Annotated in this window: 53 protein-coding genes and 1 riboswitch (2 of these 54 only partly in view); of the genes, 19 read left to right on the forward strand and 34 right to left on the reverse strand. The window is 47.5% G+C overall.

Going from position 1 to position 57,671, the window contains the following annotated elements:
* The 6 genes from A1OO_RS20320 to A1OO_RS20345 form a co-directional block, all read right to left on the reverse strand.
* A protein-coding gene (locus A1OO_RS20320) for a formate dehydrogenase subunit alpha (RefSeq protein WP_017004254.1) crosses the window boundary here: on the reverse strand, positions 1 to 1,687 show its 5' portion. It extends 1,169 nt beyond the left edge of the window; only the first 1,687 of its 2,856 coding nucleotides appear in the window; its start codon is at positions 1,685 to 1,687; its stop codon lies off the left edge, out of view.
* A gap of 25 nt (positions 1,688 to 1,712) precedes the next feature.
* Positions 1,713 to 1,922 (reverse strand): twin-arginine translocation signal domain-containing protein, encoded by a 210-nt coding sequence (locus A1OO_RS20325; protein WP_017004255.1) that lies wholly within the window; start codon positions 1,920 to 1,922, stop codon positions 1,713 to 1,715.
* A gap of 44 nt (positions 1,923 to 1,966) precedes the next feature.
* On the reverse strand, positions 1,967 to 2,578 hold the full coding sequence (locus A1OO_RS20330; RefSeq protein WP_017004256.1) for a TorD/DmsD family molecular chaperone: 612 nt from the start codon (positions 2,576 to 2,578) through the stop codon (positions 1,967 to 1,969).
* A 9-nt stretch (positions 2,579 to 2,587) separates the two neighbouring features.
* Positions 2,588 to 4,270 (reverse strand): 4Fe-4S binding protein, encoded by a 1,683-nt coding sequence (locus A1OO_RS20335; RefSeq protein ID WP_017004257.1) that lies wholly within the window; start codon positions 4,268 to 4,270, stop codon positions 2,588 to 2,590.
* Between the two features lie 235 nt (positions 4,271 to 4,505).
* A complete protein-coding gene (locus A1OO_RS20340) occupies positions 4,506 to 5,165 on the reverse strand; it encodes a DUF3306 domain-containing protein (protein ID WP_017004258.1) in 660 nt (219 codons plus the stop codon).
* Positions 5,155 to 5,607: a DUF3305 domain-containing protein gene (locus A1OO_RS20345; protein WP_017004259.1), complete on the reverse strand. Its 453-nt coding sequence runs from the start codon at positions 5,605 to 5,607 to the stop codon at positions 5,155 to 5,157. Before A1OO_RS20345 ends, A1OO_RS20340 begins: the two co-directional genes overlap by 11 nt.
* A gap of 219 nt (positions 5,608 to 5,826) precedes the next feature.
* On the opposite strand from A1OO_RS20345, the gene A1OO_RS20350 reads away from it, so the two are divergent.
* Together A1OO_RS20350 and A1OO_RS20355 are read left to right on the forward strand one after the other, a co-directional pair.
* On the forward strand, positions 5,827 to 6,657 hold the full coding sequence (locus A1OO_RS20350) for a formate dehydrogenase accessory sulfurtransferase FdhD (protein ID WP_016961122.1): 831 nt from the start codon (positions 5,827 to 5,829) through the stop codon (positions 6,655 to 6,657).
* Positions 6,650 to 7,549, forward strand: coding sequence for a helix-turn-helix transcriptional regulator (locus tag A1OO_RS20355; protein ID WP_017004260.1), 900 nt, complete (start codon positions 6,650 to 6,652; stop codon positions 7,547 to 7,549). Before A1OO_RS20350 ends, A1OO_RS20355 begins: the two co-directional genes overlap by 8 nt.
* A 15-nt stretch (positions 7,550 to 7,564) precedes the next feature.
* Here the strand turns inward: A1OO_RS20355 and A1OO_RS20360 are convergent, their stop codons facing one another.
* Positions 7,565 to 9,601, reverse strand: a complete 2,037-nt coding sequence (locus A1OO_RS20360) for a sensor histidine kinase (RefSeq protein ID WP_016961120.1) — start codon at positions 9,599 to 9,601, stop codon at positions 7,565 to 7,567.
* Between the two features lie 45 nt (positions 9,602 to 9,646).
* On the reverse strand, positions 9,647 to 11,032 hold the full coding sequence (locus A1OO_RS20365) for a sigma-54-dependent transcriptional regulator (RefSeq protein WP_026023971.1): 1,386 nt from the start codon (positions 11,030 to 11,032) through the stop codon (positions 9,647 to 9,649).
* 271 nt (positions 11,033 to 11,303) lie between these two features.
* Between A1OO_RS20365 and A1OO_RS20370 the strand changes: the two genes are divergently transcribed.
* From A1OO_RS20370 to A1OO_RS20390, 5 genes are read left to right on the forward strand one after another with little or no spacing between them, the layout of a single operon-like run.
* Positions 11,304 to 12,116 (forward strand): substrate-binding domain-containing protein, encoded by an 813-nt coding sequence (locus A1OO_RS20370; protein ID WP_016961118.1) that lies wholly within the window; start codon positions 11,304 to 11,306, stop codon positions 12,114 to 12,116.
* A complete protein-coding gene (locus tag A1OO_RS20375; RefSeq protein ID WP_017004261.1) occupies positions 12,116 to 12,814 on the forward strand; it encodes an ABC transporter permease in 699 nt (232 codons plus the stop codon). Before A1OO_RS20370 ends, A1OO_RS20375 begins: the two co-directional genes overlap by 1 nt.
* 12 nt (positions 12,815 to 12,826) lie before the next feature.
* A complete protein-coding gene (locus tag A1OO_RS20380) occupies positions 12,827 to 13,528 on the forward strand; it encodes an energy-coupling factor ABC transporter ATP-binding protein (RefSeq protein ID WP_016961116.1) in 702 nt (233 codons plus the stop codon).
* Positions 13,512 to 14,096 (forward strand): molybdenum cofactor guanylyltransferase MobA, encoded by a 585-nt coding sequence (gene mobA, locus A1OO_RS20385; RefSeq protein WP_016961115.1) that lies wholly within the window; start codon positions 13,512 to 13,514, stop codon positions 14,094 to 14,096. Before A1OO_RS20380 ends, mobA begins: the two co-directional genes overlap by 17 nt.
* Entirely contained in the window at positions 14,093 to 15,859 is a 1,767-nt protein-coding gene (locus A1OO_RS20390; protein WP_017004262.1) for a bifunctional molybdopterin-guanine dinucleotide biosynthesis adaptor protein MobB/molybdopterin molybdotransferase MoeA, read from the forward strand. Before mobA ends, A1OO_RS20390 begins: the two co-directional genes overlap by 4 nt.
* Positions 15,860 to 15,982: 123 nt before the next feature.
* Here A1OO_RS20390 and A1OO_RS20395 read toward each other — a convergent pair whose 3' ends face one another.
* Positions 15,983 to 16,561, reverse strand: a complete 579-nt coding sequence (locus A1OO_RS20395; protein WP_016961113.1) for a thymidine kinase — start codon at positions 16,559 to 16,561, stop codon at positions 15,983 to 15,985.
* A 118-nt stretch (positions 16,562 to 16,679) separates the two neighbouring features.
* On the reverse strand, positions 16,680 to 18,260 hold the full coding sequence (locus A1OO_RS20400; protein WP_016961112.1) for a Na+/H+ antiporter NhaC family protein: 1,581 nt from the start codon (positions 18,258 to 18,260) through the stop codon (positions 16,680 to 16,682).
* Between the two features lie 85 nt (positions 18,261 to 18,345).
* A riboswitch (Lysine riboswitch) is annotated at positions 18,346 to 18,527 on the reverse strand.
* A gap of 345 nt (positions 18,528 to 18,872) precedes the next feature.
* Here A1OO_RS20400 and A1OO_RS20405 point away from each other — a divergent pair.
* A complete protein-coding gene (locus tag A1OO_RS20405; RefSeq protein ID WP_016961111.1) occupies positions 18,873 to 19,271 on the forward strand; it encodes an H-NS family nucleoid-associated regulatory protein in 399 nt (132 codons plus the stop codon).
* A 245-nt stretch (positions 19,272 to 19,516) separates the two neighbouring features.
* Here A1OO_RS20405 and A1OO_RS20410 read toward each other — a convergent pair whose 3' ends face one another.
* Both A1OO_RS20410 and A1OO_RS20415 read right to left on the reverse strand, forming a co-directional pair.
* On the reverse strand, positions 19,517 to 20,494 hold the full coding sequence (locus A1OO_RS20410; RefSeq protein ID WP_017004263.1) for a lytic murein transglycosylase: 978 nt from the start codon (positions 20,492 to 20,494) through the stop codon (positions 19,517 to 19,519).
* A 9-nt stretch (positions 20,495 to 20,503) separates the two neighbouring features.
* A complete protein-coding gene (locus A1OO_RS20415; RefSeq protein WP_017004264.1) occupies positions 20,504 to 20,779 on the reverse strand; it encodes a YcgL domain-containing protein in 276 nt (91 codons plus the stop codon).
* Positions 20,780 to 21,089: 310 nt separating this feature from the next.
* Here A1OO_RS20415 and minC point away from each other — a divergent pair, with 310 nt between their 5' ends.
* Genes minC through minE form a run of 3 tightly spaced genes read left to right on the forward strand, consistent with a single transcriptional unit; the run spans position 21,090 to position 22,851 of the window.
* Positions 21,090 to 21,752, forward strand: a complete 663-nt coding sequence (minC, locus tag A1OO_RS20420) for a septum site-determining protein MinC (RefSeq protein ID WP_026023972.1) — start codon at positions 21,090 to 21,092, stop codon at positions 21,750 to 21,752.
* Between the two features lie 19 nt (positions 21,753 to 21,771).
* Entirely contained in the window at positions 21,772 to 22,584 is an 813-nt protein-coding gene (gene minD, locus A1OO_RS20425) for a septum site-determining protein MinD (RefSeq protein ID WP_016961107.1), read from the forward strand.
* Positions 22,585 to 22,587: 3 nt separating this feature from the next.
* On the forward strand, positions 22,588 to 22,851 hold the full coding sequence (minE, locus tag A1OO_RS20430; RefSeq protein ID WP_016961106.1) for a cell division topological specificity factor MinE: 264 nt from the start codon (positions 22,588 to 22,590) through the stop codon (positions 22,849 to 22,851).
* Between the two features lie 46 nt (positions 22,852 to 22,897).
* Here minE and rnd read toward each other — a convergent pair whose 3' ends face one another.
* From rnd to A1OO_RS20460, 6 genes are all read right to left on the reverse strand, one after another.
* A complete protein-coding gene (gene rnd, locus A1OO_RS20435; protein ID WP_026023973.1) occupies positions 22,898 to 24,016 on the reverse strand; it encodes a ribonuclease D in 1,119 nt (372 codons plus the stop codon).
* A gap of 143 nt (positions 24,017 to 24,159) precedes the next feature.
* Entirely contained in the window at positions 24,160 to 25,857 is a 1,698-nt protein-coding gene (gene fadD, locus A1OO_RS20440; protein ID WP_016961104.1) for a long-chain-fatty-acid--CoA ligase FadD, read from the reverse strand.
* 95 nt (positions 25,858 to 25,952) lie between these two features.
* Entirely contained in the window at positions 25,953 to 26,831 is an 879-nt protein-coding gene (locus tag A1OO_RS20445; protein WP_017004267.1) for an alpha/beta fold hydrolase, read from the reverse strand.
* Between the two features lie 107 nt (positions 26,832 to 26,938).
* Entirely contained in the window at positions 26,939 to 27,229 is a 291-nt protein-coding gene (locus tag A1OO_RS20450; protein WP_016961102.1) for a hypothetical protein, read from the reverse strand.
* Positions 27,230 to 27,280: 51 nt separating this feature from the next.
* Positions 27,281 to 27,976 (reverse strand): tRNA (adenosine(37)-N6)-threonylcarbamoyltransferase complex dimerization subunit type 1 TsaB, encoded by a 696-nt coding sequence (gene tsaB / locus A1OO_RS20455; RefSeq protein ID WP_016961101.1) that lies wholly within the window; start codon positions 27,974 to 27,976, stop codon positions 27,281 to 27,283.
* An 84-nt stretch (positions 27,977 to 28,060) separates the two neighbouring features.
* On the reverse strand, positions 28,061 to 29,983 hold the full coding sequence (locus tag A1OO_RS20460; protein WP_016961100.1) for an ATP-dependent DNA helicase: 1,923 nt from the start codon (positions 29,981 to 29,983) through the stop codon (positions 28,061 to 28,063).
* 209 nt (positions 29,984 to 30,192) lie between these two features.
* Between A1OO_RS20460 and purU the strand changes: the two genes are divergently transcribed.
* Positions 30,193 to 31,029 (forward strand): formyltetrahydrofolate deformylase, encoded by an 837-nt coding sequence (gene purU, locus A1OO_RS20465; RefSeq protein ID WP_016961099.1) that lies wholly within the window; start codon positions 30,193 to 30,195, stop codon positions 31,027 to 31,029.
* A gap of 79 nt (positions 31,030 to 31,108) precedes the next feature.
* Here the strand turns inward: purU and A1OO_RS20470 are convergent, their stop codons facing one another.
* Entirely contained in the window at positions 31,109 to 31,711 is a 603-nt protein-coding gene (locus A1OO_RS20470; RefSeq protein ID WP_017005770.1) for a VOC family protein, read from the reverse strand.
* A 357-nt stretch (positions 31,712 to 32,068) separates the two neighbouring features.
* Between A1OO_RS20470 and argS the strand changes: the two genes are divergently transcribed.
* Together argS and A1OO_RS20480 are read left to right on the forward strand one after the other, a co-directional pair.
* The gene (argS, locus tag A1OO_RS20475; protein WP_017004269.1) at positions 32,069 to 33,799 is read left to right on the forward strand and encodes an arginine--tRNA ligase; all 1,731 of its coding nucleotides are present in this window, start codon (positions 32,069 to 32,071) and stop codon (positions 33,797 to 33,799) included.
* 134 nt (positions 33,800 to 33,933) lie between these two features.
* On the forward strand, positions 33,934 to 34,956 hold the full coding sequence (locus A1OO_RS20480; protein ID WP_016961096.1) for a GGDEF domain-containing protein: 1,023 nt from the start codon (positions 33,934 to 33,936) through the stop codon (positions 34,954 to 34,956).
* A 13-nt stretch (positions 34,957 to 34,969) separates the two neighbouring features.
* Here A1OO_RS20480 and A1OO_RS20485 read toward each other — a convergent pair whose 3' ends face one another.
* Positions 34,970 to 35,569, reverse strand: a complete 600-nt coding sequence (locus A1OO_RS20485; RefSeq protein WP_016961095.1) for a DUF924 family protein — start codon at positions 35,567 to 35,569, stop codon at positions 34,970 to 34,972.
* 228 nt (positions 35,570 to 35,797) lie between these two features.
* Between A1OO_RS20485 and A1OO_RS20490 the strand changes: the two genes are divergently transcribed.
* Positions 35,798 to 36,226, forward strand: a complete 429-nt coding sequence (locus A1OO_RS20490; RefSeq protein ID WP_017004270.1) for an HIT domain-containing protein — start codon at positions 35,798 to 35,800, stop codon at positions 36,224 to 36,226.
* 159 nt (positions 36,227 to 36,385) lie between these two features.
* Here A1OO_RS20490 and A1OO_RS20495 read toward each other — a convergent pair whose 3' ends face one another.
* From A1OO_RS20495 to znuA, 5 genes are all read right to left on the reverse strand, one after another.
* Positions 36,386 to 36,610: a FeoC-like transcriptional regulator gene (locus A1OO_RS20495; protein ID WP_017004271.1), complete on the reverse strand. Its 225-nt coding sequence runs from the start codon at positions 36,608 to 36,610 to the stop codon at positions 36,386 to 36,388.
* On the reverse strand, positions 36,607 to 38,889 hold the full coding sequence (feoB, locus tag A1OO_RS20500; RefSeq protein WP_017004272.1) for a Fe(2+) transporter permease subunit FeoB: 2,283 nt from the start codon (positions 38,887 to 38,889) through the stop codon (positions 36,607 to 36,609). The genes A1OO_RS20495 and feoB overlap by 4 nt, the downstream gene beginning before the upstream one ends.
* Positions 38,879 to 39,112 carry a FeoA family protein gene (locus A1OO_RS20505; RefSeq protein WP_016961091.1) on the reverse strand — a complete coding sequence of 78 codons (234 nt, stop codon included), beginning with the start codon at positions 39,110 to 39,112 and terminating at the stop codon, positions 38,879 to 38,881. The genes feoB and A1OO_RS20505 overlap by 11 nt, the downstream gene beginning before the upstream one ends.
* 508 nt (positions 39,113 to 39,620) lie before the next feature.
* Entirely contained in the window at positions 39,621 to 42,350 is a 2,730-nt protein-coding gene (locus A1OO_RS20510; protein WP_241819214.1) for a helix-turn-helix domain-containing protein, read from the reverse strand.
* 240 nt (positions 42,351 to 42,590) lie between these two features.
* The gene (znuA, locus tag A1OO_RS20515) at positions 42,591 to 43,511 is read right to left on the reverse strand and encodes a zinc ABC transporter substrate-binding protein ZnuA (RefSeq protein ID WP_016961089.1); all 921 of its coding nucleotides are present in this window, start codon (positions 43,509 to 43,511) and stop codon (positions 42,591 to 42,593) included.
* A 59-nt stretch (positions 43,512 to 43,570) separates the two neighbouring features.
* On the opposite strand from znuA, the gene znuC reads away from it, so the two are divergent.
* Together znuC and znuB are read left to right on the forward strand one after the other, a co-directional pair.
* Positions 43,571 to 44,329: a zinc ABC transporter ATP-binding protein ZnuC gene (gene znuC / locus A1OO_RS20520; protein WP_026023974.1), complete on the forward strand. Its 759-nt coding sequence runs from the start codon at positions 43,571 to 43,573 to the stop codon at positions 44,327 to 44,329.
* 1 nt (position 44,330) lies between these two features.
* Entirely contained in the window at positions 44,331 to 45,116 is a 786-nt protein-coding gene (gene znuB, locus A1OO_RS20525; protein WP_016961087.1) for a zinc ABC transporter permease subunit ZnuB, read from the forward strand.
* 89 nt (positions 45,117 to 45,205) lie between these two features.
* Here the strand turns inward: znuB and sucD are convergent, their stop codons facing one another.
* The 8 genes from sucD to sdhC form a co-directional block, all read right to left on the reverse strand.
* Positions 45,206 to 46,078: a succinate--CoA ligase subunit alpha gene (sucD, locus tag A1OO_RS20530; protein WP_016961086.1), complete on the reverse strand. Its 873-nt coding sequence runs from the start codon at positions 46,076 to 46,078 to the stop codon at positions 45,206 to 45,208.
* The gene (gene sucC / locus A1OO_RS20535; protein WP_016961085.1) at positions 46,078 to 47,244 is read right to left on the reverse strand and encodes an ADP-forming succinate--CoA ligase subunit beta; all 1,167 of its coding nucleotides are present in this window, start codon (positions 47,242 to 47,244) and stop codon (positions 46,078 to 46,080) included. Before sucC ends, sucD begins: the two co-directional genes overlap by 1 nt.
* A 96-nt stretch (positions 47,245 to 47,340) precedes the next feature.
* Positions 47,341 to 48,558, reverse strand: coding sequence for a 2-oxoglutarate dehydrogenase complex dihydrolipoyllysine-residue succinyltransferase (odhB, locus tag A1OO_RS20540; RefSeq protein WP_016961084.1), 1,218 nt, complete (start codon positions 48,556 to 48,558; stop codon positions 47,341 to 47,343).
* Positions 48,559 to 48,586: 28 nt separating this feature from the next.
* The gene (gene sucA / locus A1OO_RS20545) at positions 48,587 to 51,397 is read right to left on the reverse strand and encodes a 2-oxoglutarate dehydrogenase E1 component (RefSeq protein WP_016961083.1); all 2,811 of its coding nucleotides are present in this window, start codon (positions 51,395 to 51,397) and stop codon (positions 48,587 to 48,589) included.
* Between the two features lie 119 nt (positions 51,398 to 51,516).
* Positions 51,517 to 52,227 carry a succinate dehydrogenase iron-sulfur subunit gene (locus tag A1OO_RS20550; RefSeq protein WP_017004274.1) on the reverse strand — a complete coding sequence of 237 codons (711 nt, stop codon included), beginning with the start codon at positions 52,225 to 52,227 and terminating at the stop codon, positions 51,517 to 51,519.
* A 15-nt stretch (positions 52,228 to 52,242) separates the two neighbouring features.
* The gene (sdhA, locus tag A1OO_RS20555; protein ID WP_016961080.1) at positions 52,243 to 54,009 is read right to left on the reverse strand and encodes a succinate dehydrogenase flavoprotein subunit; all 1,767 of its coding nucleotides are present in this window, start codon (positions 54,007 to 54,009) and stop codon (positions 52,243 to 52,245) included.
* On the reverse strand, positions 54,010 to 54,357 hold the full coding sequence (gene sdhD / locus A1OO_RS20560) for a succinate dehydrogenase, hydrophobic membrane anchor protein (RefSeq protein WP_016961078.1): 348 nt from the start codon (positions 54,355 to 54,357) through the stop codon (positions 54,010 to 54,012).
* Positions 54,351 to 54,743 carry a succinate dehydrogenase cytochrome b556 subunit gene (gene sdhC / locus A1OO_RS20565; RefSeq protein ID WP_016961076.1) on the reverse strand — a complete coding sequence of 131 codons (393 nt, stop codon included), beginning with the start codon at positions 54,741 to 54,743 and terminating at the stop codon, positions 54,351 to 54,353. Before sdhC ends, sdhD begins: the two co-directional genes overlap by 7 nt.
* Positions 54,744 to 55,148: 405 nt before the next feature.
* Here sdhC and A1OO_RS20570 point away from each other — a divergent pair, with 405 nt between their 5' ends.
* Complete coding sequence (locus A1OO_RS20570; protein ID WP_016961075.1) at positions 55,149 to 56,438, forward strand: citrate synthase; 1,290 nt, start codon at positions 55,149 to 55,151, stop codon at positions 56,436 to 56,438.
* Between the two features lie 105 nt (positions 56,439 to 56,543).
* On the opposite strand, the gene A1OO_RS20575 is transcribed toward A1OO_RS20570, so the two are convergent.
* Positions 56,544 to 57,302 (reverse strand): Nif3-like dinuclear metal center hexameric protein, encoded by a 759-nt coding sequence (locus A1OO_RS20575; protein ID WP_017004275.1) that lies wholly within the window; start codon positions 57,300 to 57,302, stop codon positions 56,544 to 56,546.
* 119 nt (positions 57,303 to 57,421) lie between these two features.
* Here A1OO_RS20575 and A1OO_RS20580 point away from each other — a divergent pair, with 119 nt between their 5' ends.
* Positions 57,422 to 57,671, forward strand: the start of a protein-coding gene (locus A1OO_RS20580; protein ID WP_017004276.1) for a DUF1853 family protein. It continues 515 nt past the right edge of the window; 250 of the gene's 765 nt are visible here — the first part of the coding sequence; its start codon is at positions 57,422 to 57,424; its stop codon lies beyond the right edge, outside the window.

The raw sequence follows: 57,671 nt of genomic DNA on the forward strand, positions 1-57,671 counted from the left end.
TGATGGTATGGTCAGGTTTGGAATCGAATAACGGCTCGATAACCTTGTCACGCCACTGTAGCGAACGGTTTGACGCCGTGACTGAACCATAAGTTTCAAATTGCGTTGTGGTCGGTAGTAGATACACGCCATTTTTTCGGTTGTTCATGACAGCAGCAACGGTCGGATACGGGTCAACAATGACCATCAAATCCAGTTTTTCCATTGCTTTGCGCATTTCTGGCCCACGAGTTTGCGAGTTCACCGCATGGCCCCAGTAGAACATGGCGCGAATGTTTGATTTCTGCGCGATTTTGTCTTTGTCTTCCAGCACGCCATCAATCCAGCGAGAAACCGGAATACCGTTGCTATTGATAGGTTTTGAACCGTTGTATTCAGCGGGGTCAAAACGGTCTTGAATCCACTTCTGATCAACCTCCCACACTTTCGACCAATGTTTCCACGCACCATCAGACAGGCCGTAGTAACCCGGTAGGGTGTGTGACAATACGCCTAAGTCCGTCGCGCCTTGAACATTGTCGTGACCGCGAAAAATGTTAGCGCCGCCGCCGGATTTACCAATGTTACCCAGCGCCAGTTCTAACACACAGTAGGCGCGAGTGTTGTTGTTACCTGTGGTGTGCTGGGTTCCACCCATACACCAAACCACACAGCCTGGACGGTTTTCAGCCAAAATTTTCGCTGCTTGGTACATGTCATCACGGCCAACGCCCGACACACGCTCCACTTCTTCAGGCGGCCACTTGGCAACTTCTTCACGAATTTCTTCGAGACCAAAAACGCGCTGATGGATGAATTCTTTGTCTTCCCAGTTGTTATCGAAAATGTGCCACAGCAAGCCCCAAATAAAGGCAATGTCTGTCCCTGGACGCAATGAAACGAAATGATCACTTTTCGCTGCAGTACGTGTGCGACGAGGATCAGCGACGACGATCTTACAGCCATTTTTCTCTTTGGCGATAAGGATATGCTGCATCGCAACGGGGTGTGCCTCCGCAGGGTTCGAGCCAACAAAAAGCATCGACTTACAGTTATGCATGTCGTTAAAAGAGTTGGTCATGGCTCCGTAACCCCACGTATTGGCGACGCCCGCTACGGTAGTGGAGTGACAGATACGTGCTTGGTGGTCAACGTTGTTGGTACCCCAAAGCGACGCCATTTTGCGGAACAGATACGCTTGTTCATTGCTGTGTTTGGCCGAGCCAAGGAAGTAAACCGCATCAGGGCCAGATTGCTCACGGATTTCTAGCACTTGATCGCCAATTTCATTCAGCGCAGTGTCCCAGCTGATTTTCTGCCATTTGCCGTCAACCAGCTTCATCGGATATTTCAGGCGACGTTCACCATGACCGTGCTCACGCAGAGCCGCACCTTTGGCGCAATGTCCGCCAAGGTTGAACGGGTGATCGAACGCTGGCTCTTGGCCTGTCCATACCCCGTCTTGTACTTCCGCATACACGCCACAGCCCACTGAGCAGTGTGAACAAATAGTGCGCTTTTGTTCGACAGGCTTATTGGGATCGGCGTCTTTCGCCGCCGCTTTTTTCATCATGCCAGGTGCCAACATACCTGCCGCCGCGATGCCCCCTGCTGTTGCCAGAGAGGTATTTCGCATGAACGTACGGCGAGACACACCCAGCTGCTTTTCGTCCTTGCTGACCGAATCAGAGCGTTTCGTTAGTTTCATTGTTAAACTCCATCTTCACGCTGGGTTATAGGGAATCGTAGTAATCACGAATGTGTTGCGTTTCGCGATATCCCGACGCTTTTTTGTCCTCTGGCGTTTTCACCACGGTCTCAGCCTGAACGCTTCCTGTTGCAACCGTCGCGACAGCCCCTGCTGCAGCTGCCACTCCGAGGCCTGTCAAAAACTGGCGCCGATTTGGGTTTTGCATATCGGTATCTTTTTTGTTTTCAGACATTACTTGCTCCTTGTTCTTTTTATTCCACGTCAGGTTGAGGTTCATCACCAAGGACGTTGGGTAAATCGCGTTTTTTCTATGGTTAAAAATCGTTGGGCAAGCTCTGCAACGGCAGCATAAAACACTGCAGGTTCCGCCCGTTTCACGTCCTCACATAACCGTTCACACCAAGCGGCGATATGACGGTTAAAAAAGGCCGCTTGTTCAATATCACTTTCTTCTTCCACCAGCATGGCCATCACTTCCAGCAATGCGGCGATATGATCTTCTGGCTCTTTGGTGTCTTCTTGGCGTTCATAACCTAAACGACGCAGATCTTGACGAAGCAGTGCCAACGGCAACTCCATCAGTGACCCTGTTAAATACCAAGAACCAAATGGCACTACTTCGCCACGGCCTACGCCAATAAACATCAGTTGGTATTCATCAGCCGCCTGCGAAGGCGAGGTTTTGCTGGCGGTTAATTTCAGCACCGACCACGCGGCTGCCATGCCCGCTGTTTGCTCGTCGCCTTCTGTTTCCAGCGTGGCAAGCCAAGCCAATGAGGCTTCATCAGGCGCTTGACGAAATAAATGCGCCAACAAGCTGTAAATGCTCTGGCGGATCTGGTTTTCTTCATTTGTTACATCATCAATGGTGATTTCTTGCATTGCCATATCCGCCTCCTATACCTTCAACTGTTTGTCTGGGTTATCCATCATGTCGGAGACAATGTCGCGGACACGGCAGTCTTCGCACATCGACAAACGTTTGATGGCGTCATCTTGGAAATGGCTATGTTTGCTCAGTTTCTCGATCAGCATGTTGACCATAGAAACCGGCGCGAAAGGTTTACCGCAGCTAATGCATTCCGCGGCAGGCTCTTCATGAACAATGTCGCGTTGTTGGCGAGCGGCGGCGTCCCAGTGATAACGAGGCACCAAAGTGATAACAGACTCAGGACACGCTTGTTCACACAGTCCACACTGCACGCAATCTTGTTCTCTAAATGTCATACCGGGGCTGCTACCAATGGATTGCAACGCATCGGTGGGACACACCGCGACACACCCCATGCAAAGGGTGCAATCCGAAGTCGCCACATCAATGCGCCCATAAGGCGCACCGTCAGGCACGGTGCTGACGGTCGAAACCAGCACGGCGTTTGACGCAAGAAGGTCGAGGGCTAGCGCCAATTTTTCGCGCTTACTGCCTTCGAGTTTTTTGCTTTGGTCAAGCAAGGCGTTGCTGTACAGGTTTTGCGTGCTCAGCGATGTGACCGAAGAGAGCGCAATACGATCTGCACTGTGCCCGAGTGAAGAGAGAAACGACGATGCGACGGCAAGCTCTTGCTCGAGTACTTTGCGTGTTTTAACCGGCATTGACGAAGAAGCCGCAAGCACAACCTGAGATGCACCATAGGCTAGCGCACTGAACCAGCTGTCAATCCCGACCGACGCGAGCTCTTCCAACCGCACGGGGATAACGCGACTAGGAAGCTGCGCTAACTGCTCAGCCAACTCCGTTTCAGAAGCTTCGGCATAAAACAGCACAATGGGCGATTGCCCCCCCTGTTCGCGATAATGCGCGAGCAGTTGGAAAACAAAGTGTTGGGTATTGTCGGGATCGGGTAGCGCGTAGCTAATGGCTTCCGTTGGGCAAGCCGTCGCACAAGAACCCATGCCCTGACAAAGATAAGGGTTGATTGTGATGGCGCTGTCTACCGAGCTCAGCGCGTCGGCTGGGCAGGCATCAATACAGCGGGTGCAGCCTTCAATACCGCGCGCCGAGTGGGCACAACTATTGGTATCGAGACGGAAAAATTTGGGTTTATCGAATGTGCCGGTCATATCAGATAACGCATCAAGCGCATCGTCTGTTGTGACGAGCGATCGTCCCACTGCGTAATAACCCAGGGGCGGTAGTTGTGCTTGATGAAATCCATCATCAGACAGGTCTATGATCACATCGAAGTGTTCTCGTCCATGCGTGATTTTCGCCAAATTTTGCTTAGTCAGGGTGTGCGTAATGAACACGTCAAATGCCCCAAGAAAACCATTAATTTGTACGTCGCGCGCGAAAAAAAATGCCATGCCCTCAGGAAGTGGGATCGCGTTTGAGGATTCGTCCGTACTCACCAACACGGCTCGATCACGCAGCGATGCAGGGATCTGAGAAGCAAATGCAGCAACTGTTTCGCCACGTCCTACCACCAAGGCAAAGCCGCGGCTTTCAAACGTGACAGTTGGTGGTATCAAATTTCCAAGCGTTACCGTCGCTCGCAGCGCGTGTTGTCTTGCTTGTCCATTGACATCCGTGGTCTGTTCAACCAATTGATTAAGCGTTGTTATTTTATTTATTGTCGACATTGTCTTCTTTGCCATCGTCTCTGAAGCCATGGTAACCAGCCGTCCCGGCGGGTTACCTCGTGGACTGATTCCCTACATCGGCGCTAATAATCAATGCGTTCCCGAATAGCTCAAGGCCATTGCCAATGTAGTAAGGCGTTGTCAGACAAGGGTTTCACACATCCTTTGCCTGTGACCCTATTGATACAGCAAGTAGTGAACCAGTTTTGAAGGAAATAAAATGACGAATACGGAGTCAGGATCCGTCCGAATTATTGTCCACATTCATATCTGGGACATTTTGTCTCACACCGTAAGACAAATTGTCCCCTTTTTCTTCATGGGTACTTTTTGTCTCACTTTCTGGAGGTGTACTTTCGCCATCCTGCTCAACCGTTTGGTCTAAAACGGTCTCATCGTCGGATACATCCTGTGTTTGACGCTCCTCTTGAACATCTTCAATTTTCTCTTTGGTCCACTGGCGCAGGCTAGCCGCGACTTCAGCAGTTAGAGAGGCCTTATTGGAGTAATCAAGATCGTAGTCATTCATGCCATCCAGTACGTTGTAAGCATCGCTGTGAAACAGCTTCCTCAATGCCGCTTTTTTGATTTCCGCCGAAACCCCTTTGGCAAGAAAAGACGCTGCAGAATCCCCTTGCTTCAAACGCGCCACATCCTGCATGTCTGGCGGAGGGGGGGCATCCGTGTGATCGATGGTTTCATCGGCAGGATCATCGACGGATTCATCCATTGATAGCGTCGGCGCGTGATGTTCAGCGTCGGCAAAGGCAAGTTCACCGCCGTCAGTCAGTTCGCCGCCATCGAACGTCACCTCCTCAACGTGATCACACGATTCCTCGTCAGTCATCGCCTGCTTTCGCTTTGACCAGCGCGTTAAAAAAGAATCAGTTGCCACTCGCCCTCCCCGCGCCTTTACGCTTTTTCTTACGCACTTCCAATAGCTCTCCGTGGCGCCCAATGAAGGCTTCCATCCAGGCTTGAATAGGTAATGGCATCGGCTCAGATAACACCAGGTAGTCACCATCCATGAAGCTGGCGGCACTGGTTTGTGAGGCGGTTACTTTTAAGGGTTTGAGGGATTCGTCTTCGTTCACTTCGAAGATAAAAAACACGTGCGGATCGCGAGAACTGAGGTTAAATCGGTAGTCTGTTCGCTCGTCTTTAAATAGCTCGAGCGGTAAAGAAATCATGTCGTCTTTGCGTTCACTTTCTTCCCGAGGAAGATGGAGATTGACCACAGACCAACGCTTTGTTTTCCAACGACCGATATCAACATCTGTTGATTCAAGGTCAAACTGCGTCAACCAGTATTGTGGGTCTTTTATCACTTCCGTCACACATCACTCCTTGTTGTATCCACAGAGTTATCTCCGCCGAGTTATTCCCCCACAGAGCATTCCAACGACGCTTATCTCAACCAACCATAGCCAAAAGCCATGCTGGGCGAAAAATGCGGTTTTATTCACCCAACAAAGCAAAACACATACCAGTCGTGAAGGGTTGGAACAGGATTTGCTACCTATCCTCCAGCATTCAGGCAAAAGGAAAGCGGTTCGATGTCTCAGCCCAAAATTATTACCACGCAAACAGATATTCCTCAGACCATCGATGTCACCGTCCATGATGAGTACGGCGAAACCATGACCAAGCAGATCGCTTGTGAGCGGGCACTCACTGTTTATCTCAACTGGCGAGAGATCGTGACTTTGATGACACTGGGCGCGCGACCGGACATGTTGGTGTTGGGGTATTTAAAAAATCAGGGGTTGATTGAAGACGCTGACGCGCTCGATTCCGTCATCATTGATTGGCAAACCCAATCAGCCGCGGTCGTCACACGTGAGAAAAAGGCGGATATCGAAGAAACCTTGTCGAAGAAAACGGTCACCTCTGGCTGCGGTCAAGGCACCATGTTTGGCAACGTAATGAAGAAGCTAGAGAACCTGCAACTTCCTCGTCCACACATCAAACAATCCATGCTCTATGGGTTGCTAGAAGCGTTAACCCACCACAACGACACCTACAAAGCCGCTGGCGCCGTACATGGTTGTGCCGTGTGCAAAGGCACTGAGATTCTCTCTTTTGTTGAGGATATCGGTCGCCATAACGCCGTTGATACCCTCACAGGTGAAATGTGGCTGGATGGGGAAATCGGCGACGATAAAGTATTTTACACCACAGGCCGACTCACCTCGGAAATGGTCATCAAAGTCGCGCAGATGGGCATCCCCGTATTACTGTCACGATCTGGCGTCACGCAAATGGGTCTCGACCTTGCCAAGCAACTCGGCATTACCATGATCGCGCGGGCAAAAGGTCATCGCTTTCAGGTCTTTAACGGTGCAGAAAACATTGAGTTTGATGTAAAAGGCGGTCGTGATGAGTGAGTTTCCGCAATTTATGAATGCTCGTCAGGTTGCGGAATACCTCGATCTGAACGAAAAGAAAGTCTACAGCCTCGCCAATGAAGGGGTATTGCCCGCCACCAAAGTCACAGGCAAATGGCTGTTTCCTAAAAACCTGCTCGATCGATGGTTGATTGAATCAAGCCACAATGGTGTGTTCAACGATCGTCTACTCATTGCAGGCTCTGATGACCCTTTGCTTCAGCACATTGTAAGCAAGATGGCAGCGGCACTCGGCAGCACCGCCTTGGTGGGATACACCGCAACAGGAACCAAACAAGGTCTAGCGATGCTAGAGAAAGGCCACGTAGATATTTGCGCCATTCATTGGGGAAACGCAGAAGAAGCCAAACTGCGTCATCCCGCCCTTATTCAGCAATATTCAGGACACAGAAATTGGGTATTGCTCCATGCCTTTGAGCGCCAACAAGGCCTCATCGCCCGCCCTGAACTTGCTGAAAAACTCCAAGACCCGCATCATTTTATTGATAAACGTTGGCGTTGGGCGGGCCGGCAAGATGGCGCGGGCAGTGCACGTGCCCTAGATGAATGGCTGTTTAGAAACGGAACAACCCGCGATCAACTCAATACAGTCGAAGCGTGTTTAAGCGAGCGGGAGCTAAGCTCTGCCATTGCGCGTGGCGCAGCTGACATCGGTTTTGGTAGCCAAAGCGGTGCGGGCGAATTTGGTCTGGCTTTTCACCCGATTGCCAATGAAGCGTTTGAGCTGGTGATCCCAAAGAACATCTATTTTCGCGCGCTGGTTCAGCAACTGGTTCACCATTTGGATGAGGAGTCGATTCTCAAACAAAGCGAGCAGTTTGGCGGCTATCATTTTGGTAATACGGGAAAACAAATGTGGGCGTCAGAGTAACCCACCTATCAGGGGTTACTCAACAACACGAAATGAAGTTATTTCGTCATCCTGTTGGATTTTCTCTCGAAGATAAAGCGTAAAGACACTGCCTTCGCCCACATCGGATTCTACTTTTATTTCGCCACCCAGCCCACTTACAATCCCTTGTGTTACAGCAAGTCCTAACCCTGTACCGGTATGACGAGTGGTGAAAAATGGGTCAAATATTTTAGTGAGGTTTTCATTAGCAATACCGCAACCAAAATCTTGCACGGAAATTTTGGCGCCTATAGTCATACCACTGCCATCCATCCAATCTTCAGAACGCACTATCAACTTACCTTTGTCGTTCATGGCATGAATGCCATTCATTTGCAGGTTGACCAACACTTGCAGCAATTGATGACGATTGATTTCCACGCAGCATTTCGCGTTAAGCTCAGTGACCACTTCCACGTCTTGTCTTTTGGTGCCAGAACGCACCAAGGTGACACTTTCCTCAATCACAGGGTTCACATGCTGCCACGTCACTGTATCTTGCACCCCGCCTTGTCGGCTGTATTGCAACAAGCTTCGGGTGATATTACGAATACGGTCAATTTGCGCCAAGACAGTGCTCATCTCCTCGGACACCAAGTCGGCATGTTGCCCCAACTCGTATTCCATTAACTCAATGTTGCCCAAGATAACCGCGGTAGGATTATTGATTTCGTGCGCAATGCCAGCAGTGAGTTCGCCCAGTGCGGCCAGCTTCTCACTCAGCAGCAGTTTGTTTCGGGTTTGCTCAAGCAAGGTAATGTTCTGTTTTAACTCTTCGGTTTTTTCATGCAGGCTCGCCGTGCGCTCTTTGACCTTGTCTTCTAATTCGAGCGCGTTTTGACGAATTTCCTCGTTCTGTTTTTTGAGCTGATCCAACATGCTGTCAAACTGACGAGCCAGAATCGCCAGTTCATGTTGCGGGTCTAAACCCAGCTTGCCTATCCGCGCATCCTGATCAAACCGAATTAAGTGCACAACACGGTGAATACGTTCAATAGGGCGAAACAAATCTTTGGCACCACGGTAAACCAACAGTCCCGAAATCAATAAGGTCAGTAGCACCCCAATCCCCAACTCAATCAAATTGGTGAGGTAGCGACTGATCAGCGGCCATTCTAGGTAACCGGTATACAACATACCAATCACCTTGTTATTGAAATCACGAATCGGTTTATACGCCGAGATATACCACGCGTCGTAAACATAAGCCCGATCAACCCATTCATCGCCCTCAATCAAAACAGTATCGCGAACTTCATCAGAAACACGCGTGCCTATCGCTCGTCCAAATCGGTTTTCGCTGTCTAAAGGCACATTGGTACTGACGCGTACATCGTCCATAAACAGCGTCACCGTGCCAACACTGGATTCTGGAAGCTTGCCAACGGGAAACACCAGATCGCGAATTTTATCGACCAAATCTGTACTATTGTTAAGCAAAATCCCACCATCAATGATCCATTCCAACTGATCATTTTCGTTATATAGCGGGAGCAAACTTCGACTTATTAAGCCTCGCGATTCTTTGGTGTTTTCTTGCAGCAGCGGAATTTCAGCTTTCGCAGACAGGTTTGGGGAAATAGACGCCAATTCAATGGCTGACATCACCTGAAAGAAGGTTCGCTCTTGGCCGTGCAATAAAGGTTGCCGCAAGCTTAGTGGCAATCGTTCGATATCACTAACAGGGTAAACAGCAAGAAAATCAACGCCATATTTGTCGGCGCGAGATTGCGCCCAGCCAAGAATTTTCGCTGGATCGGCGGCGATCTGGGTTTGAAAGTCGTAGGAATCGGCGATCGCGTGAAGTTGGCTTCGTTGCTCGCGTTGCAGCACCTCCATACTGTTGCTGGCGACGGCAAGGTCTGCCTTCACACCCGACAAGGCATTTTTCCACGAATACGCCACTGTCCAGTAAAGCGTTAACGCAATCAACGCGAGCAAGGTAATGATAATAGGTACAGAGGTCAGTACCAGCAGACGATAACGCACCATGGTACGAAAACGCTGTCGCCACTTCTTAAATACCCTCATCACCCACACTCCTTCACAAGCGTTGTTTTATGCATGTTGCAGGCTTTACTCATCAAGCCAGTCTTTGAATTTTCGCTCTAGTGTTTTTCTTGCCACACCGAGTTGTCTTGCCGCAGCAGACTTGTTGCCCTCGTGTACATCAACCACTTTCTCAATGTGAGCTCTTTCAACGTCTTTAAGCGGCCAGCAAAGTGGATAGCCAGTTTCTGAACCTTCGGATATCAAGCAAACATCATGCTCCACACTATCGCTGGCGGGGACAGAGTTTCCCTGCCAATGGCGAAGGTCAGGTTTGCCTAGTAAAATCGCACGTTCAACGGTATTTTTCAGCTCTCGAATATTTCCCGGCCAGTCGTAGTGTTTCATGGCAGCAAGTTCTTCTTCCGACCACACCACCGGTTTTAAGCCCAGATCGCGGGCAAGCACATCAGAAAAATGACTGAGCAGTAACCCAATGTCTTCGACGCGCTCTCTCAGTGGCGGAAGCTCTACAGACAATACATTGAGTCGATAAAAAAGATCTTTGCGAAAGCGCCCTGCTTCCACTTCATCATGCAAGTTTCGGTTAGTCGCTGCGACGATACGAACATCGACACTGACTTCACGCTCAGCGCCCACCGGACGTATGGTTTTTTGCTCCAAAGTCCGGAGCAACGAAGCCTGCATCGAAAGCGGCATCTCGCCAATCTCATCCAAAAACAACGTGCCTTTATCAGCAACTCGAAACAGGCCATCTTTGTTTTTTCGTGCACCAGTAAACGCGCCCGAAATGTGGCCAAACAATTCGCTTTCGAGCAATTCAGGGGCAATGGCACCGCAGTTGAGTGGAACAAAAGGACCACTACGACGGCTCAAAGCATGAAGGGCACGTGCAACCAGTTCCTTACCCGTTCCCGACTCGCCTTCGATCAACACGGCGGCGGGAGAAGGGGCAAGACGAGAAATGACTTCTCGCATCGCTAGCGTTTTGGGGGCTTCACCGATGATATCGACAGGGAAAGAACGAGCAACATCACGTTGAAGCGCGACATTTTGTCTTTCTATCATGCGTTTATCGAGACAACGCTGCACAGATTGCAACATTTGTTCGAGATTAAAAGGCTTGAGAATAAAGTCAGATGCGCCCGCCCGCAGCGCTTTGATCGCAGTTTCCAGCTCCGCATAGCCTGTCATGAAAATGATGTCGCTGCGCCGCTCGTCGTCGTTAAACGCCTCATGCCAATCAATACCCGATCTTCCTGGCAAGTTGATATCTACAATCAGCAAATCGAAGTGATTTCGCTTTCGAAGGGCTTCCGCTTCTTCTAAAGAAGACGCGGTTTCAACCTGGGTCAGCTTCTTCGATAACGCTTTGTTCAAGATAGCGCGCATACCCGGCTCGTCATCGACCACCAAGGCGGAGAAACCAAATTGCTGCAGTGCATCCTTCATCGGGTGAAAGTCCATATTCTCTCAGTGGCTTACATCATACATGCGACATTTTGACTCAGTCCAATACAACCGCCATGTTGGCATGCATGCAAATCTGGTCATTCGCTTAAGAAGAGGAAAATATTATTGTTTATTTTTAGTTAGTTATGACAATTTCTATCTGAAATATAAATTTGGCATTTTTGTTGCTTTGTCCACATTTAACCTCATCGGTTTAATGAGGCTATCGCAGTAGCGATATTAAAAAATCATCCATTGTCAGGAAGACATAATGAGCTTAATAAAAAAAACAAAAGCGTTTGTACTACTTTCAGTCCTTGTTTCATTCTCTGCCACGGTGAGTGCAGCAGAGATCGTTCGGTTGGCGACGACAACGAGTACTTACCATTCAGGCTTACTGGATTTTCTCCTGCCAGAATTCAAAAAAGACACGGGATATGACGTACAGGTGCTGGCTGCAGGTACAGGTAAAGCACTAAAAATGGGCGAAAATGGTGATGTTGACCTTGTGATGACCCATGCGCCAAAAGCGGAAGCAAGCTTTGTTGACCAAGGTTTTGGGGTGCTCCCTCGTGGCTTAATGTACAACGACTTCGTTCTTGTTGGGCCAAAAAACGATCCTGCAAAAATCAAAGCCAGCAAAGATGTGACAGCCGCACTGGTAAAAGTGGCGAGTGCCGACGCGCACTTTATTTCTCGCGGTGATGATTCAGGCACACACAAGAAAGAGTTGCTCCTTTGGAAGGCCGCAGGTATTCATCCTGATTTTTCCGCATACAAAGCGGTAGGACAAGGCATGGGGCCTACGCTCACTATGGCCAATGAACTTCAAGGCTATGCCCTCACCGACCGAGGCACATGGTTGGCTTATCAAAGCAAAATGGACCTAGATGTACTTGTCCAAGGCGATGCGCGTCTGTTCAACCCGTATCAAGTGATTTTGATTAACCCAAGCCGTTATCCGGATCTGAACTACCAAGGTGCAAAAGTCCTGAGCGATTGGTTGGTGAATCCCAAAGCGCAGGCAATGATCGATACCTTCAAGGTTAACGGTCAGCAACTGTTTGTGGCAGACGCAAGCTAATGGACATACTGGAAACTACCCGACAAGCGGTTGCTTTGCTGTTTAGCGGTGATACCACGCTATGGGGTATTGTTGGGGTGTCGTTTTCGGTGTCATTGGTTGCTATTGGGCTGGTGATTCTGCCTGCTCTTTTAGTCAGTTTCGCACTTGCTTACTGGGAGATCCCCGGCAAATGGATTGTGCTGTCGCTTGTTAACACGCTCCAATCTGTCCCTACCGTTGTGATCGGGCTTTTGCTTTACATGCTTCTATCACGTGCAGGCCCAATGGGTGATTGGAAGATGCTATTCACACAACGGGCCATGATATTGGGGCAAATTCTGATCAGCTTGCCCATACTGGTCTCAATGATGCATGCCGCATTTCAAAACAGTGATCGCCGAGCATGGGAAACAGCCTACACTTTGGGCGCATCCATTCCACGCGCCATGGCGACGCTAATGTGGGAAATTCGATTCCCGCTTCTGGCTGCGGTTATCACGGCATTTAGCCGAATAATTACGGAAGTTGGCTGTTCCATGATGGTTGGCGGCAACATACTGAACTATACCCGCAACATCCCTACAGCGATTGCACTTGAAACATCAAAGGGCGCTTTTGCACAAGGCGTTGCACTCGGCATGGTGTTGCTAGTGCTGGCATTGACGATGAATTTTTTCATTAGTTTTGCTCGTGGCAATGGCTATTTACGGACATAAGCAGGGGCAATGATGAGTCAGATAATACTGGAAGCAATTGACCTTTCTGTGAAATACAAACACAGGTTACTGTTTCACATCCCTTCGCTAAAAGTTTGCCCGGGTGACGCTATCTATTTGTCGGGGCAAAACGGCATCGGTAAAACCAGCTTACTGAAAGTCATGGCCGGCATTCAAAAACCCACCAAGGGTTCTTTGAATCTTCAACGTCCATCTTGGTTGCAACGTCTAGCGGGGTTTACAGGACAAAGCGGGGTAATTTACATGCACCAAACCCCTTACCTGTTTGACGGTACGGTTTCCGAAAATGTCGCTTATGGCCTGAAAGGCAAGCATTTCTGTCAAAGAACCCAACGCCAGCTTACAATGCAGGCCCTGCGTAAAATCGGGTTAGAAACCCTGAGTCACGAGCATATTTCAGTGCTCTCTGGCGGCGAAAAGCAAAAGGTTGCCATGGCACGTGCTTGGGCACTCAACCCGTCAATTCTTCTGATGGATGAATCTTGCGCTAACCTTGATGCCGACGCCATCGACGCACAAAAACAGATGATTGATGATTTGCTCGATCGCGGGGCAAGCTTGGTGATAACCAGCCACCATCCCAACAAATTAACAGAATGCTGTAACCAGCAATGGCTGATTGAAAACCAACGCCTGATCCATAAACCCAAACTGAATATTATCGACAAGGATAACCATGCCTTCGCATCCTAAAACTACCTGGGTCATTCTCGCCGGAGGACAAGCCCGACGCATGGGTGGCCAAGACAAAGGACTCGTCACTCTAAATCAGAAACCCTTGATTGATTACGTCCATCAACGGTTGACGGAGCAAGGAGCCAACATCGCGATAAACGCCAACCGCAATCAAGAAACCTATCAACAATACGGTCCCGTTTTTGGCGACGTACTTGAGGGTTTTCCTGGCCCACTTGGCGGTATGCACGCCGCAATGTCGCACCTCGACAGCGAGTGGATAGGGTTTGTACCTTGTGATTGTCCGAACCTGCCACACAATTTGATCGAGAAGTTAGTTAAAGCTATTGAAGCCGATACTGAGATTGTGGTCGCACATGATGGTGAATCCGTTCAGCCCGTGGTCACCATGATGAAGCGCGATGTTTTCGAACGCCTCGATCGCTTCCTTGCTAATGGCGACCGGAAAATTGTGATGCTTTACGACCTTTGTACCACCCGTTACGTGGATTTCAGCGACGAACACGATGCATTTATTAACCTCAATACCCCTGATGAATTGGAGAAGTTCGGAGCCCTTTCATGAACCTGTCCAATTGCTCACTACCTCTATTAGGGTTTGCAGCATTCAGTGGTACGGGCAAGACAACATTGTTAGAAGTGCTGATCCCAAAGCTCGTTGGAGCGGGCGTACGTATCGCCATGGTGAAACACGCACACCATGAGTTTGATGTCGATAAGCCCGGTAAAGATAGTTACCGTCTTCGCAAAGCGGGCGCATCACAAATGCTCATCAGCTCTCGTAATCGCCATGCCTTGATGACAGAAACCCCCGAAGAAGAAACCAGCCTCAACCAATTACTTGGCCGTCTTGATCAAACCCGTGCCGACCTCGTTTTGGTGGAAGGCTTTAAGCGCGAAGCATTTCCGAAAATCGAGTTAAACCGTCACGCCCTAGAAAAACCTTGGCTTCACCATGAAGACAAAAACATCATCGCGATTGCGTGTGACAGTGCGCCAGAGACCGCGCTTCCTGTGTTGGATATCAATGATGTTTCTGCGATAACGGCGTTTATTATTCGCTGGATGGAAGGACACAAAGCGCAAACTGCCACGTGTGATTCCCTTTCCCCGACCATGCTCTCGGTCGACGCAGGACGCGAAAAAATACTCAACGCGATTTCTGAGCCGAGTATCGCGCAATCCCTTAGCCTTGAATCGTTGCATCACTGCGTACTTGCAGAGCCTGTCATTGCGCCCGTCAATGTACCGTCATCCACCAACTCTGCGATGGACGGATACGCGATCCGAAGTGACGACACAAGCAGAGACAGTTATCAACTGATTGCTGAGGTGTTTGCCGGACACGGCTATGACAAATCAATCAAAGCGGGGGAATGCGTGCGGATTATGACAGGCGCACCCGTACCCGAACTCGCAGATACCGTGATCATGCGCGAGCAAGCGCAAGATGTGAATGGCACCATCACCTTCGATACCCGCAAAGGGGCAATCAGACCGGGTCAAAATGTGCGTCAAGCCGGAGAAGACCTGCGCAAGGGCTCCGTGGTATTTGATAAAGGCACGCGCATCGGCGCGGCTGAACTTGGCATGTTGGCATCGCTCGGGTTAGCCAAAGCCGAATGTTATCGCCCTCTGCGCGTGGCTATTTTCTCAACTGGCGATGAAGTCCAAGCGCCCGGCTCTGCACCCAATGCTCACTGTATTTATGATGCAAATCGCTATACGTTGCGTGCGATGCTAACCCAGTTAGGCTGTGAATTGCTGGACTTGGGAATTATTGAAGACAGCGAAGAAGCGCTGACATCCACACTAACGAATGCGATCAAAAACGCTGACTTGGTGATTTCATCAGGCGGCGTATCCGTGGGCGATGCGGATTACATCAAAACCGTATTAAGCCAAATGGGCGACATCAATTTTTGGCGCGTGAATATGCGCCCAGGCCGACCTCTCGCTTTCGGCAAATTGCGTGATGTGCCGTTCTTCGGCCTCCCCGGGAATCCGGTGGCTGTGATGGTGACCTTCTTGCAGTTTGTCGAACCTGCCATCCGCAAAATGCAGGGTGATAAGTTCTGGCAACCTGAACGTTTGAGCGCCATCAGCCAAGAGCGTATTCGTTCTCGTTTAGGTCGAAGCGAATATACACGTGGGATTTACAGCGTTGGCGCCAATGGGCAAATGGAAGTGCGTTCAACCGGCTCACAAGGCTCGGGGATTCTGCGCTCAATGAGCGAGGCGAACTGCTTGATTGAAGTGTCACCCGAAGTTGAATGTGCTGAAGTCGGAGACAGAGTCACGGTGATTCCCCTCGCTTCTCGGCTGTAAACCAGCACACGCTCGGTAGCGGAGTATTTCACTGAATAATCGTGGATAAGTCAGAAAGAAAAACAAAAAAGCGGCCTGTTCATCAGACGCTTTTTTTATGTTTCATTTTTTCCTAAGAATACGCTATTTTCCAAGCGCTTCTTTGTAGTGCACTCGACATACCGACTCGTATCTGTCGTTGCCGCCAATCACAACCTGATCGCCATCTGCAATTGCATTGCCGTCGGCATCAGTGCGGATCACCATGTTGGCCTTACGTCCGCAATGGCAAATAGTTTTCAGCTCAACCAATTTGTCTGCCCACGCCAATAGGTATTGTGCACCAGCAAACAACTCACCGCGAAAATCGGTACGAAGACCATAGCAAAGCGCCGGGATATTCAACTTATCAACCACTTCAGTGATTTGATAAACCTGCTCTTTGGTCAAGAACTGGCATTCATCAACCAATAAACAGTCCACTTTGTTGTTAACGTTAATATCGCTAACAGCGGCAAAGATATCATCATTTGGGGAATACAATTGCGCTTCCGCTTGAAGCCCAATACGAGAACTCACTTTGCCCACACCGTAACGATCATCAATTGCAGCCGTAAAGATCAGTGGGTTCATTCCACGTTCTTGGTAGTTAAACGACGATTGCAAGAGCGTTGTCGACTTACCTGCATTCATTGCAGAGTAATAGAAATACAACTGGGCCATTGGATTCTCCCGAAAAAAGACGCAGGCATGCTACCGAAAAAAGCGAATGGGTAAAAGCGTTGCAGGCCGCGAAATGACATAAAAAAACCTCCCCGAAGAGAGGTTATTGAAAAATAGATTAAGCCAGTTTGCCTGGGCGGCGTGATAACCAACCAAAGAACACACAGACAAGAGTAAAGGCACAGAAGCCTGCCAACAGCGAAATCGACAACGAATCCGTGAAGCCCAACACCAAGTAAGAGATACCGGCCACCAGCGCCACAGCCAGCGCATACGGTAACTGCGTAGAAACGTGGTCAATGTGTCCACAACGTGCACCGGTTGCTGACAAGATGGTGGTATCTGAAATTGGCGAGCAGTGATCGCCGAACACGGCACCAGCAAGTACAGCGGACAACATCGGCAGCATTAACGCAATATCAGTTGCAGCAGAAAGGTCACCTGCGATTGGCAGCATGATACCGAACGTACCCCATGAGGTACCGGTTGAAAAGGCCATTGCAGCAGACAACAAGAACAGCAATACAGGTAGAAGTTGTGGCGACAAGTTACCTTGGATCAAGGTCGACAAAAACTTACCCGTCGCCATATCACCAATCACGCTGCCTATCGTCCACGCAAACAGCAAGATCAAGATAGCGCCAAACATAGATTTGGCACCAATCCAAACGGTTTGGCCAACTTCTGGTACTGGAATACGCTGTTTGAATACAGTGATCAATGCTGACAGCAGACCCATTGCACTGCCATACAACAGTGACATACCCACATCGGTGTTTTCAAATGCACCGAGAATAGAGAAGGCTTTACCATTGACTTCTAACGCTTGAGCGCCCGAATACACCATCCAAGACATGGTCGCCACGATAAGTACAACAATTGGCACCACTAGATCGGCCACGCTACCTTTTTCGCTTTCTTCTATGCCTAGCTCGTCATCTAATGATGGTCCGCTATTTTCATCATCGCCTAAACGACTGCCCGTCGATGCCTCGTATTCAAAACGACGCATTGGGCCCACATCCATCTGGAACCAAGCAACCGCGAACACCATCAGCAAAGCAAAAATGGCATAGAAGTTCATTGGGATCATGTGCGCGAATGCGCTGAGTGGGCTGTAATCAGTCACGCCATGGCTGACAAGAATGCCGCCAACCACCGTAATGATATATGCACCCCAGCTTGACGCTGGCATGATCACGCACATTGGCGCTGCAGTTGAATCGAGAATATAAGCGAGTTTCGCACGCGACACATGAAAACGGTCAGTCACAGGACGACTAATGGCGCCAACCGCTAGGCTATTAAAATAGTCATCAACAAAAATGAATACGCCTAGAAATGCTGCCAGAAGTTTTGCACCGCGCTTACTTTTAATGCGAGTTTGCGCCCATTCAGCAAATGCACGTGTGCCACCGGAAAGTGTGATAAGTGCAGTAAGGGAACCCAGCAAGACTAAGAAAGCCACAATGCTCATGTTCCAGCTATTAATGCTGCCATCATCAATAAAAAGGCCTTTTACAAGCCCGGTAAGATAATACGTGGTCGCCGACAAAGAAAAGTCATTGAGTAGCAATGCGCCGGAGAGAATACCCAGCCCTAATGATAACAAAACACGACGTGTAACAATGGCGAGGCCCAGCGCAAGAATCGCGGGCAATACCGATAAAGAAGACGCGGAAAAATCGACTAAGTTCATGATCTCTATATCAACCTGTAAGGTTGGAGATCTACTGCAGAAATGGAAACCAATTAATAAATGACAATGGTTAAACGCATTCTTAAACCACAGTAGCGCTCCATAGTTAAATCCCAATACTATGGCAGTGTTGTGTCTGTTAGAGCACAACCCCAGCAGAATAGCTTGATTGGCAAGATTCTACTTCGGCGCTATTTCCTTTCTCACATTCTCAACGGCATCACCCTAAAATGTGTTACTGATAAATAGCGCACCTCTACGTGCATAAAGCCTGCGTATTGTATGTGACATCGAGGACATTGCAATAACCATCTAAATGATTTTACACATTAAGTGCATGGTATTTACAAATCACCCACAACCGTCAACTTCTTCTTCTCTCAACGCATGCAAAGTCAAACACGCATGACGGCTTTATTGTACACCCCACGGATAACCCATTCGATTTTTTTCAAGAAAAAGCCAATAAGGTTTATTTAAGTTTGCACTTTTCTTAAATTCGATATCTAATATTAAAGAATTTAATTAAGCAAACATTGCAAAGAATTAATTATTCTTGCTACTCTTAGTACGGTAATTAATTATTATAAACGAGAGAATAGGATAGGCATAATGTCTGATGCACTGAAAGTATTGTTAAACCTGCGCAGCCTTCGTGCCGTGGCGCGTGAACTTACTCTGGAACAACTACAAGAAGCTCTGGAAAAACTGCAAGCTGTCGTTGCAGAGCGTGAAGAATCTGAAGCAGAAGCTAACGAAGCAGAAAAAGAGCGTCTGGAAAAACTTGAGAAATACCGTGAGATGTTGATCAAAGACGGTATTGACCCAGAAGAATTGCTGGCGACTCTTGGTGGTGCTAAACCAAAATCTAAGCGTGCTGCTCGTCCAGCAAAATATAAGTACATTGACGTAGACGGTTCAGAAAAAACGTGGACTGGCCAAGGTCGTACGCCAAAAACAATTAAAGAAGCGCTTGAAAGCGGCAAGAAGATCGAAGACTTCCTGCTGTAATAGCACATTAGTTGTTATCGGCTTGTGATGAAATAGCGTCAAGCTGAACAAAAAAAAGGGGCTTTCGCCCCTTTTTTTTATCCCAACCCTAATGGTCTGGGTCTGGGTCTGGGTACGATTACAATAGTGATTAATTCGTTGGTCTAAGCTCGCGTTATGGTCGCATTTATCATGCGACCATCAATAAAAATACCACAGATAATTTTAAGGAAATTAACGCAATCATTGCAGGCTAATCTAATCAGCTAGCCAGACTTAATCCTATCGGCCAAGTGGCTTACGGCAATGGCAAAATAGTGCGAACGGTTCCATTTCATCAAGCTTTGGTAATTACCATAAACCAAATAGCTTCGTCCATATTCGTCATCAGGCTGAATCAACCAGGCGTTAATATCGACATCAGGCAACGAGGTATTATTCATACGACGTATACCTAACCCTTCCCATTCTGCTAATGTTTTGGCTTTATCTTGACCTAATCCTGACAATTCTCTCTCAATGCCTTCTGGCACTTTTACTTGACGTCCCCAAGTGTATTCGCTATCCCAACCAGCATTTTTTAAATAATTCGCAGACGATGCAAATACGTCGGGTTTTGACGTCCAAATATCTTTCTTTCCATCGTTATTTCCATCGGCGGCAAATGAAATAAATGAGCTAGGCATAAACTGGCATTGCCCCATTGCTCCTGCCCACGAACCTTTCATATCGCTTGGTGCAATATGGCCTTCTTGCAGAATGGTTAATGCCGCAAATACTTCTTTGCGAAAGAAAGCTTCTCGCCTACCGTCATAAGCCAATGTGGTCAGTGCTTCAACGACATTATAATTTCCGGTTAACGCACCGAAGTTACTTTCCACTCCCCAAAGCGCGACAAGAAAGCGTGGCTGCACGCCATATTCTTCGCCGATACGTTGAAGATCAGTGTAATGCTCGTCATATAAACGACGTGCTTTCTTCACTTTCCAATCTGGCACGGCACGCGGAATATATTCATCTAACGTTAAACGCTTTTCAGGTTGGTTACGATCTGCTTTAACCGCCCTTTCTCGATAGCGAATACCATCAAATGCTTGCTCAAGCAGTAACGAATCAATTCCCTTCGTTGCGCCCTCTTCTTTTAGGCCAATGACATAGTTGTCAAAACTTGGCTTCTCGGCCATCACGGGTGCTGACAAAGACAACGCAGCCCCAATGAGGATCCCTATCAATCCTTTACGCATAGCGCTCCTTTATAACTTGGTGTTGTTTGCTCTAATGTGTTGCAGCACTTGATCAATTGGAGGTGGTAGCTGCAAATAAAAACCGTCGCGTTGCAAACTCTCTTTTACTTTATCAAGATCGGCAATAGCCAGTTTCTCTCTCTTATCTAAGTTGACCATCATAACGAAATGAGGTTTCCCAAAAGTTTGTAACAATTGTTGAGGCACATCCCCTAAATCATCCTTACGATTAACATAAAGATAGGTCGAATCTTTTTTACTGCTTTTATAGATTGCGCAATACACCTTGTACCTCACAGAGTTGCGATTTCCCAATAAAGAGAAACCGCTTAGAAAAATGTAACAAATTCGGCGATAAAAACACCACAATCGGCGTTGGCTCTTGCCGCAAAGTATCCATGAATATACCATGCTGAACACTGTCTGATAATGCGCGTGACCCTGATATTTCTTGGGATGAAGCGGAAATTGTATTCGCCTCTTTTGCACATTGATATTTCTGTCCCGCCAGCCCTCATGTTTGAGCCAATTTTATTCATGAGAAACGTTGAAGCGCGCACATCAGATCAAACAACTGCCATCTGGACAAAATCTCATGACAAAAAACGCCGAACTAAAAGGCAGTTCATTTACGCTTTCTGTGCTTCATCTAATGGATGATGACTTAGATGGTGCATTACAAGTGCTGTCCGATAAAGTCCTGCAGGCCCCCGCATTTTTTGACGGTGCACCTGTGGTTGTTGATATTTCAAGATTGCATCAACAACCGGACTTCATCACGTTAAAAGCCACCATTGAACAGACCGGTATGCTGGTCGTTGGTGTCACAGGGTGCAAACAAAATACTTGTCGTGAAGCGGCAAAACTCGCGGGACTTGCGGTCATGAACCCGGCGAAACAAACCCGTGTGAATGATCCTATCCAAACCCCAACGAAAGTCGTCACGACACCTATTCGTTCTGGGCAGCAGGTCTATGCAAAAAATGCCGACTTGGTCGTGCTTAATCACGTTAGCGCTGGTGCGGAGATCATCGCTGATGGCAGTATTCACATTTATGGCGTGCTTCGTGGACGCGCTATCGCGGGTGCTAGTGGCCAAAAAGAAGCCAGTATTTTCTGCCAAAACCTGCAATCTGAATTGCTTTCAATTGCAGGAACATATTGGCTTAGCGAATCCATCCCTGAGCAGTATGCTGCTCGCCCGGTGAAAGTTTCGCTACAAGAAGACTCTTTAAACATTGAACACCTCACACTCTAATTATCCAAAGGATTGAGGAATGACTCGAATTATCGTAATCACTTCTGGCAAAGGCGGCGTGGGGAAAACCACGTCAAGTGCAGCCATTGCTACGGGCCTTGCGCAAGCTGGAAAGAAAACAGCCGTTATCGATTTTGATATTGGTCTGCGTAACCTTGACCTCATCATGGGCTGTGAACGCCGCGTCGTGTACGACTTTGTGAACGTCATCAATGGTGAAGCGAATCTTCACCAAGCAATGATCAAAGATAAGCGCATTGATAATCTATTTGTTTTGCCTGCTTCTCAGACGCGCGACAAAGATGCGCTAACCAAAGAAGGCGTCGGTCGCGTTTTAGATGACCTTAAAGCCATGGATTTTGATTTCATTATCTGCGACTCGCCAGCAGGCATCGAAGCAGGCGCACTGATGGCGTTATACTTTGCTGATGAGGCCATCGTGACAACTAACCCGGAAGTCTCGTCTGTACGCGATTCAGACCGTATTTTGGGCATTCTCGATTCCAAGTCTCGCCGCGCAGAAAATGGTGAAGAACCTGTGAAGACGCACCTTCTGCTGACACGCTATAACCCAGCCCGTGTAAATCGTGGTGAAATGCTGAGCGTTTCGGATGTCGAAGATATTTTGCGTATACCGTTGCTGAGCGTGATCCCTGAAAGCCCGTCGGTGTTGCATGCATCAAACAAAGGTGAACCTGTTATCTTGGATGAAGAATCTGATGCGGGTCAGGCTTACGCCGATGCGATTAGTCGCCTACTAGGCAATGAGTGCCCATACCGCTTCTTGGAAGAAGAGAAGAAAGGGTTCCTGAAACGCATTTTTGGAGGGTAACACATGGCACTGCTGGAGTTTTTCCGTCCGAAAAAGAAAGCATCTGCATCTATGGCAAAAGAGCGTTTGCAGATCATTGTCGCTGAGCGCCGCCGCGCAGGGTGCTCTGAACCGACTTACTTGCCCCAGTTAAAACAAGATATTCTTGAGGTTATCCGAAAGTACGTGGATATCTCGCCAGAACAAGTCTCTGTTGCGCTGGAGCAACGAGATGACGATTTATCCGTTTTGGAATTGAATGTCACCTTGCCTGATGAAGACAAGTAAATATCTTCAGAAACAAAAAAACCGGCTTTCGCCGGTTTTTTTATGCTTATTTCAACAAGGGTAATACTCTGTCTTCCACGTAAGCTTTACGCCAACCAGACAACAGATCGGGCATTTTTTCAGGGTTTCTGTCGTTAACCCATGCCCATTTTAAGACCTGATGAATTTGCTTTTTTGACCCAACAAATTCAGGTACAACCCCCAATTGTTCTGCCACTGCATTGGTCTGATCTTTGATCTCTTTAACCATTTGCTTGTAGCCAGGCATGTCGACTAAACGAACAATCGCCTCTGGGTAATGTTCTTCCGGCAATGTATCAAGCTCGCTGACCATGCGAAGTAGACGGCTGCCATGGCGTTCAACTTCAAAACGATCAAAGCCTTCATCCACCATTTTATCCAGCGAACGAATATCAAACCGCGCCATCTTCCAAAGGTGCAGCTCTTTCACCACGAAATTCAGTGCTAAATCGCGACGGCGCGCTTCACGTAAACGCCAACTTGCCAGCTTTTTCAACACAGCCAATTGCTGAGGGCGAAGCTGCCAAGCGTTTTTAATATCGAGGTAGGCTTTTTCTGGATCCGGCGTTTTACCGCGCTTACTCACCAGCAAGTTACACTCTTGGTTAACCGCTTCATTCCAACCTGCGTCAGCAACGCGTTCAGCCAACAAATGATACAGCGGCCACAGGTAGAAAACATCAGCAGCAGCATATTCAAGCTGTTTGTCAGACAGAGGACGTGCGCACCAATCGGTACGAGCTTCACCTTTATCCAACGATACTTGTAAATACTCGTCCACCAACGCAGCAAAGCCCGTTGAAAGACCATGCCCTAAAAAAGCCGCCATGATTTGTGTATCGACCATCGGCGTCGGCATCACACCAGAATAATGGTGAAACACTTCCAAATCTTCACTGCATGCGTGCAGGACTTTGATCACTGATTCATCAGTAAGCAGCGCCCATAACGGTGACATATCGTCCAGTTTTATCGGGTCGATCAGTGACAAGGTTTCTCCATCATAAAGCTGGATAAGACCCAATCTTGGATAAAGGGTTCGTGTGCGCACAAATTCAGTATCCAGCATTACAGCTGGCACTTTTCTCGCCTGTTCGCATACTCGTTCGAGATGGGATAGCTCAGTTACAATTTCAAAGTTCACACTGTCATCCGTATTTTGTTTGGCGCCCGAAAGCCTTACCTAATGTTGCGAAGACCAAAAACGAACATGCTGGCGTAAGCCAGCATGTTTTCAAAGGCATATGCCTCATTGTACGCGCTTCAACTTCAAAGCGCACGGGCGCGTTATGCTTCCGCTTTATTTGCTTCCTGCTTGGCTTCCTGCTCTTCGCGCAGTGCACGACGCAAGATTTTACCCACATTGGTTTTCGGCAAATCATCACGAAATTCAATAATTTTAGGGACTTTGTAGCCAGTGAGGTATTCGCGACAATGCGCTAACAACTCTTCTTTGGTCAGGCTTGGATCACGCTTAACAACGCAGATTTTAACGATTTCACCGGAGGTTTCATGAGGCTGACCAATGGCTGCCACCTCCAACACTTTGCCATGTAGTGCCACAACATCTTCGATCTCGTTGGGGTACACGTTAAAACCTGAGACCAAAATCATGTCTTTCTTGCGATCAACAATGTGCAAGAAGCCATCGTCATCAAACTTCACCACATCGCCAGTCGACAACCAACCATCATCAGTCAGTACTTCTTTGGTCGCTTCTGGGCGCTGCCAATAACCCTGCATCACTTGCGGGCCTTTCACTTGCAACTCACCAACTTGATCGTTCGCCACGACATTGCCTTCGTCATCGACGATGCGGACATCAGTAGATGGCACAGGCAAACCAATCGAGCCATTGTACTCTTTCAGATCGTAAGGATAAGCGGCCACTAGCGGTGAACATTCGGTCAGGCCGTAACCTTCCAACAAATGCTTACCCGTCAGCTTCTTCCATTGCTCAGCGACCGCGCGCTGAACCGCCATGCCGCCGCCGACGGTGAGACTCAGTTTAGAGAAGTCTAACTCGTGGAAATCTTCATTGTTGAGCATGGCATTGAACAGCGTATTCACACCTGTGATGGCGGTGAATGGATGCTGCTTCAGCTCTTTCACAAACGCAGGAATATCACGAGGGTTAGTGATTAGCAGGTTTTGACCGCCCATTTCAATGAACAACAAACAGTTTACGGTTAACGCAAACACGTGATAAAGCGGCAGTGCCGTTACCACCAATTCGCGTCCTTCTACCAATACTGGCGCGTACATTGCTTTCGCTTGGTCGACGTTGGCCAGCATATTCTTGTGCGTTAGTACCGCGCCCTTCGCCACCCCTGTAGTACCGCCGGTATATTGCAAGAATGCGATGTCATCCCCCGTCATAAAGGGTTTAACATATTGCATACGACGGCCTTTTTTCAGCGCGAGGCGCATAGACGTCGCATGTGGAAGGCTGTACTTGGGCACCATCTTCTTGATGTATTTCACCACGAAGTTCACCAAGGTACCTTTTGCTCGTGGCAATTGATCGCCAAGGCTGGTCAAAATAACGTGACGAACGCTGGTGTTATCAACGACTTTTTCCAACGTGTGGGCGAAGTTCGACACGATAACGATAGCAGCAGCGCCAGAGTCATTTAATTGATGCTCAAGCTCGCGCGGGGTATACAGTGGGTTCACGTTCACCACCACACAACCTGCGCGCAAAATACCAAACAATGCAATAGGGTACTGCAGCAAGTTCGGCATCATTACGGCGACACGATCACCTTTTTTCAGACCAAGATCATTTTGCAAATAAGCTGCAAACGCACGGCTGCGCTCTTCCAGCTTACGAAATGTCATCACCTGCCCCATGTTGATAAAGGCAGTTTGGTCGGCATATTTTTGCACCGATTTTTCGAACATTTCCACCAAGGATGGGTACATATTAGGTGAAATTTCCGCTGGTACATCTGATGGGTAGCGGTGATGCCAAACCTTTTCCACGTGATCTCTCCTATTTTGTATCGTGAGTCTTGGCCCACGTCAGAAGCAAAAATTCAAACGAGCGTTTTAACGCCCAATTAGACCATGAGTAACAATCAATTAACATCATCACGCATTGTGAGATGTAGCTTGGTCACAAAATCAATAATCAGTGCAGCTGTTTTCTGCTGACTTTGAAGATGGCAGTGGTGCGTACCTTCTACCATCTCAACCGTCAGGTTCTTAAACCACTCTTTGCGCTGTTCAGCAAGTGGGCTGCGTAGTTCTGGGTATCCGTCTTCGCCAATAATAGCGAGAACCGGACATTGTATTCCTTTGATCAGGTGCTCTGCATGGTGAGTAGACATACGATAAATCGAGTCTGTTTTCAGTTTGGCGTCGTGTCTCCAGCGCCATTCCTCACCCAATTGCTGTATTCCACGTGTCACCAACGGCGTTAAATCTTCAATCGATACTTTGTTGATACTCCGGCGGAGTTTCAGCGCGGCATCCAGTGACGGTAAAGTTCTTGGTGCTTTCATCTTCAATCGGCTTTCAACGCCATGACGAAGGCGATCTACCACCTTGTCATCACGCTCTGACATTGGGCCTAATGCCTCAATCATCACCAACCCTTTTGCACGTTCTGGGAACGCAGCACTCCAACAAGAAGCCACTAATGCCCCTAAGGAATGCCCAACCAGAAAGATAGGTTTATCACTCAGCTGTAAAATCAGCTGATGAAGATCATCCACATAGTCAAAAAAAGGGTAGAAGCTGTCCGCGCCTTTGTGATCGGATAAACCATGGCCAGGCCAATCTGGCATCACAAGGTCGACATGTTCGGTAAGAAGTGGTGCGAGAGGTTCGAAGCTTCCACTGTTGTCCTGCCATCCATGCAACATGAGCAAGATGGGTTTTGGACTGTCAGTGAGACAAACCTGTGCCGCGAGATTGCCAAACCTCACTGCAAATTGTTTTTCTTGTAATACCATGATGAGCTGCTGAATGCCGTATAGGCTCCGCACCTCTTTCAGAGGGCGCGAAGCCTATCACAGTCGGGGTTAGTTAAGTGGTACGAGGAGTTGAAGTTAGCACGATTTCATACGAAAACATCCACACCAAACAAAGCCATAATCTCTTCTCGTCGAGCCTGATTTTTCACTTCCATATAAGAAAGGAGTGCATGTCGGCTTCGACCATCGGGAACATCATAATGGATCTGTTGATGGGCATCTTGTGCCAGCTCAGGATGACGAATCCCCTGACTTACCGCTTTAGCAACCACAGACGGCTGAGTAACCTCAGCACTATTGGATGCTTTTTGTGATTTCTTACGTCCAGCATTGCTAGGACGTTGTATCGGTTGCGGTAATCCATGAATTGAAACCATCGCTGCTCTTCTCGGCTCGTCCTATCCGTTCTGCAAACAGAAATGCAGAGGTTATTCGCGACCTGGCAGCTTTTTCCACGCTACCGTGTCACGCAGATAAACAGGGCTTGCATGCTCTGCATCCACCGCCTCACCACGCTCAAGCGCATGATGCGCAAGAATAAGCATGTCTTCCGCTTCAGGGTACAAGACGCCGCTATCTGTTGTTTCTAAGTGTAGCTGGCTTGCCAGATCTGGGTAAGCTTGCCACCCAGTTCCTGCCGTAAACCACTTATCTTCTGACAGTGTAGGTCTAAAATGATCTGGCGGTAAAACAGCCTCTTCAACCACACGTTTCCAGTCGCCGTTTTCTAAGCGCTGATAGCCACCCACATAGATTTCATTCATGCGAGCATCAATGGTCGCAAGAACATTGTTCGCTTGATTGCGACGATAAGCCTGCTGCGCCATTGCAGCCAACGTAGAAACACCCACCATCGGCAAATTAGCACCGAATGCCAAACCTTGCGCAATACCAATCCCGATACGCACACCGGTGAAGCTACCCGGGCCACGACCAAATGCTAACGCATCCAGCTGATTAAGTTTCAAGCCTGCTTCTGCAAGCACACTATCAACCATAGGGAGAATCTTGGTTGTATGCTCACGCGGGGCGATTTCACAGCGAGAAATCGTCTCGTTACCTACTTTCAATGCTACAGAGCAGTTTTCAGTCGCCGTATCCACGGCAAGAATTATAGATGTCATTTACGCCTCGGGTGTTGCTGCAATACCAGCAACATCGTTGTTATTTGGTCTGTTATTAGCAAGCACTGCTTTATAGCAGCGCCCTTATTCGTTCGATTCAATGGCCGCGAGAAACTCGCCGACTTTTGCCAGATCCCGCGTTCTCGGGATAGGCGGCAAACTGCGCAAAAACGTCTCGCCGTATTGTCTACTCACCAAGCGGTTATCACAAATAATCAGCGCGCCGTGATCGCTTCTGTCTCGGATAAGTCGCCCTACCCCTTGCTTTAGCGTGATCACCGCATCCGGTATCTGAACCTGGGAGAATGGATCCCCACCTTGCAGTCGACAGTCTTCAATTCGTGCTTTCAGCAGCGGGTCATCCGGCGCTGTAAAAGGCAATTTGTCAATAATAACACAGCTCAGTGCCTGCCCTCTAACGTCAATACCTTCCCAGAATGCGCCTGTTGCGACCAAGAGCGCATTGCCCATTTCCAAGAATTCGGCCAATAACTTTTGCTTCGACGTTTCACCTTGCACCAGCACAGGTAAAGAGAGTTGTTCGCGAAAACGCTCTGACAAATCCCGTACCATTTGGTGAGAGGTACACAAGAAAAAGCAGCGCCCTTCATTCTGTTCAATCAAGGGAAGGAGCATTTCCACCAGCTTATCCGCCAAACCATAGCTATTGGGTTCAGGCAAGAAACGCGGGACACATAAAATGGCCTGCGTTTCATAGTCAAATGGACTCGGCAGCGTAAACTGCTCGGTGGGCTCAATGCCAAGGCGATGACTGAAGTGGCTAAAATCGTCATTCACTGCCAGCGTGGCGGATGTGAATATCCACGCACCTTGCTGTTGTTGTATTTGTTCGCGAAATTTTTCCGCCACGGATAACGGCGTGATATTTAAGCTGAAGTGATTGCGGCTGCACTCATACCAATAGGAATAGCCCGGAATGGTGGTGTCGCTTAATCGTTCAAGTCTGGATTTTAGCATCGTTGTGCGCTCAAACGCGGCATCGAGCAATTGGCTGCGACCTAAGGACAATTTAATCACGTCATAGGCGAGAGTCAGTGCATCGGCTAATCTCACTAACTCACGTGCCACCGCAGGTGAAGCGCTTATCTCGCGCCAGTTTCCACGAAAGCCTGGCTCGCCCAGCACAATACGAAGATCTGAGCCTGCATGAGACAACCTGTCCGCCACTTTATCTAACTGTTTGGTATCACGAAGTTCGGTGCGATACGCAATATGAATGTCTTTTGCTAGCTCTTGAATTTGTCGGCTCGACAAACTTTGCCCAAAGTACTGACTGGCTATGTCGGGGATTTGGTGGGCTTCATCGAAGATGAACACTTCGGCTTCAGGAATTAACTCACCAAAGCCTGTTTCTTTAATGGCTAAATCCGCAAGAAAAAGATGGTGGTTTACCACCACCAAATCTGCATCCAAAGCCCGCTTACGCGCCTTGACCACAAAGCAATCTTGGTAGCTTGGGCATTCTTTCCCCAAGCAATTGTCGTTCGTTGACGTGATGGTAGGAATAATCGGGCTGTCTTCAGCAAGATCATCACATTCACCCAAATCACCGGTTTTAGTTTCCGATGACCAACCCCGTACTTTGACCAACTGGGTGAGCAATTTAGGATCTGACTGTCCATCGTGACTTTCAATCATTTGACGACTGAGTCTTTCAGGGCACAGGTAATTCGCCCGCCCTTTCAGTAGCGCGACACGACCCGTAAAGCCGAGCGTATCCACCATTAATGGCAAGTCACGGTGAAACAATTGCTCTTGAAGGTTTTTGGAACCCGTGCTGACGATGGTTTTCTTGCCGCTTAATAAGGCTGGCACCAAATACGCATAGGTTTTACCCGTACCTGTCCCCGCCTCGACGACCAATTGCGTGCCGTCTTTAATGGCGCGTTCGACCGACAGTGCCATGTCTGTCTGGGGCTGGCGCGGTTGAAAACCCTTTATCGCGCGAGCAAGGGCGCCGTCTGTGGAGAAAACCTTCGAAATCATTGGTCATTTATACAGTGGTTGAAAGCATCGCATTATGCCAACAATCGCTCGCGTCTGCTACGGGTGAAAACGCAAAGCGAGCGTTCAACCTTTATCCGCCAAATTGCGATACATCAAAAGAGCGTCACGTGAGGTTTTGACCTTGAAACAAAATCAGCGTAAAACGTGATGAATAGCAAAAATCACTATTTCGCGAGATCCACACTTCTATGGAAAGAAAAACTCTGCTGACGGATTGTCCCGACGCACAAGGCCTTATCGCCAAAATCACCAACATCTGTTACAAACATCAGCTCAATATTATTCATAACAATGAGTATGTTGACCACAGCACGGGGCAGTTCTTTATGCGCACCGAGCTAGAGGGCATCTTTAATGATGAAACCTTCTTGATGGATATTGATCAAGCACTACCAGCAGGTAGCCATCGCAGTTTGGTTGATAGCAAACGTCGCAAACGCATCGTTATTCTGGTCACCAAAGAATCCCATTGTCTGGGTGATATTCTAATGAAAGCCTATGACGGCTCGTTAGATGTTGAAATTTCAGCAGTCGTGGGCAATCACGAGACGCTTGCAGCACTGACAACGAAATTCGATATTCCGTTCCATTTCGTCAGCCACGAAGGCATGGAACGTGAAGAACATGAAAATAAAGTGATTGAGATCGTCGACGCCTATACACCCGATTACGTCGTTTTGGCGAAATTCATGCGCGTACTCACGCCAAGTTTTGTTGCGCACTATCACCGTCAGATCATCAATATCCACCACAGCTTCTTACCCGCATTCATTGGTGCACGCCCTTATCATCAGGCTTACCACCGTGGTGTAAAGATCATCGGCGCAACCGCGCATTTCGTCACGAACGATCTTGATGAAGGGCCAATCATTGAGCAGAACATCAGGCATGTTGACCACACTTTCAGCGCGGAAGACATGGTGAAAGCAGGACGTGATGTGGAAAAGACGGTACTCAGTACCGCACTGAGTCAAGTGCTAGAAGACAAAGTCTTTGTCTACGGTAATAAGACTGTGATTCTGTAGTTTCAAGAAACACCCATATATAACAATTAAGGGGCATGATATGCCCCTTTTTCACATCTGTTTCAGTAGATTCTCAATGCTACTTTTCGCTTTCAATCACTTGCTCAAGCGAAACAGGATGTAACTTCACACAAACGCCATTGGCTTTAAATGCAACGGTCGGATTAGCAAGGCGTTCACCCTCCCCTGATGGTGAACTGAGCTTCACCTTTACGCCCATCTCGCTCAGTGTTTCCCAACGTGCTTTCAATTCAGGAAACAAACAAAATACGTCATCCAATAGCGCTTCTGGGGTGACTGCATCGGAAGGTATCACCCATTCTGCATGCTCCCATCCTTCTTCTGGATAGGTTTTTTCACTCGGATACGGAAGCTCAACACAATGCGTTTTCCACTGCCCGAAAGACACACTGTCATGCACCTTGATTACCACAATAGGGCGGCCATTAATGGTGTTCACAGAGATTTCATCGCCATATGCCAACCACGCTTGGTGCAGTTGCAGAGCAAGATCAACATCATTGACACGAAGTGCAATATGGTCAGCTTCATAAGAAGCGAGATCGATACCCAGCATTTCCAATAATACGTCTATACGAAGGCTAAAAGAGTCAAGTGAGGAGAAAAGCTGATCAACGGTAAGTGCAGACATGGAAATCTCTGTGTTAGTCGTGGAAATCATGCAAAGTATCCCATCCCCACAAAACGATTACCAATACGTTATTGAATGAGTGAAATTTCTCCAGAAATACGCTGCAAGGAAATGAACACAACCCAGCGACAATGAATTGAAGGCATTTAACGGGATTTTGGTTTCAAACCACGCCTATTTGTGGGTATTATTACGCCTATCAATCTGCACTCGTTTTTGGTGTCGAAAGCGCGGTATTAAAGGCGTCAACCATGCCCCGCAATGAGCATTTATCATTGGGTATCGTTGACGGATTTTTGCTTTAGTACCAAAGCAAGTAAGCCCATCGTCGTGATCGTGGTCAACTATCACGCACTGTCAATCGGGTATCAAAATTAAGGTAAGCACGTGAATATTCAAGCCCTTCTCAATGAAAAAGTATCGGCTGCTATGGTCGCAGCAGGTGCACCAGAAGGCAGCCCAGCTGCAGTTCGCCAGTCGGCGAAGCCACAATTTGGTGACTATCAAGCAAACGGCATCATGGGCGTTGCTAAAAAGCTGGGTGGAAACCCACGTGATTTCGCACAGAAAGTGTTAGATGCTTTAGACCTTGACGGCATTGCATCAAAAACCGAAATCGCAGGCCCAGGCTTTATCAATATATTCCTTAGCCCAGAGTGGCTCGGTGAACAAGCAGGCCTCGCGCTGGCAGATAGCCGCCTTGGTGTGGCTGAAGATAACAAACAGAACATCGTTGTAGATTACTCAGCGCCTAACGTCGCAAAAGAAATGCACGTTGGTCACCTTCGCTCAACCATTATCGGTGATGCGGTTGTTCGTACGCTTGAATTTTTGGGTCACAACGTCATTCGTGCCAACCACCTGGGTGATTGGGGTACGCAGTTCGGCATGTTGATCGCAAACCTTGAGCGCCATGAAGCACAAGGTGGCGACATCTCAATGGATTTGAGCGACATCGAAAGCTTCTACCGTGAATCAAAAACGCTTTACGACGAAGACGAAGAATTTGCAAAAACCGCACGTAACTACGTAGTTCGCCTTCAAAGCGGTGACGAATACTGCAAAGAAAAATGGCAGACACTGGTCAAAATCACCCTTGAACAAAACCAGCGTAACTACGATCGCCTGAACGTATCTTTGACTAACAAAGACGTAATGGGTGAAAGCATGTACAACAGCATGTTGGCAGGTATCGTGGCAGATCTTAAAGAGAAAGGTCTGGCGGTAGAAAGCGATGGCGCAATGGTTGTGTTCTTGAATGAGTACAAGAACAAAGACGGCGAACCTATGGGTGTGATCATCCAAAAGCGTGACGGCGGTTTCTTGTACACCACAACCGATATTGCCTGTGCGAAATACCGTTACGAAACGTTTAATGCAGATCGTGTTCTGTATTTCATCGATTCTCGTCAACACCAGCACTTGATGCAAGCGTGGGCGATTGTGCGTAAAGCGGGCTATATCCCTGAATCAATGAGCCTAGAGCACCACGCATTTGGCATGATGCTAGGGAAAGATGGTCGTCCGTTTAAGACCCGTGCTGGTGGCACCGTTCGTCTAGCGGATCTACTTGACGAAGCAGAAGTGCGTGCAGCCAAACTGATTGAAGAAAAAAATCCTGAAATGCCAGCAGACGAAAAAGCGAACATCGCCAACACCGTTGCCATGGCTGCCGTGAAGTATTCAGAGCTGTCTAAGCACCGCACCACTGACTACATCTTCGATTGGGACAACATGCTTGCATTTGAGGGCAATACTGCACCTTATATGCAGTATGCCTACACACGCGTTGCTTCTATCTTTAACAAAGCAGGCATCGAAGCTGACTCAGTGCAAGGCGATATCATCATTGCTGACGACAAAGAGAAAGCACTCGTGTCTAAGTTGCTGCAATTTGAAGAAGCTGTTCAATCTGTCGCGCGTGAAGGTCAGCCTCACATCATGTGTGGCTATCTGTTTGAACTGGCCGGGACATTCTCTAGCTTCTATGAAGCCTGCCCGATCCTCAATGCAGACGGTGACACAAAACAAAGCCGCTTGAAACTTGCAGCACTGACTGCAAAAACTATCAAACAAGGTCTTGATCTTCTTGGTATTAACACGCTAGAACGCATGTAATCATTACCAACTAATTGCGTGTGAAAAGTTTGAGCCTCATTCATAAATGAATGGGGCTTTTTTTTGCGTGAATGCATCAAACTCACTGCGTTTCTTGTATCATAAGTGACACAGGTTGTACTAAGGGATGGTGCATGAGCGATTACGTTTTTTTCGAAGCAACAAAGATTTTCAAGCGTGCCGTGCCATTGATGGTGAAGTACAAAGTACCTACTACCCCGCACTATTTTTCGCTTTGGTATACCTACTGTGCTGGAACTCATCCACAACTTAACCGAGCGGTTGATGAGACGGTCGAACGCTTTGGTCAATGCTCCAAAGGGCACTGCGATACCCTGATCGAATCCTACCTGCTTGATGATGCAAAACGAGAAGTCGACAGCTTTCGGAAGAAGTTGGAAAGCCTTGCCGCTGACTTAGGCCATTCTATTGACGATACGGTGCAAGACACTCAAGCGTTCCAGAACATTCTTAACTCTTCGGTTAGCCGGCTTGAAGATGTGAAAAGTCAATCCGACATCAGCGGTGAAAGCCAAGTTGTGCTTCAAGATGTGCTCAAAGGATCACAGCATTTACTGCAAGCAACCTCTCAATACCAATTGCAGGTATCATCGCAAAAATCAGAAATCGACTCACTCAAACTGCAGCTCAAAGAATACCAAAAGCAAGCCACTCATGATGCTCTAACGGGCGCATTCAACCGACGTGCCTTTGAACAAGAACTTGATGAGCACCTTAAGCAAAAATGCGAAATGTGCTTAGTGATGGTCGATATCGACCACTTTAAGTCGTTTAACGATGAATTTGGTCATCAAATGGGCGACAAAGTCCTTAAGATAGTGGCTCAGAGGCTTGAGCAAAGCGTCGAAACCAACGGAATGATTTTTCGTTATGGTGGTGAGGAATTTTCAATACTACTCCCCAAAATGTCTCTACGGGGCGCCTATCAAATTGCGGAGAAAACGCGAAAATCACTAGAGCGACTTTCTGTTACCGACAAACGTTCGGGGCAGAAAATCAACTCGATCACCGCCTCTTTCGGTATCGCCGAATTTGCTATTGGTGAGCAAGGTGCGCAGTTTGTCTCTCGCGCTGACGAAGCACTTTACGATGCAAAAAATCGCGGTAGAAATAGAGTGATGCCTTTGGTGCGATAACGCAGGTCAGAGGCTATTGATTCAACTTCGCCCCTCCTTCAACCAACCACAACATCTCATTTTCAGTCGATAGCCGACCTAAAGAGGCATTGCGTTGAGGGAAGCGTCCAAAGCGCTGAATAATGTCAAAATGATTCCGCGCTTGTCGATAAAAGTTCTCAAACATGCCCGCCTCTGATTGGTCTGCTGATTCACATAGCTGACTAAATCTAAACAGCGCCTCTTCTTGATCTTCTGCGTGCTCGGAGTGCTGAAGTGGCGTATAGAAAAACGCGCGCTGGATCGGCAACAATTGTTGGTCCTGACCAATCGCCAACCCACGCTTGCAAAGTGCTAACGCAAACTCATCATAGCGAAACGCAGCACTTAAGCCTCGATAGATACGGCGACTGAATTGATCGAGCAAAATAATCTGCGCTAATGCGCCAAAAGGCGTTTCTAGCCACTGTGACAATTTACCCTCCCCTGCCATGCTAACGTAAGGCAAAAAACGTTCACGAATAACACGGTCGGAACACTCGTCACCATGAAACCACATCGCTTTTATCAAATCATGCGTTTGTGGTGCCTCGGCATCCTCAAACCAAAAGTCCAGCACTTCTATATAGTCCATGCTCGCTCCCACGATGTTGGCTCTGATTTTGACTCTCTCTTTAGCCTAAACCCTTATCAGAAAAAGGGCGCGCTATTGGTCAAGTTGTAGTGGGTTTTGTGATTTTTCCATGACAATTAGGCAAACCCATTTCATCTAATCATCACAGAGTTTAATCTCTGTCATTGGTTTACATTTTTCAAAATTGCCAGTAGCTTTGAATGAGTTTTTGAAAAAAGAGAAAATAAAATGGCGTTTGAGTTACATCCGCGTTTGGAAGCAGATACCACATGGCTGGGGGATTTTTTGCTGTGTCGTGTTTTATTGAGTAAAGAAGATATTGGGCCTTGGTTTATTTTGGTACCCAAAGTGGTAGGCGTTACCGAACTGCATCACCTGAGTGAAGCTGATCAGCAACAGTTTATGCGTGAATCATCCTTGCTTGCTGCAAAGCTGGAATTTCTTACTCGCCCAGACAAGCTGAATATGGGCGCACTCGGAAATATGGTGCCACAACTTCATATTCACCATATCGCCCGCTTTCAATCTGACATTGCTTGGCCTGGTCCTATATGGGGAAATACACCCGGTATCGCTCGAACCAAAGATGATCAAGATGCGATGGCATTTCAATGGCGACAACACTTAAGTGAAATCAGCGATTTCATCGCAGCGTAACCGTCTGTATCGAAACCAGCATCTGCCCAATATCTATCTTGATAGATAACGCGAAATAGCCAGTCAAAATATACAAAAAGCGCGGTGTGAATATCACCGCGCTTTTTTAGTATCTACGTGTATCTGATAAGCGGATTACCCGCTCTAGCTGATAGCCACTTACTGTATGACAGTAATGCCTAGCTCTTTATCCGACACCCACTGATACCGGCGAACAACGCCATTTCGTGAATCGGAAACCGTGGTTTTGAGCTGGCCTTTTTTGACCCACACACTCAACATTGCGTCGATACCATCTTCCGACAATCCAAAGTGTACCGACAATTCCGTCAAACTGCATTGGGGGTAAGCAATCACATAGTCACGCAATTCAGTCAGTATCACAAGGCCACCGCATTCATTGCCGCATTTCGTTTTGCATGGCGATGAAGTAAATGAATTACGACTGCCATCACGGTCACACTGCCAAGAATGGAAATACCACTTTTGACAGCTGTTTCCGTTAACATCGCGGCTTGATAAACGATAGTTGCACACACCACAGCAAGTAGCATGGTCCAACTGGCAATAAACACCGCAAACGGACGACCAAATTCACGGACATAGGCGCCCATGGCTGCCACACAAGGTGTATAGAGCAAGATAAACACCAAATAGGCAAATGCGCTGGCAGCTGTAAAGTGAACACTCAAGTTAGCAAAGATACTCAAATCGACTTCTTGTTCTTCGGCAACCGCGTGCTGATCGGGCAAATCACCAACGTCTATTCCGAGCGGATCAGCAAAGTTTAACCCCAGTAAATTCTCTGGAATGGTTTCCAACGCTTCTTGCAAACTCGCTAGCAAATCATAGTCTGACGTATCCGCTTCGCTTGGTGTCGAATAAAGATTATTGAGCGTACCGACAACCGCTTCTTTTGCAAAGATCCCAGTGATAATACCAACCGTCGCCGGCCAATTATCTTCTTGAATACCAATAGGCGCAAAGACAGGTGTGATGACTTGTGCAACTTTTGATAAAACAGAATGTTCAGAATCTTGATGACCAAATGAGCCGTCTGTCCCCACCGAGTTCAAAAAGCTCAACACCGTCACAACGACGACTATGGTTTTACCCGCGCCCAACACAAAACGTTTGAGTTTGTGCCATGTTTTCAACACCACGTCTTTGATACGAGGCCATTCGTAGCGCGGCATTTCCATCATGAAGGAATCACTGTCCCCGGGATATAGCGTATTTCTCAGTACAACGCCCGTAAATACGGCGATAGCAATGCCTAGCAGGTATAACAAGAACACCACGTTTTGTCCGTTTTCTGGGAAAAAGGCGGCGGCAAACAGCGCATAAACAGGTAGACGTGCGCCACATGACATAAATGGCGCCATTGCTGCTGCTAATCGGCGTTCTCGTTCTTGATCAAGAGTACGGGTCGCCATGATCGCAGGCACATTACAGCCAAATCCTAAGACCAACGGCACAAATGCTTTGCCCGGCAAGCCAATTTTCTGCATCGCTTTATCTAGCACAAACGCGGCACGAGCCATATAGCCAGAGCTTTCAAGCAAAGACATAAACAGATAGAGACAGGCAATGACGGGGATAAAGGTGGCCACAGTTTGAATGCCCCCACCAACCCCATCAGTAAGAATTGTCACAAGCCAAACAGGAAGGTGCTCGTCAAGCAAGTAGTGCCCGCCGTCGACCAGTATCGCGCCGGTACTGATGTCAAAGAAATCGATAAATGCACTACCGATGTTTATCGAAAACATAAACATCAGATACATGATGAGAAAAAAGATGGGTAAACCAAAGTAGCGGCTCAACACCACATTATCGATAGCATCGGTAATTCGAGCTTTAAGTGGAACGACCTGCTTTTTACACAGACGACAAATCTGCGCCACGCGCGAGTAACGCACATTGGCAATAGCGAGATCAACATCAGTCTGATCTAGTTGTTGATGAGAAACCTCATCAAGCAATATCTTGGTCTCGGCAGAGAGTTGACTCAGCAAGACGCGATCACCTGCCAGCAGACGAATAGACTTTGCGCGTTCGTAGTTTGCGGCTTCTTGCTTTAATCCTCCAGACAGTTTAGCGATTGCAGATTCAACGTCATTGCCGTAATCCAGAGTCAGTGCTGAGCTATCGTATGGCGTTCGAATGCTTTCAGCCAGAGAGCACTTTAATGCGTCGACTGATGACGGATTCGTTGCGGTAACCGTGAAGACCTGACAGCCAAGCAGTCTAGCAAGCTCGTCGGTATCAAGACGAAAACCATGCTGCTCCACCACATCCATTTTATTCAAAACGACAACCATCGGTCGCCCTAGCTCACGCAACTGAAGCGTGAGGTAAAGGCTTCGCTCTAAACAACTGGCGTCCAGTACATTGACAATCAAATCGCTTGGAAGAGAGAAAAGTGCCGTGATGGCAATCGACTCATCAAGGCTGTTTTCACCGTCAGCATTATCTAGGGTATAGATACCCGGAAGATCGGTGAGTGCGCAGCTTTCATCACCAAGCAATGCAGCGCCGGTTTTTTTGTCCACGGTGACACCCGCCCAGTTACCGATCTCCTGTCGACCACCGGTTAATCGGTTAAAAAGCGTCGTTTTTCCGGAATTCGGGTTACCGACAGTAAGTAACTGCTTACTTGTCATGACTTATTACCTCAATCTGGCTGGCTAAACTCTTTCGAAGCGCAATATCACATCCACGGACGCGGACTTGAATAGGGTCACCCATCGGCGCTAGGCGGATAATGCGTACCTCTGTGTCTGGTAGCAATCCCATCGCCATCAATTTCTTTCGGGGGATAGAAGGTACGTTTGATAACGACACCACCTGCCCTGTTAAACCCGGCTTTAGCTCCGACAGCTTCATAATCACAACCTAAATGAGAATCATAAACGTTTGCGGTAAAGTATTGCAAAATGTTGCAGAAATAAAGTTGTTTTTGATCAACAAAATTGGCGCTTTGCTCGCTAAGAGACGCAACGCACTTTCTCGAACTCGTTAATTCCGTCAAAAATAACGTCAACTACGTGAAATTCCATCCCGTTTCACGCGTCCATTCCCGACTAATCAAACAAAATTCGCTTCAGCCACGTTGGCAGAAGATTGTTAATTTCGTCAAAAAATCACCAAATGGCTTTTTTAGCCCTTTGAAATCTTCGACTCAGTGCAAAAAAAACATGGCTTTTTAATCGGAATGAAATAATGGCGGGAAATTACTATGTGCGAGGGAGGGAGAACCGTTTAAATGAACTCAAGTTAATTCCAGATGGTGTGAGGGACTCCCACACACCTCCGGCAGCAAGCGAAGGTGTCTTTGACGCCCGTGGTATAGTCAGTCGGCTATACCACGCTCTTTTTTTTCTACCTTGTTTACCTACCCCTCCTCACTCTCACATAATTCCCGAAACTGCGATGGCGTACATCCGTACTTTGCTTTGAAAGATTTGGTAAAGTAAGACGGTTCGTTAAACCCACATGCTACTGCTACATTTGTGATCTTATCGCCTTGAGACAACATGCGCTTAGCATTGGCTAGTCTTGCACTGATTAATGCTTCTTTAAAGGTATAACCTAACTCTGTCTTAAACCGTCGTTGCAAGCTTCGCTCTGAGATAAAGAGCGCTTTAGCCAATACGGTAGGCGAGTAATCAGGGTTGTGAAAATGTATAGCAATTTCACTTAACGCCCTTTCTTTCCATTGCTTCGACTCTTCCGCCGTCTGTCTTGCTTCTTCAGAGAATATCTCCCCGGTCAGAGATGTGTCCAAAGTGACGTCATTAGAGGGCATATATGGGGCTTTAACAATATCATCCGCTGTGTCATCACCTTGACCATCAGAACCTTTAGCAAGCATTTGACGCCTATCTATCTCTATCACTTTTTGGTGAACAGTGTGGCGAAGCTGAACATTGTGGGCTTTGACAATGGCGGTTTTTCTTCGGAAATACCAAATAGCAAGCATTCCCATACCCATTATTAAGATCAATACATACCCAAGTCTTTCATACCAAGGGGCTGCCACGTTTAACGTAATCAACGTTCGTTCAGAAGACTGACCCCCTTGGATGGGCTCTTTAATCATCAGTGTATAGCGGCCCGACTCAAGCGCACTAAAGAGAAGTTGCTGGTCTTTGGTCGTGTGCCAATTATCATCGCTAACGCCATCGAGCCGATACTCAATGCTTTCGTGCTTGCCGAACGGCATCTTGCCAATGTCTATCATCAGCGAAGCTTTGCTTGGCAAAGAGATATTGTCCAGATTCGTGCCACCAAGCCTCCATGGTCTGCCATTCACCGATATCGAACCAATAGACGAAGTCCGAAGTGGCGCTTCAAATAGAGCTTCTAACATCTCAAAAGAAAGTGAAAACACGCCATAGTCTCCTGCGATTAACATCGCTTTATTCTCGATCTGACACAGATGGCGCAGCGAAGCCGCTGAAGTGGTCTGGTTGCCTCCCTGGATGTAGTGCTGTTGATACGATGCTAAATCAATGCGGTTAATGCCTTTTGTGGTCACAATAAAGGCGGCATGCTCAGACAATACAAAACATTTAGCCCTTGCCTCAATATCACTGTTGAATATGAGCTGTGGTGCAACTGTGCCATCCATCCTGTATCTAAATACGCCGCGCTCCGTCAGCATCCAAAGGTTATCACTGCCATCAATACTGATAGACTTTATGATACCGATTTTTTCTCGCGTTAATTTAGTTTGAAACTGACCATCGAAATAGAAATGTAAACCTTCACTGGTTCCCAACCATGTCCCCTGTTTATCGAGGTCTAGTACGGCATTCAGTTGAGTGTTAGGCGTATCCGACCAATCGGAGCCAAAATCGATGAGCGTTTTACTTTCTGGCCAATAGCGAAAAACCTGCTTGCCAGAAACAAGCCATAACGAGTGAGTGTCTGCAATCACATGGTCAATCGATACGTTATCTAATCGTGGAGGAGACATGCTTTCTAGAGGTTGCAAGGTGTCAGGATCCAACGCACTTAACCCAGAGGCAGAAGCTATCCATAGGCGTTCATCTAAAGCACTCATGCTTTCAATCACAAGGTTGAGTTTGGTGGACTTAGTGGGTTTGAGATCTTTATCTAGCGCAACAAGTTTGTTTCTGGCACTTAAATAGTATTTATCACCTAAGGTCACCATTGACGAAATGCTTGCATCTCCCCAGTCCGGCATCATTACGTGTAACGGGAAACGATGAACGCTTTGTGCCGCTGGCGAACGATAATTAAGCGCATTTTCTGTCGATAACCAAATGTCTCCTGATCGGCCAGTCTCAATATCAAAGATCTGTTCGCCCGATAAGCTGTATTCATCATCAATCTCCCCATCAATGTGCTCAAACTGGATGGCGTTATTGCTTCTCGATGTACCTAAATAAAGACCGCTATCTGTCCCGACCCACAGACCTTCGCTGGTTTCCTCTACCACATTCACTGAGATATCTTTCAAAAAGTGAGACGATATTGTCCCATCGACAACGTGAAAAAGGCCTTGTTGAGAACCCAGCCACAGTGCACCCTCACTTTCATAGGCGGATTTCACCGAAACATTATCAGCTAACGCAAACACCTTTTTACCGGTATGAATATCGATTAATGCGGATTCACTCAGACCAATCACCTTGTTTTGGCTTTCAAATAACCTCGCCAAAGGCATGTGTCCTAGATTTTCTGCTGAAGATGTCGCGAAAGGAATTCGAAACAAGTTTGATGAGGTAGAAACCCACAAATAGCGTGGGTCTGACGCGATATCTGTGACTGACTCAGACTCCCCTAAGGGGATTATCTCTAACGCATTCGATTCAATGTCATAGCGAAACAAAGCGCTATTGGCGATAAACCAAAGCGAGTCATCAAACGCCGAAATACGCGAGATGGGAGAAGACGGAAGCGGTACAAACTGAGAAAGAGAATGGTAATGAACACCATCATAAAAACTGACGTTTCCATGGCTATCAAGCAGCCATACTCCGTGATTTTGTGTGTACTCTACATCAACCACATTGTTGGATTGGGCCGCGCCAGTTAAAGGAAATGCATAAAAAACAGCCGATGCAACAGCTCGGATTGGTGCTATTGCAAGCATCACCAACACAATGGAGATAATAAGCGATTTGGTTAGAAAGCGTTGATATTGTGAGAACATCGTTTACTTAGCGTTATTCTGATCTCGCCACATCTTGTCAGCTTTTAGTGACATTTAAGTTGATCGAGAACATCAATGCGATGCATATCACTCTCGCAACTAATCGCAGACCTTGCGTCCAAGCGCCTAAATTCGCAAACAAAATTGCCGCTTCACTGCAATTATCTTACTGAAAATTGCTTACAGCGAAAAACAATCAGCGTAGCTTTTACCAAGGGCGTTCAGGAAATCAACATAGTGGTTATCAATGAGCGACATATCTTGTGCCATCGGGTCAAGCAATACGATTTTTGCTTGTGTTCCTTTCACCACACTCTTCACCAAGCCCGGATTAAACTGGGGTTCTGAAAACACACACTGTGCTTGATCTTCCATCAATGCACTTCGAATGGAAACCAAGGTTCGTGCACCCGGTTTTCTATCCGGGTTAATGGTCAGGTGCCCAGTAGGTTTAAGCCCAAACGCACTTTCAAAGTACCCATAAGCATCGTGAAACAAGAAATAGCCTTTGGAAGAACTTGCATCAAGACTTTTCGCAATGCTCGTTTGCGCCTGAGTCACTTCCGCTAAGAATTTATCGTAGTTTGCCTGATAGTCCGCCGCATGGGCGGGGTCTCGTTGTGAAAGCGCGTTTTTAATGGCTTTCGCAATCACTTTGCTTTGGTCTGGACCAAGCCAAATATGTCCATCAATCCCGTCATGACTATGCCCGTGATCATCATGCTTCTCATGGCTGTCCTCCCCATAATGGCGAACAGGCATACCTTCGTAAGTGGTTAACCTGAGTGTATTGGGCTGACCACTCAGCACTTTTTCTAAAAATAGCTCTACCTCGGGACCTACCCAAACCACAAGATCAGCGCTGCGAAGTTTTCTAATATCAGATGGTTTCAATGCATAGTCATGCGGTGAAGCATTGTCCGGTAACAGGACATCAACCGTTGCTAGATCGCCTGCAATATCATGAGCAATCAAACCGAGAGGCTTAATCGTCGTCACGATAGAAGGCTGTGATGCATATGCTGACATTGAAATGATGAGAAATAACATCGTCAGAATTTGGAAGCAACGGGTGATTATCATGAGTTTTGGGGCCAACATTTTAATACGATAGGAAATGTTATATTATAACATTTCAATTTAAACATCATGTCCAATTTATGTCCGCATCCTTGGTTACGCTAAATAACGTTTCGGTCATCTTTGATGGTAGGAGCGTGCTAGATCGCATTTCGCTCTCTCTTTATCGCGATAAGATCACTACCCTAATTGGCCCAAATGGGGCAGGTAAGTCTACGCTGGTCAAAACCGTGATTGGACTCAATGCGCCAACGGAAGGAACGATTGAGCGTCTGCCTCACCTAAAAATCGGATATGTTCCGCAAAAGCTTCGGCTAAACGAAAGTTTGCCTTTGCGTGTTGATCGCTTCCTCAAGCTTTGTCCTAAAGCAACCAGTGCATCGATTCAAGATGCACTTAGCCTAGTCGGTGCTATGAAGTTACTGCACGCCAATATGCATACCCTTTCAGGAGGGGAAATGCAGCGTGTTCTTTTGGCAAGCGCTGTGTTGAAAAAACCTGACCTATTAGTGCTTGATGAACCTGTCCAAGGTGTTGACGTAGCGGGACAACTCGAGCTGTATAGCCTAATTGCCAAGTTAAAAGAAACCCTTCACTGCGGTATTTTAATGGTCTCTCATGATTTGCATTTGGTGATGGCAAAAACAGATGAAGTCATCTGCCTTCAACACCACATATGTTGCTCAGGTGAGCCTGATGCCATTTCAACTCACCCTGAATACGTGGCGCTTTTTGGTCGACAAGAGAGTGAACAGTTGGCGCTCTATCATCACCATCACAACCACGACCACGACCTATCTGGCAACCCTGTCGGACCTTGCAAGCACGGAGACCATTAAGATGTTGGAATTTCTTGCCATCCCTCTGTTGGCGGGCATGTGTATTGCAGCGGCCGTTGGGCCTTTGGGCTCATTTGTTGTTTGGCGAAAGATGGCCTATTTCGGCGATACCTTGGCTCATGCCTCTTTGTTTGGCCTTGCCTTAGGTTTTATGCTGCAAGTGAGCCTAAATCTCGCCTTAATAGCAAGTTGCTTAACCATAGCTATTCTGTTGGTGGCATTGCAAAGAAAAAGCAGTGTATCCACGGATACCCTGCTTGGCATCATTGCGCATACTTCTTTGTCGTTGGGCTTAGTCTCAATCAGTTTTGTCGACGACTTGCGGGTTGATTTAATGTCATACCTATTCGGCGATCTGCTTTCTGTCACCTATGCCGATCTCGGGCTTATCGCAGGTGGCTGTACCCTTGTTTCTATCGCACTATATTCGCTTTGGCGTCCATTGCTGGCCATTACCGTAGATGAAGACATGGCGCGCGTCGATGGCTACAACGTTGATCGCCTAAAACTGATTTTGATGTTAATGGTAGGTCTGGTTATCGCTATCGCGATGAAGTTTGTTGGTGCGCTGATTATTACATCGTTAATGATTATTCCTGCCGCGACAGCAAGACGATTCGCCGTTAGCCCTGAACAAATGGCATTTCTGGCAAGCCTAATCGGGGTCATTGCAGTGATGGGTGGTATTGCCCTTTCATGGTTTCAAGACACACCAGCAGGCCCCTCTGTCGTGGTTGTTGCGGGCCTATTGTTTTTTATCAGCCAGTTCCGCAAACAAGCAGAATAGCGCCAAACCATTCCTCGACTGATTCTATGCAGACGAAAAAAAGCCGCTCTACAACGAGAGCGGCTTTTTATTAACTAATACTTGGCGTATTACCAGCCCGTGGTTTCACGTAGCGCTTTACCGATGTCAGCAAGACTCTTAACAGTCTTAACACCTGCCGCTTCCAGTGCAGCAAACTTGTCTTCTGCTGTACCTTTACCGCCAGAAATAATCGCACCGGCATGACCCATACGTTTACCCGGAGGTGCGGTCACACCTGCGATGTAAGAAACAACGGGTTTAGTCACGTTAGCTTTAATGTAAGCTGCTGCTTCTTCTTCCGCTGTCCCACCGATTTCACCGATCATCACAATCGCTTCCGTCGCTGGATCTTTCTCAAACATCTCAAGGATATCGATAAAGTTTGAACCTGGGATTGGGTCACCACCAATACCTACACAAGTAGATTGGCCGAAACCTTCGTCAGTGGTTTGCTTAACCGCTTCATAAGTCAGCGTACCTGAACGTGAAACAATACCCACTTTACCTGGCTTATGAATATGACCAGGCATGATGCCAATCTTACACTCACCCGGTGTGATAACGCCTGGGCAGTTTGGACCGATCATGCGAACGCCAGCTTCGTCTAACTTCACTTTGACTTCCAGCATATCCAGTGTAGGAATGCCTTCTGTGATGGTCACGATAAGCTCAACACCAGCATCAATCGCTTCAAGGATTGCATCTTTACAAAATGGTGCAGGTACGTAGATAACTGACGCTGTTGCGCCTGTCGCTTCTACTGCTTCTGCAACCGTGTTGAACACAGGTAAACCTAGGTGAGTCGTGCCACCTTTACCTGGAGATACACCACCAACCATTTGCGTACCGTACTCAAGCGCTTGCTCAGAGTGGAACGTACCTTGGCCACCGGTAAAACCTTGGCAAATAACTTTGGTATCTTTATTGATCAAAACAGACATTATTTGCCCTCCGCTGCAGCAACAACTTTATCAGCTGCTTCAGTCAGTGAGGTCGCAGCAATAATGTTCAGGCCGCTATCGGCCAGTTTTTGAGTTCCAAGTTCCGCATTGTTACCTTCAAGGCGAACAACAACTGGGACTTTGACACCCACTTCTTCCACTGCACCAATGATGCCGTCTGCAATCAGGTCACAGCGAACAATACCGCCGAAGATGTTAACCAGAACGGCTTTCACGTTGTCGTCAGACAAGATGATTTTGAATGCTTCAGTAACACGCTCTTTGGTCGCGCCGCCGCCAACATCCAAGAAGTTTGCTGGGCTACCGCCGTGCAAGTTCACGATGTCCATCGTGCCCATTGCTAGGCCTGCACCATTAACCATACAGCCGATACTGCCATCCAATGCGACATAGTTCAGTTCCCACTGAGCGGCATGCGCTTCACGCGCATCGTCTTGACTTGGATCGTGCATTTCACGCACTTTAGGCTGACGATAAACAGCGTTGCTGTCGATGGTCAGTTTGGCATCCAAACAATGCAAGTTGCCTTTGTCTGTAATGACCAGTGGGTTAACTTCTACCAGTGCAACATCACGCTCGATGAACAGCTTAGCAATACCCATGAAAATTTTGGTGAACTGCTTAATTTGCTCGCCTTGAAGACCCAACTTAAAGGCCAATTGACGACCTTGGTATGGCTGAGGGCCAACCAATGGATCAATAGCTGCTTTGTGGATCAGTTCTGGCGTTTCTTCAGCCACTTTTTCTATTTCCACACCACCTTCAGTAGATGCCATGAAAACAACGCGACGTGTGCCACGGTCTACAACCGCACCCAGATACAGCTCTTTAGCAATATCTGTGCACTCTTCAACCAAAATTTTGCTGACAGGTTGACCGTTAGCATCTGTTTGATAAGTCACTAGGTTTTTACCCAGCCAGTTATGTGCAAACGCTTTGATTTCTTCTTTGTTGCTAACAAGCTTCACACCGCCCGCTTTACCGCGGCCACCAGCATGTACTTGGCATTTAACGACCCATTTGTCGCCGCCAATCTTGTCAGCCGCTTCGGCTGCTTCTTGAGGAGTGTCACAGGCGTACCCTTCGGAAACAGGCAGCCCATATTCAGCAAATAGCTGTTTTGACTGATATTCGTGCAGATTCATGATGTTCTATCCGTGTCAATTCCATATTATAGGTCTAATTGCTTTCCAAACAGGGGGCTACCATGCCCCCTGTAAACCGACTAAAGCCGGGACTGCTTATACGTCAAGCAGCAAACGCGTTGGGTCTTCTAAAAGCTCTTTAATCGTCACCAAGAAACCAACAGACTCGCGTCCGTCAATCAGGCGGTGGTCATAAGAAAGAGCAAGGTACATCATTGGCAGGATTTCAACTTTGCCGTTAATCGCCATTGGGCGTTCTTGGATCTTGTGCATACCAAGGATAGCAGCCTGAGGCGGATTGATGATCGGTGTCGACATCAGCGAGCCAAACACACCACCGTTGGTGATAGTGAAGTTACCGCCAGTCAGATCATCAACGGTCAATTTGCCATCACGACCTTTAAGCGCTAGCTCTTTAATGCCTTTTTCAACATCAGCCAAGCCAAGACGATCGCAGTCACGCAGTACTGGTGTCACCAAGCCGCGTGGCGTAGAAACAGCCATGCTGACATCAAAGAAGTTGTGGTAAACAATCTCTTCACCGTCAATTGATGCATTCACTTCTGGGTAGCGTTTCAACGCTTCAACCACGGCTTTTACATAGAAAGACATGAAACCGAGGCGGATACCATGACGCTCTTCGAACACATCTTTGTATTGCTTACGAATGTCCATGATAGGTTTCATGTTCACTTCGTTGAAGGTTGTCAGCATGGCGGTGCTGTTTTTTGCTTCAAGCAAACGTTCAGCAACACGCTTACGAAGACGCGTCATAGGCACACGCTTTTCACTGCGATGACCTAGAGCTGGCGTTTCTTCTTTCGCTTGTGCAGGTGCTGCTGGAGCCGGTTTAGCGCCACCATTTTTCAAGAAAGCATCGATGTCTTCACGCGTAATACGCCCGCCTACACCTGAACCCTTGATTTGGTCAGGGTTAACGTTGTTCTCTGCAAGAAGACGACGAACTGCAGGGCTAAGTGCATCGTTCTGCTCTTCGGTAAGAGACGCGGTATGGCGTTTATCTGGTGATGACTCAGAAGCTACAGGAACATCTTGAGTTGGTTCACCCGCAACTGCACCTGCTTTGATTTTTGCAAGCAGTTGCTTAGAAAGTACCGTCGCACCTTCCACTTCGATAATCGCCTCCAACACACCATCTTCAGGTGCTGGCACTTCGAGAACCACTTTATCGGTCTCAATATCCACCAGAACCTCGTCGCGTGTTACGACGTCGCCCGGCTTCTTGTGCCAAGTAGCCACTGTCGCATCTGCGACAGACTCGGGTAGGTCGGGAACCAGAATTTCGATTGTCATATCGTTTATTTCCTTAGCTTTCTAGTTCTTAATTCAGGGTAAGAGCGTCTTCAATCAACGCTTTTTGTTGTTTTAAATGCACAGACATGTAGCCAACAGCAGGAGATGCAGACGCAGCGCGTCCCGCATAGCTCAGCGTTGAATTCGCCGGAATTGCCATTCGGAAATTGTGCTGACTGCTATACCAAGCGCCCTGGTTTTGAGGCTCTTCTTGGCACCACACAAAGTCTTTGGCATTGACATATTGACTGATAACCGCTTGTAGGTCCTCTTTCGGGAACGGATACAGTTGCTCAATACGCACAATGGCGATGTCTTTAATTTCTTCTTTGCGTCTTGTTTCAAGCAAGTCGTAGTAGACCTTACCCGAACACATAACGACACGTTTCACGGCATTGGCATCCAAATCATCCACTTCACCAATTGCTGCTTGGAAATTACCATTCGCGAGTTCATCCAAGGATGATGTACACAGCGGATGACGCAGCAACGACTTAGGAGACATGACCACCAGCGGACGACGCATTGGACGAAACACTTGACGACGAATCATGTGATAGATTTGCGCTGGTGTTGATGGCACACACACTTGCATGTTTTGTTCAGCACAAAGCTGAAGGTAGCGTTCCAAACGTGCAGATGAGTGCTCAGGGCCTTGACCTTCGTAGCCGTGCGGCAGAAGCATAGTCAGACCACACATACGGCCCCACTTTTGCTCACCAGAGCTAATAAATTGGTCAATCACCACTTGGGCGCCGTTTGCAAAGTCACCAAACTGAGCTTCCCACAAGGTTAAGCCACCCGGTTCTGCCGTTGCATAGCCGTATTCAAATGCCAGCACTGCCTCTTCAGACAATACCGAGTCAAACACTTGGAACGGACCTTGTTTATCATGAACGTTAGCAAGTGGAATATAGGTACTTGCATCAGTTTGATTGTGCAACACAGAATGACGGTGGAAGAAAGTTCCACGTCCTGCGTCTTGCCCACTGATACGAATACGTTTTCCATCATCAACAATAGTCGCGTAAGCCAGTGTTTCTGCCATGCCCCAGTCCAGTGCTTTTTCACCGTTAACCATCGCAATACGATCGTTATTTAGCTTTTCGACACGGCTGTGAAGCTTATGGCTTTCAGGATATTGCGTGAGACGCTGACCAATCTCGACCAATCGTTTCATATCGAAGGTATTCGCCCACTCGATAGTCCAGTCATGACCCAAATACGGAGACCAATCAACCGAATGAAGCGCCATAGGGCGGTATTCTTTCGTAACATGCTCACCGCGATCAAGCGCATCACGGTATTCGTTGATGAGGTACGTCGCTTTCTCTAGATCGGCAACCTTTTGATCGGCCAAAACATCGGCGTAGATTTTACGCGGTGTTGGGTGTTTTTTGATTTTTTGGTACATCAGCGGCTGAGTTGCATTTGGCTCATCGGCTTCGTTGTGACCATGGCGGCGATAGCACACCAAATCAATAACAACATCACGCTTAAAGGTATTGCGATAATCCAACGCTAAACGAGAAACAAACGCGACAGCTTCAGGATCATCTGCGTTTACATGCAGAATTGGAGCCTGAACCATCTTCGCTATATCTGTACAATATTGCGTAGAGCGCATGTCGTGCGGATTAGACGTCGTAAAACCAATTTGATTATTCACAACGATGCGAATGGTACCGCCAACACGAAAGCCTCGGGCCTGTGACATGTTGAACGTTTCTTGCACCACACCCTGACCAGCAATCGCAGAGTCACCATGAATAGTGATCGGCAATACGGTTGAACCGTCTTTATCGCCCAAGCGATCTTGACGAGCTCGGACAGAGCCGATAACCACTGGATTAACAATTTCTAGGTGTGAAGGGTTAAATGCCATCACCAAGTGAACATCGCCACCAGGTGTTGCAAAGTCACAAGAGAAGCCTTGGTGGTACTTAACGTCGCCCGTACCCCAAGATTCACCATGTTTGCCCGCAAACTCATCAAATAGCTCTGAAGGCTTTTTCCCCAGAACGTTGACCAGCATGTTCAGACGACCACGGTGAGCCATACCAACAACGACTTCACGCACACCGTTTGTACCGGCTTGGCGAATAATTTCCTTCACCATTGGGATCAGTGCATCGCCACCTTCAAGAGAGAATCGTTTTGCACCAGGGAATTTCGCACCTAAGTAGCGCTCCAAGCCTTCTGCAGCTGTTAACTCTTCAAGCAACGCCATTTTCTCGTCGGTTGAAAATTTAGGCTGGCCAACAACCGATTCTAAGCGCTGTTGGATCCAACGTTTTTCATCTGTGTCAGTAATGTGCATATATTCTGCGCCGACAGAACCACAATAGGTTTTGTTCAGAGCATCATAAAGGTCGGCAAGTTTCATGCTCTCTTGCCCAATGGCAAAAGAACCTACGTTGAAGGTCTCTTCGAAGTCTTCTTCGTTGAGAGAGTGAAAAGATGGATCCAGATCTGGAACGCGTTCACGTTGCCAAATACCTAATGGGTCCAATGTTGCTTGTTGGTGTCCACGGAAACGGTAAGCATTGATTAACTGCAATACTTTGACCTGTTTCGCATCGACATCCGGATCACTGACTGAGGCACTAAAATGCGCTGTCTCGGTGGCGAGCCTACGGAAGTATTCACGAACTCTTGAGTGGGGTTGCTCGGGTGCGTTGCCATTCACGACAGGCAGCTCATTAAACACTGCTTGCCATTCGCTATCTACAGACTCGGGGTCACTGAGGTACAGTTCGTAGAGGTCTTCTACGTAAGTTGCATTGGCGCCAGCCAAATGAGAAGACTCTAACCAAGCCTTCATCACGCCATTTTGCATTGTTATCCCTTAACCACTTAGTTATATGTATTACCACAACCGGAGGTTAACCGGCGTTCCTTTTAAGCTCCTCTCGCGAGGAGCCTAAATCTTAAATCATGTAGGTACAGAACCCGATATTACACCGCGCGCTTAAGCAGCATGGAGCGAATATGGCCTATAGCTTTTGTCGGGTTTAGTCCTTTAGGACAAACATTTACACAGTTCATGATGCTATGGCAACGGAAAACACTAAAAGCGTCGTCCAGATCTGATAAACGTTCTTCGGTCGCAGTATCACGACTGTCAATTAACCAGCGATACGCAGCCAACAGGCCTGCCGGGCCGACAAATTTGTCTGGGTTCCACCAAAATGATGGGCATGACGTACTACAACATGCACACATGATACATTCGTACAGCCCATCAAGATGTGCGCGATCTTCAGGCGATTGCAAGTTTTCACGCGCGGGTGGAATACTGTCATTAATTAGGTACGGCTTAACGCGTTCATAGTTTTGATAGAACTGAGTCAAGTCAACAATAAGGTCACGTACGACAGGCAAACCTGGCAGTGGACGAATCACAATGCTCGATTTATCAGTCAATGCTGATAACGGCGTGATACATGCCAAGCCATTTTTACCATTCATGTTAATGCCGTCGGAACCACATACCCCTTCGCGGCAAGAGCGGCGAAACGAAAGCGTCGGATCTTGCTCTTTAAGCAAAATAAGCGCATCGAGAACCATCATATCCGAGCCTTCAGGCACTTCAAGGGCGTACCCTTTCATGTGCGGCGCATCATCAACATCTGGGTTGTAACGGTATACAGAAAAATTCAGTTTCATGATTAACTACCTCCCTTAGTATGTACGCGCTTTAGGCACAAACGTATCACGATGAATCGGTGTCATATTGACATCACGTTTCGTCATCGCTTCAGTTTCTGGGTTGTAGATGGTGTGGCATAGCCAGTTTTCATCATCTCGCTCTTGGTAGTCAAAGCGAGCATGTGCGCCACGACTCTCGGTGCGGTAATTCGCTGCAACTGCCGTAGACAACGCAGTTTCCATCAGATTATCAAGCTCCAAACACTCGATACGCTGAGTGTTGAATTCACTTGAATTGTCATCAAGACGCGCTTCTTTAAGGCGCTCGCGAATAACTTTAAGCTCTTCCAGACCTTTTGCCATGGCTTCACCTTCACGGAAGACCGAGAAGTTGTTTTGCATGCAAGACTGAAGATCTTTACGAATTTGAACTGGGTCTTCACCCTTCGGCGTTGAATTCCAACGATTCACTCGAGTTAGAGACGCTTCAATGTCAGATTCTGATGCATCACGCGCTTCAACTTGTGCTGCCAGCGTTTCACCAAGGTGAAGACCCGTCGCACGGCCGAAGACAACCAAATCAAGTAGCGAGTTGCCGCCAAGACGGTTCGCACCGTGAACAGAAACGCTCGCGATTTCTCCGCAAGCAAACAGACCTTGAATTTCAACATCGTTGCCGTTCGGATCTTGCTTGATAGCTTGACCAGAAATCTGAGTCGGTATACCGCCCATCATGTAGTGACAGGTTGGAATGACTGGAATCGGTTCTTTAATGGGATCAATGTGTGCAAAGGTGCGAGACAACTCAAGAATACCTGGTAGGCGTGCTTCGAGAACGTCTTTACCCAAGTGGTCCAATTTCAACTTAAGGTGCGGACCCCAAGGGCCGTCACAGCCACGGCCTTCACGAATTTCAACCATCATTGAACGTGCAACAACGTCGCGACCTGCAAGGTCTTTCGCGTTTGGTGCATAACGTTCCATGAAGCGCTCGCCGTCTTTATTGAGAAGGTAACCACCTTCACCACGACAACCTTCTGTAACCAATACCCCCGCACCAGCGATACCTGTTGGGTGGAACTGCCACATTTCCATGTCTTGCATTGGAACGCCAGCACGCAACGCCATACCAACACCATCACCAGTATTGATGTGAGCATTCGTAGTGGATTGATAAATACGACCTGCGCCGCCTGTTGCCATGACGGTTGCTTTTGCTTTGAAGTAGCAAATCTCACCACTTTCCATACACATTGCTGTTGCACCAACTACCGCGCCGTCTTGGTTTTTCACCAAATCCAGTGCATACCACTCAGAAAAGATCATTGTTTTATTTTTGATGTTCTGTTGGTAAAGAGTGTGCAGCAGTGCGTGGCCGGTTCGGTCAGCAGCAGCGGCAGTACGAGCCGCTTGCTCGCCACCAAAGGCTTTTGACTGACCACCAAATGGGCGTTGGTAAATACTGCCATCTTCGAAGCGAGAAAATGGAAGGCCCATTTTTTCTAATTCGATAATTGACTGAGGGCCGGTTTTACACATGTATTCAATTGCGTTTTGGTCACCAATATAATCGGAGCCTTTAACGGTGTCATACATATGCCATTCCCAGTTATCTTCATGGGAATTACCTAGTGCTACCGTAATACCGCCTTGCGCAGAAACAGTATGTGAACGGGTTGGAAATACTTTTGAAAGCAACGCACAAGAAAGGCCTTGCTCTGAAATTTGTAGTGCAGCACGCATACCTGCGCCGCCAGCACCAATGACAATTGCGTCAAATTCTCTTACTGGAATACTCACTTACACACCCCACAATACGAAAAAGCCAGTCAACAGGTAGACAAAAAGCAGTGCTACTATGCCAAACTGCATCAGAGCGCGAACCAATGTCGGCTTGATGTAGTCCGTCAGCACTTGCCACATGCCAATCCACGCATGGATAAGCACACAAACCAGCGCTAGCATGGTGAATACTTTGTTGCTTGTCTGGCCCCAAAACTCAATCCAACTTTGATAAGTCAGGTCTGGACCAAATGCAAAAAAGCCCACCATATATAATGTGTAAAGTGTCATGATGATGGCAGTGGCACGGATCAAGATAAAATCATGAACACCGTTTCTACCAAATGAAGATACATGTCCTACCATACTAACCCCCAAGCTAAAACAGACAGCACGGCAGTAATGCCGAATGCCACTTTCGCGCTCATGTTTCCTGACTCAAGTTCTTCGAAATACTTCATATCCATCAGTAAGTGGCGAATACCACCCACAATGTGATAAGCGAGCGCCGTTAAGATGCCCCAAAGTATGAACTTGGCAAAAAAGCTATCAACGATGTCCGCTGCAGCTTCGAAACCGCTTGGAGAAGATAATGACAGGCTTAGTAGCCAGAGAAGGATGGCAACCGAGAAGAAGGTGATGACACCCGAAACGCGGTGCACGATAGACGCTATCGCTGTAATGGGAAAGCGTATGGTCTGAAGGTCGAGGTTTACCGGTCTTGGCTTTGTTACTTTCACGATATGGCCCACTCAGCTCCATTGAGCAATTATTGTTATAACACTCTCTGCATATACATTTCGCGATCGCGCCAGACCTGCAACATCTTTAATTACGTTTTACGGTGTCTTCTGCTATTAACTGCAGATCAAGCCCCGTTTTACGCAGAGAAAATATCGATTTGAGCCCCGAAACGCCCCGGCATTATGTAATATCCAGAGACCTGCCGCAGAGTATATGCCCCGTAACATTTAAACACAAACCAATAAAATTGACGGAAATCCCGAAACAGAGCATTAACTTAATACGCACATATTTTTGATACTTGCGTACACCCGACAAAGATCACTTCTGCAAATTGACATCTTATGAAGCGATCGGTACAACAACGGGGTCCGTATCCGGGATAGGATTATATAAAAACAAAGGAGAATGTTATGGCAGAGAAGAAAGCTACCCTACAAATAGAAGGGAAAGCACCTATCGAACTGCCGATCAAAAGGGGCACAGTCGGTCCGGAAGTGATCGATGTTCGTGCGTTGGGCGCAAATGGCTATTTTACGTTTGACCCAGGTTTTGTTGCAACAGCGTCGTGTGAGTCACAAATTACGTATATTGATGGTGACGCTGGCGTTTTATTGCACCGAGGCTTTCCAATTGATCAATTAGCCAATAACGCTGATTATTTAGAAGTCTGTTATATCCTTCTGTATGGGGAAGTCCCAACCCGTAAGCAATACGAAGAGTTCCGCAAGATTGTTACTCGTCACACTATGGTGCACGAGCAAATTGCGAGCTTCTTCCACGGCTTCCGTCGTGATGCACACCCTATGGCTGTCATGGTGGGTGTTGTCGGTGCTCTTGCAGCGTTCTATCACGATTCGCTCGACATCAATAACGACGAACACCGTGAAATTACAGCGTACCGCCTGCTATCTAAAATGCCTACGCTGGCGGCAATGTGTTACAAGTACTCAATCGGCCAACCGTTCATTTATCCGCGCAATGATTTGGACTACGCCGAAAACTTCCTACACATGATGTTTGCTACGCCGTGTGAAGAGTACGACGTCAACCCAGTCGTTGCCAAAGCCATGGATAAGATCTTTACCTTACACGCTGACCATGAGCAAAACGCATCAACTTCAACGGTTCGTTTGGCAGGCTCTTCTGGTGCTAACCCATTTGCATGTATTGCTGCGGGTATCGCATCCCTTTGGGGTCCTGCACACGGTGGGGCAAACGAAGCATGCTTAAAGATGCTGGAAGAAATCGGCTCTGTCGACAATATTCCTGAGTATATTGAGCGCGCGAAAGATAAAGAAGACCCATTCCGCCTGATGGGCTTCGGTCACCGTGTTTACAAAAACTACGACCCTCGTGCAACAGTAATGAATGAAGCATGTCACGAAGTTCTTGATGAGCTCAACATCAATGATCCATTGTTGGATGTAGCGATGGAGCTTGAACGAATCGCGCTTTCTGACCCGTACTTCGTTGAGAAAAAACTGTATCCAAACGTCGATTTCTACTCAGGTATCATCCTGAAAGCAATCGGTATTCCAGCGTCCATGTTCACCGTGATTTTTGCGATGTCTCGGACTATTGGTTGGATTGCTCATTGGAACGAAATGCACAGCGATCCGCAAAACCGTATTGGCCGACCACGTCAGCTATATACTGGTTACGATCAACGTGATTTCAAACCATTGAAAGATCGCGATTAAATTTCGTAGCTAGCCAGGTTTTATCGCTAAATAAAACGCCGCTTAATGCGGCGTTTTTTATTTTAAATATGAGTATCTACGCCAGAATATTAGATTTAGCGAACCCTATACTGGATTGTCAATATCGATAAAGGTGACGTCCATCTTATGATTTTCTGCCAACCACTCACCCAAAGATTGAATACCATAACGCTCTGTCGCGTGATGACCTGCACCAAAATAATGTATACCCTGCTCTCTCGCAGAAAAAGTTGTTCTTTCTGACACCTCGCCTGAAATGAACGCATCCATCCCTTTACTTGCCGCCAAATCAATATAATCCTGTCCGCCGCCAGTACACCAACCAACACGTTTAATGTTTCGATGACTGCCACCATTAATAAACAGCGGTTTTCTGTTGAGTCGACTTTCAATCAAAGCAGAAAATGCATCACCGGTAATTGCATCGGGCAACTCCCCCCACACCGCAACAGAATTAGGATTTCCATCTTCCAATCCTCCGCGTTGTTCAATACCCAGTAGGCTAGCAAGTTGTGCGTTGTTGCCTACTTCTGGATGTACATCAAGTGGCAAATGATACGCATACAGGTTGATCCCATGCTCAATCAAGGCCTTGATGCGACGAAACTTCATTCCTTTAATCGGCTCTGGCTCGCCACGCCAAAAATAACCGTGGTGAACCAACACAGCATCAGCACCATGGGTAATCGCAGCATCAATCAATGCTTGTGAAGCAGTCACACCTGTCACGACTTTCATCACGTCAGGTTTACCTTCTACCTGCATACCATTAGGACAGTAGTCTTTAATCAAATGAGGTTTTAAAAAACCATTCAGGAGGGTTTCGAGCTCAAAATTGTTCATTTATGATCCTAGATCAGGCGATGACTTTCAATCATTCTACCCAGCATTGACGTGCAGGTGAACTCACATTCCGATAAGCTGTTAATTCTCAATCAGTCAATACGTTATGGACATTACGCATGTTTGCAGATAAAGCACAAGTTGCCCGAGACATGAATTGGATAGCCAATACGCAAACTATTGTGCAGCTACCTTCACGGTATCAGTTTGATCATCAATTCTGGCAAGGTGTGCCAAAGATGAACTGGCCAGGCTATGAGGGCGGTCAACGTATCGGTTTTTATTATCAATGGCTGGTTAAGCAATGTATTCATTCACATCCAAGCTATCAGCTAGTGACAGAAGAAATACAGGTCATGAAGGATGGAC

This window comes from Enterovibrio norvegicus FF-33, from assembly GCF_000286835.2.
Taxonomy (GTDB): Bacteria; Pseudomonadota; Gammaproteobacteria; order Enterobacterales; family Vibrionaceae; genus Enterovibrio; species Enterovibrio norvegicus_A.

Excerpts from the sequence above, each read along its gene's own strand:
- feoB (WP_017004272.1), bottom strand. The coding sequence starts at position 38,889 with ATGACAAGTAAGCAGTTACTTACTGTCGGTAACCCGAATTCCGGAAAA.
- A1OO_RS20510 (WP_241819214.1), bottom strand. The coding sequence starts at position 42,350 with ATGCTTGCAATAGCACCAATCCGAGCTGTTGCATCGGCTGTTTTTTAT.
- A1OO_RS20550 (WP_017004274.1), bottom strand. The coding sequence starts at position 52,227 with ATGAAACTGAATTTTTCTGTATACCGTTACAACCCAGATGTTGATGAT.
- A1OO_RS20365 (WP_026023971.1), bottom strand. The coding sequence starts at position 11,032 with ATGAAGGATGCACTGCAGCAATTTGGTTTCTCCGCCTTGGTGGTCGAT.
- tsaB (WP_016961101.1), bottom strand. The coding sequence starts at position 27,976 with ATGACATCTATAATTCTTGCCGTGGATACGGCGACTGAAAACTGCTCT.
- A1OO_RS20410 (WP_017004263.1), bottom strand. The coding sequence starts at position 20,494 with ATGCGTAAAGGATTGATAGGGATCCTCATTGGGGCTGCGTTGTCTTTG.
- A1OO_RS20360 (WP_016961120.1), bottom strand. The coding sequence starts at position 9,601 with ATGAGGGTATTTAAGAAGTGGCGACAGCGTTTTCGTACCATGGTGCGT.
- A1OO_RS20330 (WP_017004256.1), bottom strand. The coding sequence starts at position 2,578 with ATGGCAATGCAAGAAATCACCATTGATGATGTAACAAATGAAGAAAAC.
- minD (WP_016961107.1), top strand. The coding sequence starts at position 21,772 with ATGACTCGAATTATCGTAATCACTTCTGGCAAAGGCGGCGTGGGGAAA.
- A1OO_RS20570 (WP_016961075.1), top strand. The coding sequence starts at position 55,149 with ATGGCAGAGAAGAAAGCTACCCTACAAATAGAAGGGAAAGCACCTATC.
- A1OO_RS20390 (WP_017004262.1), top strand. The coding sequence starts at position 14,093 with ATGAACCTGTCCAATTGCTCACTACCTCTATTAGGGTTTGCAGCATTC.
- A1OO_RS20460 (WP_016961100.1), bottom strand. The coding sequence starts at position 29,983 with ATGATTTCGAAGGTTTTCTCCACAGACGGCGCCCTTGCTCGCGCGATA.
- A1OO_RS20470 (WP_017005770.1), bottom strand. The coding sequence starts at position 31,711 with ATGATTTCCACGACTAACACAGAGATTTCCATGTCTGCACTTACCGTT.
- sucD (WP_016961086.1), bottom strand. The coding sequence starts at position 46,078 with ATGTCTGTTTTGATCAATAAAGATACCAAAGTTATTTGCCAAGGTTTT.
- odhB (WP_016961084.1), bottom strand. The coding sequence starts at position 48,558 with ATGACAATCGAAATTCTGGTTCCCGACCTACCCGAGTCTGTCGCAGAT.
- A1OO_RS20485 (WP_016961095.1), bottom strand. The coding sequence starts at position 35,569 with ATGGACTATATAGAAGTGCTGGACTTTTGGTTTGAGGATGCCGAGGCA.
- minE (WP_016961106.1), top strand. The coding sequence starts at position 22,588 with ATGGCACTGCTGGAGTTTTTCCGTCCGAAAAAGAAAGCATCTGCATCT.
- A1OO_RS20370 (WP_016961118.1), top strand. The coding sequence starts at position 11,304 with ATGAGCTTAATAAAAAAAACAAAAGCGTTTGTACTACTTTCAGTCCTT.
- sdhD (WP_016961078.1), bottom strand. The coding sequence starts at position 54,357 with ATGGTAGGACATGTATCTTCATTTGGTAGAAACGGTGTTCATGATTTT.
- znuC (WP_026023974.1), top strand. The coding sequence starts at position 43,571 with ATGTCCGCATCCTTGGTTACGCTAAATAACGTTTCGGTCATCTTTGAT.
- A1OO_RS20405 (WP_016961111.1), top strand. The coding sequence starts at position 18,873 with ATGTCTGATGCACTGAAAGTATTGTTAAACCTGCGCAGCCTTCGTGCC.
- A1OO_RS20575 (WP_017004275.1), bottom strand. The coding sequence starts at position 57,302 with ATGAACAATTTTGAGCTCGAAACCCTCCTGAATGGTTTTTTAAAACCT.
- A1OO_RS20380 (WP_016961116.1), top strand. The coding sequence starts at position 12,827 with ATGAGTCAGATAATACTGGAAGCAATTGACCTTTCTGTGAAATACAAA.
- A1OO_RS20325 (WP_017004255.1), bottom strand. The coding sequence starts at position 1,922 with ATGTCTGAAAACAAAAAAGATACCGATATGCAAAACCCAAATCGGCGC.
- A1OO_RS20490 (WP_017004270.1), top strand. The coding sequence starts at position 35,798 with ATGGCGTTTGAGTTACATCCGCGTTTGGAAGCAGATACCACATGGCTG.
- sucA (WP_016961083.1), bottom strand. The coding sequence starts at position 51,397 with ATGCAAAATGGCGTGATGAAGGCTTGGTTAGAGTCTTCTCATTTGGCT.
- A1OO_RS20400 (WP_016961112.1), bottom strand. The coding sequence starts at position 18,260 with ATGAACTTAGTCGATTTTTCCGCGTCTTCTTTATCGGTATTGCCCGCG.
- znuB (WP_016961087.1), top strand. The coding sequence starts at position 44,331 with ATGTTGGAATTTCTTGCCATCCCTCTGTTGGCGGGCATGTGTATTGCA.
- A1OO_RS20395 (WP_016961113.1), bottom strand. The coding sequence starts at position 16,561 with ATGGCCCAGTTGTATTTCTATTACTCTGCAATGAATGCAGGTAAGTCG.
- A1OO_RS20350 (WP_016961122.1), top strand. The coding sequence starts at position 5,827 with ATGTCTCAGCCCAAAATTATTACCACGCAAACAGATATTCCTCAGACC.
- mobA (WP_016961115.1), top strand. The coding sequence starts at position 13,512 with ATGCCTTCGCATCCTAAAACTACCTGGGTCATTCTCGCCGGAGGACAA.
- minC (WP_026023972.1), top strand. The coding sequence starts at position 21,090 with ATGACAAAAAACGCCGAACTAAAAGGCAGTTCATTTACGCTTTCTGTG.
- A1OO_RS20375 (WP_017004261.1), top strand. The coding sequence starts at position 12,116 with ATGGACATACTGGAAACTACCCGACAAGCGGTTGCTTTGCTGTTTAGC.
- A1OO_RS20445 (WP_017004267.1), bottom strand. The coding sequence starts at position 26,831 with ATGGTATTACAAGAAAAACAATTTGCAGTGAGGTTTGGCAATCTCGCG.
- purU (WP_016961099.1), top strand. The coding sequence starts at position 30,193 with ATGGAAAGAAAAACTCTGCTGACGGATTGTCCCGACGCACAAGGCCTT.
- A1OO_RS20480 (WP_016961096.1), top strand. The coding sequence starts at position 33,934 with ATGAGCGATTACGTTTTTTTCGAAGCAACAAAGATTTTCAAGCGTGCC.
- A1OO_RS20450 (WP_016961102.1), bottom strand. The coding sequence starts at position 27,229 with ATGGTTTCAATTCATGGATTACCGCAACCGATACAACGTCCTAGCAAT.
- sucC (WP_016961085.1), bottom strand. The coding sequence starts at position 47,244 with ATGAATCTGCACGAATATCAGTCAAAACAGCTATTTGCTGAATATGGG.
- A1OO_RS20335 (WP_017004257.1), bottom strand. The coding sequence starts at position 4,270 with ATGTCGACAATAAATAAAATAACAACGCTTAATCAATTGGTTGAACAG.
- A1OO_RS20355 (WP_017004260.1), top strand. The coding sequence starts at position 6,650 with ATGAGTGAGTTTCCGCAATTTATGAATGCTCGTCAGGTTGCGGAATAC.
- A1OO_RS20505 (WP_016961091.1), bottom strand. The coding sequence starts at position 39,112 with ATGAAGCTGTCGGAGCTAAAGCCGGGTTTAACAGGGCAGGTGGTGTCG.
- znuA (WP_016961089.1), bottom strand. The coding sequence starts at position 43,511 with ATGTTGGCCCCAAAACTCATGATAATCACCCGTTGCTTCCAAATTCTG.